Consider the following 56,451-nt stretch of genomic DNA (forward strand, 5'->3'; position numbering starts at 1 on the left):
CAGAAAAACGCCTCGCCACGGCAGATCCGCGGCAGATAGAACGCGCGCTGCGCGTCGGTGCCATAACGAAGAATCAGCGGTCCGCTCTGCCGATCCGCAATCCAGTGCGCGGACACGGGTGCCCCGCACGCCAGCAACTCTTCGACGAGCACAAAGCGCGCAAATGCATCGAGCCCCGCGCCGCCATATGCGGGCGGGAGCGTCACGCCGACCCAGCCACGCGCGGCCAGCGCACGGCTGAAAGCGGGGTCGAAGCCCATCCACGAGCGCGCCCGCACATCGGGCGGCAGCGCGGGCAGATGCTCGCGCAGGAACGCCTTGACCTCCTGCCGGAACGACGCCGCCGACGGCGGCAACGAGGTAAGGGTGAACGTGCCAAACATAGTGGTCCTCAGTGCGGTCCTCGATGCGGTCCTCGATGCGGGGGGCCGCGTCAGTCGAGCGTCACGCCCGAATCCCTGACAACTTTCTGCCAGCGATCGAGCTCCTGCGTCAGATACTTGCCATACGCCTCCGGCGACGACCCACGCGGCTCCGCCCCCTGCAGCGCGAGACTCGCGCGCACGTCCGGCGACGCCAGCGCCTTCGTCACCGCCGCATTGAGCTTCCTGACGACCTCGGGCGGCGTCTTCGCGGGGACCATCATCCCTTGCCAAGCGCCCGCCTCGAACCCCGGCATGCCGGACTCCGCGAGTGTCGGCACATCCGGCAACTGCGCGCTGCGCGTGCTGCTGGTCACGGCGAGCGCCTTCATGCGCTTGTCGCGGATAAACGGCAGCGACGAATTGATCGTGTCGGTCATGAACTGCACCTGCCCGCTCGCAAGATCGGTCAGCGCCGGCGCGCTGCCCTTGTACGGCGCATGCACCGCGCTGAGCCCATTCGCCTGCAATACGAGGAACGCGGTCAAGTGCGTAACGTTGCCATTGCCGGCCGACCCATAGGTGAACTTCCCCGGATTGGCCTTCACCCACGCGACGAACTCCGGCACGGTATTCACGGGCACCTGCGCGTTGACCTCGAGCACGAGCGGCACGTTGGCCGTCATCGCCACGGGCAGCAGGTCGCGCTTCACGTCGTAAGACAGCTTCTTGTACAGCGCGGGACTGAGCGCAATCGACGACGTGTTGTACAGCACCGTGTACCCATCGGCCGGCGCCTTGGCCACGATCTCGTTGCCGATATTGCCATTGGCTCCAGGACGGTTGTCGACCAGCACCTGCTGCCCGAGTTCGTCGGACATCTTCCTGGCAATCACGCGCGAGACGAGGTCCGTCGGCCCGCCCGGCGGAAACGGCACCACGAGCCGGATCGGCCGGTCGGGGTAGTCGGATGCGCGCGCGGCATGCGGCGCGAGGGCCGCGCCCAGCGCGATACCCGTCAGCGCGCGCAGCAGCGTGCGGCGCGACGGTGCGATGTGGATATGCCCGGCATTTTTGCTCTGGAATGGCATGTCGTTGTCTCCTCCGGTAAAAACCGTGACTGCTTGCGAGGCAACCCTCTGGATTCGCCAGCCTGGGATGCGCACCCGTCGGGTTGCCTCCCCCGTTACTCCCGTCCCGCCAGCAAACGCCGCGCGGTGTACGTCATCACGCATTCGCCGCGCTGGTTGAACACCTCGATCGACGAGTCCACCACCGCGCGTCCGCTCTTCGACGTCGGCCGCACGCCCGTCACCGTGACGCGCGCGCCGATGGTATCGCCGACCAGCACGGGGCCATGGATCTTCTGCGTGAGTTCGAGCATGGCCAGCCCCGTGCCCTGGATCATCGTCTGCAGGATGAAGCCCTCGATCAGCGCGTAAGTCAGCGCCGCCGGCACCGGTCGGCCCTTGATCGCGCCCGCCTCGTATCCGGCTTCGATGAAGATGGCCTCGAGCATGCCCGTGACCGATATGAAGTTGACGAGGTCGGTTTCCGTGACCGTGCGGCGGAAGGTCTCGAAGACCTGCCCTTCCGTGATGTCCTGCCAGTAGAAGCCCTGGCCGAGGCGTTGGGGTTGCGTCATGTCGTCTCCTGAATATCGTTGTGGTTATCGCAGCGCGTCGATCTCCGCGTCGCTCAATCCAACGCCGCCGAGAATCTCGCGCGTATGCTCGCCAAGCCGCGGCGGCACCGCCGCGTGCCCGCGTTCGCCATCGAAACGCACGGGCGCGCCCGGGAACCGCAGCGTGCCCATCGCGGAGTCCTTCACCTCGTCGAAGAACTTCGTCTGGCGCAGGTGCGGATCGTCGACGAGTTCGTCGAGCCCGTTCACGCGCGCCACGGGTATCTGCAGGTCCTCGCAGATACCGAGCCACTCGTCGGTCCCGCGCTCGCGCACGAGTTCACCGGTGATCTCGTACAGCGTCTCGATATGCCGCGTGCGCGCCGCGATATCGGCAAAGCGGGCATCGGCCGCCAGATCGTCGCGGCCCGCAGCGCGGAAAAAGTCGCGCCAGTGGGCATCGGTGTACGGCATCATGCAGACGTAGCCGTCCGCGGTCTGGTAGGGCCGGCGCAGCGGCGCCAGCACGCGCGGATAGCCGGCCTGCGCGCGGGGCGGCTCGAAGTGCTGGCCGTAGAGATGCTCGACGAGGTTGAATGCGACCATCGACTCGAACATCGGCACCTCGACCATCGTGCCCTTGCCGCCATTGCGCTCGCGGCCCGCCAATGCGGCCGAGATCGACAGTGCGGCCACCAGGCCGCTGGTCTTGTCCGCCGCGATCGTCGGAAAATAGCGCACCGTACCCGTCTGCGCGGCCATCAGCGCCGCATTGCCGCACAGGCCCTGAATGATGTCGTCGTAGGCGGGGCGGCCGCCGTATGGTCCTTCTTCCGCAAACCCAAGCAGGCTCACGTAGATCAGCCGGGGATGCCGCGCCATCACGCTCTGGGGATCGAGGTCGAGCTTGCCGAGCTTCTGCGGCCGCATGCTGTGGAGAAACACGTCGGCGGTCTCGAGCAACCGGTGCAGGGCCTGCTGCGCTGCGGGCTGCTTCAGGTTCAGCACCACGCTCTTCTTGCTGCGATTGACGCCCAGGAAGATCGCCGACATGCCATCTTCGGCCGCGGGACCGGTGCGGCGCGTGGAGTCGCCGTCCGGCGTCTCCACCTTGATCACCTCCGCGCCAAGGTCCGCCAGCCACTGGCTCGCATAGGGGCCCATGACCACGGTCGACAGATCGACCACGCGAATTCCGGTGAGGGGCAACATGCCAGCGTCTCCTGATTATCGGTTCGAGGCAACAGACTAGTGCAGCCGATGGTATTCCGTCTAATATTAGTTTTTTAATAACCGATATTGCATCGATATCGCCATGGACCTGCGTCAGCTGCAGCAGTTCGTCGTGCTCGCGGAAACGGGCAACTTCCACCGCGCGGCCGAGCGCCTTCACATGGCCCAGCCTCCGCTGTCGATCTCGATCCGCAAGCTCGAAGCCGAACTGGGTACGCCGCTGTTCGTCCGCACCACACGCGGGGTGCGGCTGACGCAGGCCGGGGACGCCGCGCTCAACGACGCGCGTCGGGCGCTATTCCACGCCGATCAGGCCCGCGCGGCCGCGGTATCCGCCGCGCATGGAGAACGCGGCGCGCTGCGTATCGGCTTCGTCGGGTCGGCGACCTATGCGCTGCTGCCCAAGCTGATTCCGGCGTTTCGCGACGCGCATCCAGGCATCGAGCTGATCCTGCACGAATCGACCTCGGCCTCGATCCTCGACCGCATCGAACGCGGCCAGCTCGACGCGGGCCTCGTGCGCTTTCCTATCCTGACCAGCGGCCCATTCTCGCTGCTGCCGCTGGAGTCCGACACCTTCGTCGCGGCCGTCCCGGCCGACAGCGCGTTCGCGCGGCAAGCGGGCATCGCGCTCAAAACGCTGGCGAACGAGCCCTTCATCATGCATCCAAGCGCCGACGTCCCGAACCTGCAAGCGGTGGCCATGCTGCTGTGCCAGCAGGCTGGCTTCGTCCCCCGCATCGCCCAAGAAGCCGTGCAGGTACAAACGATCGTCAGCCTGGTGGAAAGCGGCCTCGGCGTCGCGCTCGTCCCGGGCGTCACCGCCCGCTACACAAACCGCCGCGTCCGCTTCCTCCGCCTCACCACCCCCCGCCCCGCCGCCCGCATCGGCATCGCCCTGGCCACCCGGCAGAACACGGACGACCGCCACGTCCAGCAGTTCCTGGCGGCGGCAAGGCGGGTTGCCGCGCAGACGCCGGCCGCGGAAGGGGCGCCCGCACGGTTGTAGGGACATTCGAACTGCCATATAGTGAAGCATTGCGCACGATGGCGCCTCTCCATAGACAGCGGTTTACATGTCAGATCAGGATCAACCCGCGCCCCGCGCCGTTTCCGCCGACGACGTTCTGTCGGGCACGCCCGTCGGTGGCGTTTCCGAGCGGATTCGCGCGCGGCTGCTGGCCGCCAACGAGCGGTTCCACGCGAACGACAACATCGCCAGGTTCATCGAGCCCGGCGAGCTCGATGCGCTGCAGGCCGAAGTGCAGGCGCGTCTCGAGGAGGTCCTGCGCACCCTCGTGATCGATGTCGATCAGGACCACAACACGCGTGAGACCGCGCGGCGCGTGGCCAAGATGTACCTCAAGGAAATTTTCGCGGGGCGTTATGCGCGCGCGCCGGAGACGACCGAGTTTCCGAACGTCGAGCAGCTCAACGAGCTGATGATCGTCGGTCCGATCCGCGTGCGGAGCGCATGCTCGCACCACCTGTGCCCGATCATCGGCAAGCTATGGGTCGGCGTGATGCCGAACCGGCATTCCAACCTCATCGGCCTGTCGAAGTACGCGCGCCTTGCCGAATGGATCATGTGCCGGCCGCAGATCCAGGAAGAAGCGGTCGCGCAGGTCGCCGACCTGCTGCAGGAGAAGATGAATCCCGACGGGCTGGCCATCGTCATGGAAGCCGAGCACTTCTGCATGCACTGGCGCGGCGTGCGCGATACCGACGCCAAGATGACCAACAGCGTGATGCGCGGCTCGTTCCTCAAGGACGACAAGCTGCGCCGCGAGTTCCTCACGCTGCTGCACCTCAACAAAGGCTGACCCCGGAGACCAGCACCCATGCTAGTCCGTCTGCTCTACGCGAGCCGCGCCACGGAACCCCTCGGCGCCGCCACCCTCGAAGCGATTTTCGAGACGAGCCTGTCCGGCAACACGCGCCATGGCATCACGGGCGTGCTGTGTCACGGCAATGGCGTCTTCCTGCAGGCGCTCGAAGGCGACCGCGCGGCGGTGTCCCGGCTGTTCCTGAACATCGGCCGCGACACGCGCCACACCGACATCGTCCTGCTCGACTTCTCCGAAATCCTCGAGCGCGAGTTCTCGGTCTGGTCGATGGGCCGCGTCAATGTGGGCAAGCTCAACCCCGCCACGCTGCTGAAATACTCGGCGCAGGGCGAACTCGATCCCTACCGCATGCCTGCCGCGGCATCGCTATCGCTGCTCAAGGAACTGGTTGCAGGCGCGTCGATCGTCTAACGCCCGAGCGTCAATGCGAGACCTGGCCAAACAGGCCGCATTCGAGGTCGCTCTCGAATTCCTCCACCCACGCGGTGCCCGGCCCGGCGTCATAGACACTGGCCGCGCCCGTACTCTGGCGCCTGACGGTCACCTGGCGCGCCGACGTGCCATTCACATCGAAAATCTGGAAGTCCTGCGGCATCAAGCCGACTAGCTGGACAACCGCCGCCACATCCTGCTGCTCGTTGGACGGGAATTGATCGAATTGACGTTGCGTCATGGCACACCTCCATGCGGGGGTAGGTCAGCGTGCGCGCATCGAGAGAGCCGAATGCGCACGCACGCGAGTGGAGCCTGCCACAAATTCCGTCCATGCGTATGTCACGCGCGAAGACCCCAATCTCGTATCGAGTATTGTGCGGACCGCGTTGCTCGTTCCTGAGCGCTCAGGTATCCACACTCACGTCAACGTCAGGCGGTGACCATCCCGAGAAACTGCTGGAGCTCCGGCGTCTGCGGATTCGAGAACACGCGCTCCGGCGCGCCGATCTCGTGCACCCTCCCCTGATGCATGAACACCACCCGATCGCACACCTCGCGCGCAAAGCGCATCTCGTGCGTGACCATCAGCAGCGTCATGCCGTCGGCCGCCAACCCGCGCACGACCTGCAGCACTTCATTGACGAGTTCCGGATCGAGCGCGGAGGTAATCTCGTCGCACAGCAGCGCCATCGGCTCCATCGCGAGCGCCCGGGCAATCGCCACGCGTTGCTGCTGGCCGCCGGACAACTGATCGGGATAGGCGTCGAACTTCGCGGACAGCCCCACGCGCGCGAGGTTGGTCTCCGCGAGTTCGCGCGCCTTCGCCTCGGGCGTGCCCTTGACGATCATCGGCGACAGCATGACGTTGCGTCCCGCGCTCAAATGCGGAAACAGGTTGAACTGCTGGAAGATCATGCCGACCTTCAGCCGCAGCGCGCGGAGTTGCAGCTCGCTGTTGGCCAGATGCGCGCCCGCCACCGTGATGGCACCGGAGTCGATCTGCTCGAGCCCGTTGATGCAACGGAGCAGCGTGCTCTTGCCCGAGCCGCTCTTGCCGATGATCGCAATGACCTCGCCCGGCTCCACCGACAGCGAGACTCCCTTCAGCACCTCGTTGGCGCCATACGACTTGCGGACATCCTCAATGGCGATGAGCGCCATGGAACTTCTCCTCGAGCTTCCTGCTGTATTGCGAGAGCGGCCAGCAGAGCGCGAAGTACATCAGCGCCACGGCCGCATAAACGGTAAAGGGTTGGAACGTCGCGTTGACGATCATCGTGCCGGCCTTCGACAGCTCCGTGAACCCGATGATCGATGCGAGCGCCGTGCCCTTGATCACCTGCACGCCAAAGCCCACCGTCGGCGCCACGGCGATACGCAGCGCCTGCGGCAGGATGACGTGGCGCATCTGCTGCACGTACCCCATCGCCAGACTGGCCGACGCTTCCCACTGGCCGCGCGGAATCGACTCCACGCAGCCGCGCCAGATCTCGGCGAGGAACGCCGCGGTCCAGAGCGTCAGCGCGAGGCCGGCCGCGAGCCACGCCGGCACATCGATGCCGAACAGCGCGAGCCCGAAGAACGCGAGGAACAACTGCATCAGCAGCGGCGTGCCTTGGAACACCTCGATATACACCGACATCACGCGCCGCACCCATGCGCGCCGGGACGTGCGGCCCAGCAGTACCAGCAGGCCGACAAAGCCGCCACCCACGAACGCGACCAGCGACAGCAGCACGGTCCAGCGTGCCGCCAGCAGCAGGTTGCGGACGATGTCCCACAACGAAAATTCAATCATCGGGAGGTCCTGCTGAAGAGGCGCTGCCCCAGTGCGCGCAGCAACTGCCGCAGCAGCAATGCGAGCCCCAGATAGATCAGCGTGCTGACCAGATACACTTCGAACGCGCGAAAATTGCGGCCCTGAATGAAGTTGGCCGCGTACGTGAGATCCTGCGCCGCGATCTGCGAGCATACCGCCGAGCCGAGCATCACGATCACGATCTGGCTCGACAGCGCGGGCCAGATCTTCTGCAAGGCCGGACGCAGCACCACGTGCCGAAACACCTGCACCCGCGACATCGCGAGGCTCGCGCCCGCTTCATACTGACCCCTCGGCGTCGCCGCCACGCCCGCGCGCACGATCTCCGTGCCATAGGCGCCGAGATTGATCACCATTGCCAGCGACGCCGCCACCATCTCGGGCAACTGCAGGCCGAGGCTGGGCAGCCCGAAGAAGATGAAGAACAGCTGGATCAGGAACGGCGTATTGCGGATGACCTCCACATACGCCCCTACTACCGCGCGCAACCAGCGCGGCCCCTCGGTGCGCGCCCACGCGCCGAAGATGGCCACGGCAACGCCGAGCACGCCTCCGGTCAGCGTCAGCTGCGCGGTCACGGCGACGCCCTTGGCCAGGACGTCGGTGTACCCGAGGATCGACCCGAAATCGAACTGATATGCCATTAGCCGTGCATCAGAGTTGTGCCGGCAGCGGACGCAGCAGCCACTTGATCGACAGCGAGTTCAGCGAACCGTCCTTCTTCGATTCGGCCAGGATCGCGTTGACCTTCTCCTGCAGGCGCGTCTCGCCCTTGTTCAGGCCGATGAAGCACGGCGAATTCTTGATGAGGAACTTGGTCTCCGGAGTCTTGGGCGGATGCTTGGCGATGATCGCCGAGGCCACCACGTTGCCGGTGGCGATCAGTTGTACCTGCCCGGAGAGGAACGCCGAGATGGTGGCGTTGTTGTCCTCGTAACGCTTGATCGTGGCATTGGCCGGCGCGATCTTGCTCAGTTCGAGGTCTTCCACCGCCCCGCGCGTCACGCCCACGGTCTTGCCCGCCAGATCGGCGGCCGTCTTGACAGCCATGTCGGCCGGGCCGAATACGCCGTTATAGAACGGCGCATAGGCTTCCGAGAAGTCGAGCACCTTCTCGCGCTCGGGGTTCTTGCCGAGGCTCGAGATGATCAGGTCCACCTTCTTCGTCTGGAGGTACGGCACGCGGTTCGTGCTCGTCACGGGCACGAGTTGCAGCTTGACGCCCATCTTCTTGGCCATCAGCGCGGCCACGTCGATGTCGAGGCCCTGCGGCGCCATGTCCGCGCCAATCGAACCGAACGGCGGAAAGTCCTGCGGCACGGCCACGCGCAGCACGCCGGCCTTGGTCACGTCATCCAGCGCATCGGCGCGGGCCGGTGCGGACAGCGTCAGGCTGGCGAGGCAGGCGCCGGCCGCGGTGGCCAGCAGGAAGGCGCGGCGTGCGCGATTGGCGAAGGCTTTCGGAGACATTAGCGGCAGGTCCTTTTGTCAGAGGCGGATTGTCGATGGCTTCTGACAACGCAAACGGCATGCCAGCTTTGTATGCAATATTTGATTGCAATCGCAGACGGCCGCAGACCCGCACCGCCCCACGGACGTGCATACGATCGTCGCCAACGCACACGGCGAACGATTTATCCGCACCATATCGGTGCGGCGCATTCGGTCGGCACCGCTAAGGCGCATCCCCCGGGCGTGGCGCGAACATCGGCATGTGCCGCAGCAAATGATTGAGCAATTCCAATGCCGCCGCGGGCAACGGCCGCCCATCCTTGACCAGCAGCCGCGCCTGCACCCCCTGGAACAGCGGATGCTCGATCGGCACCACGGCAAGGGTGCCCGCCGCGATTTCCCGGTACGCGGCAAACGCGCCGATCAGTGTGACGAAGTTCTCGTAGGCCACGAACTGCTTGAGCGCGGTGAGCGAATTGGTGACGAGCGTCGCGCGGATCGTCACGTTTTCGGCGAATTCGACCATCCTGGCCGCATGGCCGATGCCGAACGACGCCGGCATGAGCGCCAGCGGGTAATCGAGCAACTCACGAATGCCCGCGCTGCCCCCACGGGTCACCAGCGGATGGTCCGGCCGCGCGAGCAGCACCACCGGTTGCGGGGAACTGGCGCGATAAACGACATTGGCGTGCGGCGGCGGATTGTAGGCCAGCCCGATATGCGCGCGGCTTTCGGCCACCTCGTTCAATACGTCGTCGACCGGGAGGATCTGCATCTCGATGTCGAGGTTCGGGTACTGCGCGCAGAATGGCGCCAGCACCTGGTTCACGAGCGGATCGACGAACCCTTCGCTGATGGCCAGCGTCACGCGTCCCTGCTGCAGCCCCTTGAGCGCATGCAGCTGGTCCTCGAGCTTTTCCTGATGCGAGCGGTAGCCCTGCCAGAACTCCAGCAGATGGAGCGCCGCCTCGGTCGGCCGGACACCGCGCGGCATCCGCTCGAACAAGGTCACGTCCAGCTCGTCTTCGAGCAGCTTGACCTGCCGTGTGATGACGGACGGCGACGTATTGAGTGCGTCCGCCGCCCCGCGGATCGTGCCGTGCACGAGCACCTCGCGGAAGTACCGCAGCCGCTGCTGATTGATTTCCCGCATCCCCGCTCCCGTTCTTGCCCGCCCGAAACGATACCGCATTCCGTCTTGCGTTGCTCAAATCAGAACGAACTGTGAACTTAGTTGCTCTTGGTAGCAGGGTAACCGTTTGCCATTATCGACACAGCACCCCACAGGAGACAGGCATGCTGGCAATTTCAAGCACGGGAGTCGTCGACGAGATTTCGGCGCTTTACCGGAAGATCAACTTCCGACTCCTTCCGTTCCTGCTTGTCTGTTATCTGTTTGCGTATCTGGACCGCGTGAACGTCGGCTTCGCCAAGCTGCAGATGCAAAGCGACCTTGGCTTCTCCGACGCGGCCTATGGCGTCGGCGCCGGCATCTTCTTCATCGGTTACGTGCTGTTCGAGATCCCGAGCAACCTCATGCTCCCGCGCGTCGGAGCGCGCAAGACCTTCAGCCGCATCCTCGTACTCTGGGGCATCACCTCCGCCTGCATGCTGTTCGTGCGGGATGTGCCGACGTTCTACGCCATGCGCTTCCTGCTCGGCGTGTTCGAAGCCGGCTTCGCGCCCGGCATGATCTATTACCTGTCGTGCTGGTACGGTCCGCAGCGCATGGCGCGCGCGATCGCCATCGTGTTCCTCGCCGGTCCGATCGGCGGCATCGTCGGCGCGCCGGTCTCGGCCTGGCTGATGACCGCGCTTGCCGGCCACGCGGGGCTCGCCGGATGGCAGTGGATGTTTCTGGTCGAAGGCCTGCCCTGCATCGTGCTTGGCATCGTGGCGCTGCGGCTCATCCCCAATCGCCCCGCCGACGCCAGCTGGCTAACCGACCGAGAGCGCGCGCTGCTGGAATCGGCGCTCGGCCCCCACACCGCGCACGGCCACTCCTTCCTCGCCGTGGCCAGGGATTTGCGCATCTACGTCCTCGCGTTCGCCTACTTCTGCATCATCGCAGCGATCTACGCGATCAGCTTCTGGCTCCCGACCATCATCAAGGCGCAGGGCGTCACCGACCTCGTGCAGGTTGGCTGGTATGCCGCCATCCCGTACATCGCCGCCGCGTTCGGCATGTATTACATGGGCCGCCGTTCCGATCGACTCGGCGAGCGCCGCTTCCACTGCGCGCTGCCCGCGCTCGGCGCCGGCGCCATCCTCGCCTGCACCACGCTGGCGGACGGTCATCTGTATGTCTCGCTCGCCCTGCTGACCGTCGCCACGATGGGCCTGTGGATGGCCTATACCGTGTTCTGGGCCATGCCGCCCGAATATATCAAGGGCCCGGCGGCGGCCGGCGGCATCGCCCTCATCAACACCATCGGCCTGTCCGGCGGCTTCTGGGGTCCGGCCATGATCGGCTGGGCCAAGACCGCGACCGGCAACCTGCACCTTGGCGTGCTGATGATGGCAGTATTGCCGGTCGTCGCCGCGCTGATCGTCTTCGCCAACAAACTCCCGAAGGCGGCCGCCAGTGCCGCCACGCCAGCCACTCCCGCAACCGCCTCGACGGTTCCCACTTCCCGCTAACGCTTCCCGCGCAACAAGGAGCATCGCATGCTGTTATCTTTTTCGACCTGGCCCGAGATCGAGGCCTACCTCAAGCGCAGCCGCACGGTCGTCGTGCCCATCGGCTCCAACGAGCAACACGGCCCGACCGGCCTGCTGGGCACGGACTGGCTGTGCCCCGAGATCATCGCGCGCGAAGCAGACAAGCAGTCGGACATCCTGGTCGCGCCAACCTTCAACATCGGCATGGCGCAGCACCACCTCGGCTTTCCGGGCACGATCTCGCTGCGGCCAAGCACCTTCATCGCCGCGATTACCGACTGGATCCGCTCGCTGTCCGTACATGGCTTCGAGAAGATCCTGTTCCTCAACGGCCACGGCGGCAATATCGCCTCGATCGAGGCCGCGTTCTCCGAGATCTATGCGGAATCGAGCTTCGTCAGGCGCGAGGCAGGTTTTGCGTTGAAGCTCGTCAACTGGTGGGACCTCGAAGGCGTGGGCGACCTCGCGCGCGAACAATTCCCCGAAGGCCACGGCTCGCACGCCACGCCTTCAGAGATCGCCGTCACGCAATGGGCCTACCCGGAACTGAAGAAGACCGCGGACTTTTCGCCGCCGATCGCGCCGAACGGCCCCATCCGCGAAGCCCGCGACTTCCGCGCGCGCTTCCCCGATGGCCGCATCGGTTCCAACCCCGCACTGGCAACGCCCGAGAAAGGCGGCGCCCTGGTCGAACTGGCCGCGCGCAGCCTCGTGAAGGAACTGGCGGCGTTCGGCAGCGAAGGCAAGCCGGACTGAGCGAGTGACTCCTATCCCGTATCGCGCATCGCTTATCCCTTATCAGACCCGAAAGGAACCATGAACGTCTATGACAAGCTGGCCGCGCTGGGCATCGAACTGCCGGCCGCTGCCGCCCCCGCCGCCGCGTATGTGATGAGCGCCCAGACCGGCAATGTGGTGTACCTGTCCGGCCATATCGCCAAGCGCGACGGCGCCGTGTGGGCCGGCAAGCTCGGCGCGACGATGGCCACGGAGGAAGGCAAGGTTGCGGCGCGCCGCGTGGCCATCGACCTGCTGGCCACGCTGCACTCGCATCTGGGCGACCTCAACCGCGTCACGCGCATCGTCAAGGTCATGAGCCTCGTCAACTCGACGATGGATTACACCGAGCAGCACCTCGTCACGAATGGCGCGTCGGAATTGCTGGCGGAGGTATTCGGCGAACGCGGCCGCCACGCGCGCTCGGCGTTTGGCGTGGCGCAGATCCCGCTCGGGGCGTGCGTGGAAATCGAGGCGTGTGTGGAGGTAGTGGATAAGCCGGCGGGCGCCTGATGCCCCGCTAAGCCGCCGACGACCGGCCGCGCGACGATGACGGCGCGCGCCGGCGCTTGCGCTGCGCCTTCTGCGCATACATCGCGCGGTCGGCCTCGGCCATCAGGTCCTGCACGTCCATGTGGCGCGCGGGATCGAACGCGATAACCCCCGCGGAAAAATCGAGCGCGTAGGCGCGCGCATTGCCGCCGTTCCACGTTTCGACATGGCTGCGCAGCCGCACGAGCGCCTCGGCGGCGCCGTCGACATCGGTGTCGGTCAGCAGTATCGCGAACTCGTCGCCGCCCATGCGCGCGACCAGGTCCGAGTCGCGGAATGCCGTGCGCAATGCCACCCCGAACGCGCCCAGCGCCCGGTCTCCCTCGGCATGGCCAAACCGGTCGTTGATGGCCTTGAAGCCGTTCATGTCGAGATAAACGAGCGTCGCCGGACGCAGGAAGCGCCGGCACATATCGAGAGCATGCTGCGCCAGCATGGCGAAGCCGCGCCGGTTCGAGAGCGATGTCAACTCGTCGATCGTCGCCATTTGCACCGCCGCGAGCTCCCGCTCGGCCATGTCGGCCAGATCGTGCAGCAGCGCCATGTCCTCGCCATCGAGCGTGCGCGGCCGCCGGTCGATCAGGCACAGCGTGCCTAGCTTGGCACCATTGGGCGCCGCGAGCGGCCGCCCGGCATAGAACCGGATATGGGGATCGCCTGTGACAAGGGGGTTGTCATGGAAGCGCAGGTCCAGCGAAGCATCGGGAATCAGCAGCACATCGTCGCTGCAGATCGCATGGCCGCAGAAGGACGTACTGCGCGGCCCCTCGCGCTGGTCGAGGCCCTGACATGACTTGAACCACTGCCTGTTTTCGTCGACAAGGCTGACCAGCGCGATCGGCACGTCAAACAGGCGTTTGGCCAGCCGCGTGACCCGATCGAAGCGCTCCTCGGCGGAGGTGTCGAGGAGGTTGAGGGAACGCAGCGTGGCCAGACGGGCCGCTTCATCCGGCAGTTTCGGGGGCACCTGCATCGGCAGCTTCCATGGGCATGGCAATGGGAAGCATTTTAAGCACTTTGCCTCGCCGGTTCCATCACGCCCCCTCACCGACTTGCCATGCTGTCTCTTTTGCCCCTCAGCGCCACAGCACCTGAAACGCGCCGTTCGACTGCAACGGCGTGGGCGCGGCCACCTGACTGTCGCCGCGCGGCACCGTCGGATCGATTTCGACGGTCGCGGAGAAGCGCATGCCCTGCGCGGGCCGGCCATCGATCACGGGGACGATCGCCTGTCCCGGCGTGAACCGCGCCGAGCTGCCCAGCGTCGCGGGCAGCGTGCCTGCCCCCGTCGCGTTACCCAACTGCGCGGGCTGGCCATCGACCTGCGCCTCCGACATCAGCAGCGTGACCTTGCCGCTCTTGCCGCCGACGCTGCCGAACACGTACTCCGTGCCGACCGACGGCGCACGAAACACGATACCAAGCATCGACGCCCGATTGCAGGTCACGTTCATCGTCATGCGCCGCTTGCCCAGCGACAGGTCCGTGCCGCGGCCGCTGGATTCCAGCCGGTAGCGCGTCATCGGGCCGTAATCGAGACCGCCTTCGCTGACCATCAGCTGGCAGCGCTCGGCGGGCGGCGCCGCCACCATCGGCGCGGTGGCGGCGCCGCCCCCCGGGCGCGGGGCCTGCGGACCTTGCGGGGCCTGCGCCATGGCCAGACCCGTAACGGCGGCCGTGGTCAGGACCATCGCACCCAAGCCGGCGCGGATTGCGTTGTCGCGCGTCATTTGCGCTCTCCTTCAGTTGACTTGGCGAGCGGCATGCAGCGCGCTTCTACCTCGTCGAAATAGGCTTCCAGATCCTGGGTCACCGGCACAGTGAATTCCAGGGCACATGCACTGCCTGACTGGTCCACGGCTTGCAGGCCGGCGCCGACGACCGAGTTCGACAGGAAGATCGTGCCGTCGTTGAGCACGGTCGTGACGAAGTTGCCGCTCGCATCGGTCACCGTCGCGTTGCGCGGTAGGGGGTTGCCGGCCGCATCGGTCGTATGCAGCAGCAGGCGGCGCACTTTGACCACATCGAAGTTGACGTAGCTGACGGAACCACGGCCCGGGTTGATCTGCATGAACGCATTGCCGATATCGACATTGCGCGGCAGCGATGTCGTGGCGACCTCAAGCCGCGACTGCGCATACGGCGGCGCGGTGGAGATGACCGCACGGCCCCATGCATCGGTCCACACCGGCCCCTGCGGCGTGGAAATCTTGACGCCCGACAGATCGCTGCCGAGCGACGCCACGCCGAACGTATCGCTGATGGCGTACGGGGAGAACGTGACGCCCTGCTTGTGCGCAAGCACGCCGCCGCTGAGTTCGGCGTTGTACGAGGTACTATCGGACCCGTACTGCGCCACGCCGACATTGGCGCGCGTGTAGTACGGCGTGACCGATGCATTGGCGGACGCGGAGGCGCTGCCCTCGCCCGGCCGCGTTTCGGCGTTGAGGCTGTAGTTGAAGACGTCGTTGACGACTTCGTTGTACGTCGCGCCGAGGCGGGTGGAGCCATCGACGCGATTGACGTATCCACGCACGCTGCGCTTGCCAAGCGGCACCGACACGCTGAGATAGACCGAATTGCCGTTCGTGCCGGTATTGCCGCCAAGCGCCTTCTCCAGACTGAGCGACACCGTGGCGTACTTGAACGACTTGCCCCACGACCCCGTGACGCGTTGGGTCGTGTCGCCGGCGAACAGCGTGGACCGACTGTAGTTCAGCGAGAACGCGCCGAGCACCTCGTGGCTCCATGCCACGCCGCCCGTGTACTGGCCGCGGAAATGGCTGTCGATCCAGTCCTGCGTCGTGTCCTGCGTGGTATCGGTAATCGAACGGTAGCCCGGCGTCTGCTGGGTCGCGGTCACATTGACCGAGAAGGAGCCTCCGAGCTGCGAGGAGATCGACCCCATGAACTGTGCGCCGCGATAGGACTCGCGCGTCGCGTTGGAGAGAATGCCGCGCAGGCTGGCGTTGGTGGTGCCGAACATCCGCGCATCCACACCCGCGGCAGCGCTCTGATACTGGGTGCCGACCATCAGGCCGCCGGTCAGTCCCGCGTTCCTGCCGAGCTGCCACGTACCCGTGGCGGTGGCCATCCATGGCTTGGCTTCCGGCTCGTTGCCGAGCTGGCGCAGCTTGCCGACCGCGAATGCATAGCCCGGCGTGACGCCGAGCGTACCGGCGCCGAGCTGCGCGGCCGGCACCACGAAACGGCGCGAGACCCCGGTCGCTTCGATCACGGTAACTTCGAGGTCGTTGCTGCCATTGAGCAGCGGGATATTGGTCAGCGTGAACGGCCCGGGCGGGACCACGGTCGTGTAGATGACCGCGCCAGCTTGCCGCACTTCCACGCGCGCCTGTGTCTGCGCGATACCTTCGACAGCGGTGCCGGGGCTCGCGGGGCGGCGCAGCGCCATCTCTGGCATCCATTGCGCGCCGTAGATCGCCGGGCCGGGAAAGATCGAATTGGCGACGTTGATCTCGCCGCCCTGGAACACCGCCTGCTGGCTCACGAACGTGCGCTGCGCATACGCGTACAGATGGGAGAACGTCGACGTCGTGCCGTCGTTGCTGTACATATTGCGGTTACGCACGATCCAGTCGCCCATGTTGAAGCCGAATTCGGTCGCGGCCGAGTAGTACTTCGAGCTGCCGCCCGCGAACGCGTTGCCGACCGCGAGCAGATCGTAATTGAGCAGCGCCGCCGTGCCGCCACTCGTGTAGTCGGCTTGGGCCTGCGCGTCGGGCACAAGCGCGTCGGTGGGCACGAGCAGCTCGACGACTGCGGCATTCGGCTTGAGCGTGACGACGGTCTGCGGATACGCATCACGAAAGCCCAGGCACTGCCCGCCCGGTGCCGCCGGGTCCAGGACGCCGCGGTCAGCGCCGTCGGCGCGGCCAGCCCCCCTGGCCGACGCACCTTCCGCGTCGTCCGGCATGCGGAGGCCCGCGCGCGTCAGAAAGCGGCGATCGAAACAGAGCTGGCCCTTTTCATCGAAGCGCGCCATGGCGGCGCCCTTGCGCTGGCCGTTGACGCTGAGCGTCACGGCGGTCATGCCCGGCGTGAATCGCGCCTGCTGCATGAAATACTCGGCCACCTTCGGATCGATGCCGCGCGACTTCATCATCTCGAGGTCGAACTGCGTATTGTCGGTCTGACTGGCGCCTGGACTGGCGGCTGGACTGCCGGCAGGCGGCAGGGATGGGGAAGACGCGGGCTCGGCCGCGCCGGCGGCATGGATGCCTCCGAGCGCCAGCACGGCGAGCGCGATGGCCGACAGCGCCGGCGCGGAGGCGGAACGCGCCGCCCTCGGGAAATGATGCATTGCAGGCTCCGAACGACTATTTAGCGGCCTGCGGGGTTGTCAACGGAACGTCATAGCTCTCCACTGCAAACCCATACAACGTCGCGGGGAACAGCCGCAGGCTCGCGGCCGCCGCGGGCGCCACCTTCGGCGCGTCCTTCGATCCCTCTTTCACCCCGCCCCCCAGATCGACCTTGACGGTCGTCTTGGGCAGGACATAAGGGCGGGGCAGCTCGGCGGTCTGGCCGCCGGGCTGGAACTGCACGTTCTGGGCGAGGCGCACGACATAAGGGCTATCGTTGGTCACGACGAGCTCGCTGCCCGTCACCGCGACCTTGAGGAGCTTCCAGGGCTCGCGCTCAAGCGGCAGTCCCTTGGGATGGATCACCAGCGGCAGGTCCTGGCGCACGGTCATCGTCACGCGCGCTTCGCCGGGCTTGGTGTCCTTCGGCGGAATGCCTTCGAAGACAGCGCGCGCCAGGCGCTCCGTCTTGAGGGGCGTCTTGCTACGCAGCAGAAAGCGCACGACCTGCGTTTCGTTGGCTTCCACGCGCGCCACCGGCGGCGTTACCACGACGAGGTCTTCCTGGTCTTCGTCGATATGATTCACCGACGAGTAGAGCAGCTGCGGCGTCGCGTCGCTGTTCTTGACATTCATCGTCGTCTCGCCGTCGGCCTCGTTGAGCAGCACGACGGATGTCTCGGGCACCATGCCCGTGGCCAGCGCCGATGTGGACAATGCCGCGAAGAGCGCCACCCCTGCGGCACCGCGGCGTCGAAACATAGGATTCTTCATCATGTCTTTCCTGGTTGTGTACCACACACAGAGATTTGCGTGGTTGTTTATTCAAAACCAATAGATTTTCCATAACCAAATCACTCTCTTAAATAGCAATATCTTTAATTTTCATACTTACCTCTCCTCTCACTATTCATCTTCGAATACTAGGAGACGACATCACGTGTTGTTTCTTTTAAATAAACTACGATGGACCGTTTATGCGTCTCGCCTTAGTGTCGCTTTTCACACAACGACGAGATCTCAAATGCCAGGGAAGATCACCAAAGGAATGGAGGCAGAACTAGCGCGGCAAACCGTCATTCATACCGCGCAGGCCGAGGCGGTCGCACTGAATGCCATGTATCGCGACACCCTCGCGGCGTTTCTCGCGACGCCGCAGACGCTGCCGTTACCGCGCGCGGCGCGTGCCATGTATTGGCTGGGCCGGCTGCGACAGTGGCGCGCCATCGATCTCAGCGGCGGCGACATCCTGCCCGCGACGAACTGGCTGTCCCTGCAGCTTGGCGTGGTCGAGGCCCTGGCCGGCACGCATGCGCTGGCCATGCACAAGGAGCAATGGAGCGGGCCCTGTCGTCGGCAGGTCTACGAGCGCGACATGGCGCTGCAGATCGCCATGCTGCTGGCCCTCGACTGGACAGAGCTCGCGGCATTCGCGCTGGAGTCGTGGTTCGAGGCCGATGCCGAACTGACCGGCACGCATCAGATCGGCGGCATGGCGGGCATGATCGTCAGCATCGCGGGCGACGGACTGGGCATCCCCGTGCCGCCGGCCACGTTTCAGAAGGCCGACGCAGCGCTCGCGCAGGCGCGCGAACGCTGGCGAATGGACGAGAGCACGTTCGCCGCGACCATCCTGCAGCTGGCCGAGCGCCGCATGCGGCAATGCCGGCTGGACTCGGGCGCCAACCTCTTCGACTTCGATCACCCGGTCGAGCAGGCGATTCCCGTGGAGCTGCTCATGCTGATGCGCCTCCGGGGCGCCAAGACCGTTCCCCCATGGCTGGCGACCCACCCCGTCATGCAGCATCCCGCGGCGGCACTCGTCCATCCGGGCGCGCCGGCCCAGTCGCAGCGATGCACACAGTTCATGGAGCGGGTGACGCGGCTGCTGCCGCAGTACGGCGGCCTGCCCCAGGCGCTGCTGCGGCAGGCGGAGCGACTGCAGGCCGCCTGATTCGCATGGTGCGCCGCTTCGTGCGCTGCTTAGTGCGCTGCTTAGTGCGCCGCTTCGTGCTTCTTAAGTTCTCGCTCGCCCGGAGCGGCCCGAAGGACGCGGCATCCTTGGGCCGTTCCGTCTCGGAGCCGAGTGTCCCTCAGCCACATCGAAACTTAAATCGTTGCTTAGCTAAATTTAATTCTCACGTCGGCCCGAAGTTACACCGAATTCGTAGAATTACTATTTCGCAATCTGATTATCACAAACACAATTACTGACTTTAGCGCATTGTCTCTTCATCATCACAGACTCCTCTTACCTGCCGACTTCGACCGGGCAGTCAATTTCCATGCATATCTCTGACCTGAATACGTCTGGAGTTCAGTAGTTTCCGTGCGTTCCTTATTCTCTTGGACGCATTAAACTTTAACGAGCGGTTGCGATAAGCACGCTGCGTGACAGCGGAAAGGAATTTCAGGATGCCGGCGAAAACCCTCCGTGTGGCCTTGGCCGACGATCATCCCCTGGTAGTGGTCGCATTGCGCGACTGCCTGCATCGGACACCAGGATTCCAGGTGACGTGCGAGTGCACGAATGGCAGCGAACTGATTGCCGCACTGGCCCAGAACCCGGTCGATGTCGCGGTGACCGACTTCAGCATGGGCCACGGCGATACGTCGCTGGATGGCTTCAATCTGCTGCGCCGGCTCGCGCGGCGCTTTCCCGAGACGCGGATCGTGGTGGTCAGCGCACAGATAAACCCTGGCGTGGTCACGCGGGCGATGAAGCTCGGTGTGCGCGCGTTCGTCAGCAAGGAGGACGAGCTCGACGAGATCGTGCGGGCCTGCGTGCATGTGACCGTCAGCAATGGGCACTTTTATTCGCCATCGATCCGGGCGGTACTGGACAGCGCGGCGGCGATGACGGCGCCGTCCACAGACCTGACGCTGCGCGAGCTTGAAGTCGTGCGGCTATACGCGCAGGGCTTTCAGCTCAACGAAATCGCCAGCAAGCTCGGGCGGTCCGTCAGCACCATCTCCAGCCAGAAGACCGTGGCGATGCGCAAGCTCAGCGTTCAGACCAATACAGATCTGATCCGGTATGCCTATGAGAACGGATTGATCTGACGCGCCATGCAGCAAATCCTCGACCGCACCGAAGAAGCGCTGGCCCAGGCGTTCGAAGCGCTGGCGCGCAATGCCCGGCGCCAGCGCAATCTCTACTACGCGACCATCGGGCTGCTGATAGCGATCGTCCTTGTTTCGGCAATCCTGCTCGTCGGACTGGCGGCCGCGCGTCACCTCGACGACCGGCGCAGCCTGGTCGGCCAGTATGTCGCCGCGATCTCGCTCATGCTGCAGGGCGAGGTATCTTTCCTGCGTCGCACGGACCTGACGGTTCGATACAACCGCGAGAGCGTCGCGCGGCAGCCCGCCAACGCGGACATCGTGCGGCAGATCCAGCAGACAGGCATCGCCGAGGCGCCGGATCCCGGGTATGCCTTGCTGGTGCCCGCCGCCACGCGCACTGCATGGGGCAGCGCTTTGCCCGAGCGGCTGGCGCAGCTTCAGCAGATCGCCACGGCGGCCATCACGACGCAGCAGGCGTTCGAGCTGGATCATCGCGCCTATATCGTCGACGTGCAGGGCGAGTATGCGATCGTCATCCCGCGCGACCATCCGAGCCCCAGTCACTCGGCGCTTCTTGCGCCCAACCTCGCCACTGACATCCGCGACCGGCTGGGCGCCGCCCTGCGTCAGCGTATCGGCCAGCCGGTGCCGCGGCGCAACGAGCAGGTATGGCTGGGCCCCACCATCGATCCCGTACTGGGGACGCCGGTCATGACCGTGGTGTCCGCGGTCTACTCGGGCGAGTTCGCGACGACGCTCATCGCCGCAGTGATTCCCGTCGAGGAATTTCTCGCGTGGCTGCATCGCACGACCGCGCGCAACGACCGCGCTACCCTGCTGCTGCTCAACAGTGCCGAACAACTGATCGACACCTCGCCCCTGATGCCGCGGGAGGACGTGGACCGGATCGTCACGCGCGCGCGGAAGTTGCCGCGCGAGCGGTTCGAGATCACGCGCGCGGGGGTGCTGCTCGTGCAGCCGCTGCATGCGGGGTTCGGAACCTTCGTCTACTTCGTGCCAGTGGCGACGCTCCTTGCGTCGCTGGCCAGCGATCTGGCTATCATCGGCGCGCTCGCACTGCTGCTGATCGCGGCGATCGTCATCACCGCCCGCTACTGGGACATCCACCTGCTTCGTCGCAGCCATGCAGAGGCGACGCGCGCCCTCGAGAACGAGACCATCAATCACGTCCTGGTCAGTGCGACGCCAATCGGGCTGTGCATCGTCCGGCTGTCCGACGACCGGGTGGTGCGGTCCAACCTGCTTGCGGACACATTGCTTCATCTTGGTGAGCCGCCGCGGCTGCCGCGGCATATCGTGTCGGCGTTCCCGCCCGGCCCGCACATTGTCAAGGCGGAGCGGCTCGGGGCCACCGCACAGTTGATCGTGCCCGCGCAACCGGAGGGCGCGCTGGACACGGCGCACATGGCGGACAAGACTGGAACGAAGGCCACGAACGGCACGAAGGGCGCGGGTAACACGTTGGGGAAGACGGCGGCGGCGGACGAACATGCCGACCGGCGTTTCCTGCAAATTACCTACGCACCCGTGCGGTACCGGGGCGAGGACGTACTGTTCTGCGCGGTTCAGGACGTCACGGCGCAGCAGCAACTCGAGGAGCGGCTTCGCACCGCGCAACAGACGGCCGAAAGCATCATGCGCGCGCGGTCTAATTTCTTTGCCGCGATGAGTCACGAGATTCGCACGCCGCTCAACGCGCTGCTCGGCAACCTCGAACTGCTCGCGCGGACGCCGGGGCTCGATGCGCATGCCTCGCGGCTGCGGGCCCTCGATGTCGCGGCGAGCGGCCTTCGGCGCATCGTCAACGATATCCTCGATTTCTCCAAGATCGATGCGGGCGAAATGAAACTGGCGATGGAGCCCTTCCGCCCACTCGAGGACCTCGAGAGTCTTGCGCTGTCCTATTGCCCGATGGTCGGCGACCGGCCGCTCCGTTTTTATCCACTGATCGCGCCATCGCTCGATATCACGGTGGTGGGCGATCGCACGCGGATCATGCAGGTCGTCAACAACCTGCTCAGCAACGCGTTCAAGTTCACGTCGAGCGGCAAGGTCACGCTCAGTGCGCGGCTGACCACCGATGCCAAGCGCCGCACGGTGCTGGTGTGTCAGGTCAGGGATTCGGGCATTGGCATGCCGGCGACGCTCGTGGCGCGCATCTTTCATCCGTTCGTGCAGGCGGAGGCCAATACCGCGAGCCGCTATGGCGGGACCGGTCTGGGGCTGTCGATCTGTGCACGGCTGTGCGAGCTGATGGGCGGGCATATTACGGTCGAGAGTGTGGAAGGCGTGGGGAGCGCGTTCTCGATGCATGTGCCTGTGACCTTGCGGGATGAAGATGCCCTGGCGGACGCCAAGGCACCGCCCGTGTTGCCTGGCGCGAGCGTGTTGATCGTGAGTCAGGAGAGCGAGACGGGTGGCAATGCGGAGGCCTGGTTGCAGGCGTATGGATGGCGGACGCACCTAGTGCAGTCGATCGCGGCGGCGGAGCGGTTTCTCGAGGTGAATCGGCCGCAGGGGGTGCTGGTGTCGGGTGAGTACGGCCTGGCGGTGGTGAGCGCCTTGCATGGGCGACTGCCGCGCCGAGCGGATGGGGGGCGACTGGCGATCGTATGGGTGACCCGGGAAGGCCCACCGCAGGCGGTGCATCGGCTGCCGGGGCTCTTCGAGGTCGGGACGTTCCATCATCATGGGGTGTTGGCGGCGTTGGAGACGGCGATGACGTCGGAAGCCGATGAGGGGGAGACCGGCGATGTGGGAACCCGCGATGTGGGGGGTACCGATGTGGGGGGTACCGATGCGGGGGCTGGCCGCGCGGCGGCGGGCGCTGTGGAAGCTGGCACTGGCGGGGCGGGCGCTGCAGCGATGACCGGGTCTGCGGGCGGTGCGGCGGCCAGAGCGGCGACTAGTGTGGCGACTAGTGTGGCGGCCGGTGTGACGGTGGCGTCCGGCACGTTCCGCGCGCTGCGTGTGCTGGTGGCCGAGGACAATTTACTGAACCAGACGCTGATTGCCGAGCAACTGGCCGTGCTGGGCTGCCGCCCGACCGTGGTCGGCGATGGGCGGCAGGCGCTCGAAGCGCTCGAGCAGGCGACGTTCGACATTCTGCTCACGGATATTCATATGCCCGCGATGAATGGGTACGCGCTGCTCGCCGCGGTTCGCGCGGCGCGGCCGGGACTCCCGGTGCTCGCGTTCAGCGCGCTCACGCATGCGGACGATGGGGTGGACCATGGGGTAGGCGACAGCGTCGGCGGTGGTGTGGGCGGTGGTGTGGGCGCTGGTGTGAGCGCTGGTGTGGGCGGCGGGGCTGCTGACAAGGCGGACGGCAGGCCCGGCTGGAAAGCAACGCCGCGTGGGGCGGGCAAGGACTGGCGGCAGCGCGGCTTCGATGGGCACATTGCCAAGCCCGCCTCGCTTGCCGAGATCGAAGCCACGTTGCGGCGCGTGGTGCCTGCGGCGGCATCGGCGGAGGAATCGCCATCGCCATCGCCATCGCCATCGGCATCGGCATCGGCATCGGCATCGGCATCGGCATCGGCATCGGCATCGCCGTCGCCGTCGCCGTCGCCGTCGCCGTCGCCGTCGCCGTCGGCATCGGCATCGGCGTTGCCGTCGGCGTCGGATTTGCCATCGGCATTGCCTTCGGCTTCGGCATTGCCATCGACAGTCCCTACGACATTGCCATCGGCATTGCCTTCGGCCACCGAAGCGGCGACGGCATCGACGCGCTCGCTCCGGTCGTCGAAGCCGCTCGCGTACTACGACGCGCTGCTGCGCACCCAGCTCGACACCGATCTGCCGGTGCTGGCCGCGTGTCGCGAGCGGCGGGATACGGAGGGGTTGTTTCAGTGGGCGCATCGTGCAGCGGGTGCTTTCCGCATCGTGGAACAGCGCTCGATCGTTGCTATTTGTCGCGAGGTGGAGCGGCAATGCCGCGAGACCGACGTCTGGACCGACGCCATCGAGAAACGCGCGCAGGCGCTCTATGCCGCCGTGCGTGCGTATCGCCAGATGCCCGTACCCGCCGCGGCGAACGAGGCCATGCCTGGGGACCCCGCAGGCGAAGCAGACAAATAGAGACATTCAGGACCTGCCCGGCAGGGCCGTGAGCCCGCGCGCGAAGCCGTTTGCGGAGTTGTGGCGGCAGGACGATAATGTCGCGGCCGTCACGCGCCGGTTTCCGCTTCGCTTCTCGCCCGCCTCTCCCTCATGCAGCCGTATCCAGGCCTACCCAAACCCCAGCGCACCTGGGCCGTCCTCACCGTGTTCTGTGGCCTGATCATGGCCGTGCTCGACGGATCGATCGCCAATATTGCCTTGCCATCGATCTCCCGCGAGCTCCATGCCGACCCCGCGCGCACGATCTGGGTTGTCAACGCCTATCAGTTGACGGTGACCGTGTGCCTGCTGCCACTGTCGTCGCTGGGGGACATCCTCGGCTACAAGCGCGTCTATCGCGCGGGGCTGGCCACGTTTCTGGTCGGCTCGCTGCTGTGCGCGGTCTCGGTCAATCTGCCGATGCTCGTCGCGGCGCGCGTTCTGCAGGGCATCGGCGGTGCCGGGATCATGAGCGTCAATACGGCGTTGATCCGCTTTATCTATCCGCCCACCAAGCTCGGCCGCGGCATCGGCCTCAATGCGCTGGTCGTGGGTGCCACCATCGCCATCGGTCCGTCGCTGGGCGCGCTGATCCTGTCGTTCGGCGACTGGCCGTGGCTCTTCGCGATCAATGTCCCCGTGGCGATTTTCGCGCTGGTGCTGAGCAAGCGCGCGCTGCCAATGACGCCCGCGCAGCCGCGCGAGTTCGACTACCCAAGCGCGGTGCTGTCGGCCGTCGTGTTTGCGCTGTTCATCCTGGGCGTCGACCACCTCGGCCATCCCGCGTTGCGCGTGGCCGGCGCGGCGGGTCTCGTGCTCGCGGTGGTGCTCGGTTGGGTGCTCGTGCGCCGCCAGCATGGCAGGCCCGCGCCGCTCGTGCCTGTGGATCTGTTCCGGAGCCGCGCATTCACGCTCGCCGTCGGTACATCGTTCTGCTCGTTCATGACGCAGATGCTCGCGTTCGTGTCGCTGCCGTTTTACCTCGAATACCAGCTTGGGCGCGGTCTGCAGGAGACCGGGCTGTTGATCACCCCCTGGCCGCTGATGGTAGCCGTGATGGCCGCGGTGTCGGGGCGGCTGTCGGACCGGTACTCCGCTAGCGTGCTGGCTGGGATCGGCCTCCTGCTGATGATGGCCGGGTTGCTGAGCCTGGGATGGATTTCGCATGACGCGGGCAACCTCGACATCGCGTGGCGAACGGGGTTGTGCGGGCTGGGGTTCGGGCTGTTCCAGTCGCCGAACAACCGCGCGATGATCTCGGCTACGCCGCGGGAACGCAGCGGCGGCGCGAGCGGTGCGCAGGCGACCACCCGGCTGCTCGGGCAGACCACCGGCACGGCGTTCGTGGCATTGCTGTTCAGCATCGACCGGTCGAGCGCGGCGCGGAGCGCGTTGTTTGTGGCGGCGAGCGTGGCGGCGATCGGGGCGGCGATCAGCCTGAGCCGGCTGCGCGACGCGCGGGACGGCGGCGGACCGCGGGATGGCAGCAAGCCCTCGGCGGCCGAGGCGGCCGAGGCGGCCATAACGGCGGACGCGGATGCCTGATGGCCGATGCCCGATCCCCTATGTCCAACGCCCTGTGTCCAATCTTCTAGATTCGATCTCCGAAATCCGATCCCTAACCTCGACCGACCCAGATCGACGTCGGGCGGTTGTTCGGCACCCGCCTGACGTCCCCCCTGACGACCCGCATGCCGCGCATGCGATGGAGGACCTCATGTTGCACAAGCTCTCTCCCCACTCCACGGCACTCGTGCTGATCGACCTGCAGCAGGGCATTCTCGGTTTCGGAAAGGCGCCGAGGCCGGGCACCGAGGCGCTGGCCACGGCGGCAACACTGGCCCGCCGCTTCCGCGAAGCCGGTGCCCCCGTCGTGCTCGTACGCGTCGGCTGGAGTGCCGACTTCGGCGATGCCCTCACGCAGCCCGTCGACCAGCCAGCCCCGCGCCCGCCCGGGGGCTTGCCCGCCGACTGGTGGACGTATCCGGACGTGCTCGAAGTCAGCGAGCGCGATATCCAGATCGTCAAGCGGCAGTGGAACGCGTTCCACGGCACCGAACTCGATCTGCAATTGCGCCGGCGCGGCATCGATACGATCGTGTTGGGCGGCATCTCGACCAATATTGGCGTGGAGTCGACGGCGCGCGCCGCCTACGAGCATGGGTACACGCTGGTGCTCGCCGAGGATGCGATGAGCTGCGCGGCCGCCGAGCACCATGAGGCGGCCGTGCGATTCGTGTTCCCGCGGATCGGGCTCGTGCGTCAGTCGGCCGAAGTACTGGCGGCGCTGGATACTGCCGAGAAGTGAACAGTAGAGAACCAGTAAATCTTGCAGTGACGCGCGATAGATTTGCATCGCGTGGGCGGTGAGGCAGACTTGCGCCCGCCATTCACGCGGCGGCCGGCTGGCATAGGGATTGCAGCACATCCGTGCGATCCTCCTCCACCCGGCAACCCGAATGGATATGCAAGTTCCTCAGTCGCTGACCATCATCTCGCCGCATCTTGACGATGCGGTGTTCAGCTGCGGCGCGCTCATCGCGGCCTGCCGCAATCCACTCGTGGTGACCGTGTTCGCGGGCGTGCCCCCCGAAGGCATCGACGCTCCCGACTGGGATCGCGCCGCTGGCTTCAATACCGGGCATGAGGCCGTGCACGCGCGCCGTCACGAAGACGCCCGCGCGCTGGCCATGCTGGGGGGCGAGCCGGTCTGGCTCGATTTTCTCGACAGTCAATATGGCAAGCGCTATACCCCCGTCGATATCGCCGTCCGCCTGGGACGTCTGCTCGCGATGCAGCCGCATGGGACGGTCGTCGCGCCGCTTGGCCTGTTCCACTCCGATCATGCGCTCGTGAATGCCGCTTGCATGCTTGTGCGTGAGGCCGTACATGCGGAAGCGCCCGCGGGTGCGGCGACCAGCGCCACCACGCATGCGGGGACGCATGCAGCCTCCGCCGATCCTCACGGCGCCCACCCTGTTTCGGCGCCCGCCTCGCTGCAATGGCTCTTCTATGAGGACGCGATCTATCGGCGCATGCCGGGGATGATCCAGAACCGGCTGATGGCATGGTGGCAGGAAGGCCTGCTCGCCTCGCCCGTAAACCTGCCAATCGCGCCGTTCCAGACGCAGAAGATGCGCGCGATCGAGGCCTACGAGAGCCAGTTGCCCCTGTTCAACGCGGAGCAACTGGCCGACCTCGGCGCCCCCGAGCGCTACTGGTCGCTTGGCCCCACGAGCCTGTCCGCCGCAGCCCAATTGCGCTGACCCGCCATCGGCTTTCTGAACGATCGTTCTTTCCTGCGCGGGTAAGGATCCGCGCCCGAGCTTAATTGACGTGGGCCTCGGGCGTCTCCTATCGTCGTCTCCATAAAACGATTCTTAAAGTTCTCGGAGACAGACGTGTCGCAACATTTGCTATCCATTGCCGTGCTCGCGCTGATGTTCGTCGTGGCCACGGTGCTGCCCATCAATATGGGTGTGCTCGCCTTCGTCGGCGCCTTTCTCGTTGGCACGTTTGTAGCGGGAATGCCCGCGAAGGCCATCTTCATGGGCTTTCCGGCCGATCTGTTTCTTACGCTCGCCGGCATCACCTACCTCTTCGCGGTGGCACAGAAAAACGGCACCATCGACTGGCTCGTGCGGCTCGCCGTGCGTGCGGTGGGCGGGCGTATCGCCGCGATTCCATGGATTATGTTCGGCATTGCCGCGCTGCTCACTTCGGTGGGCGCGGTGAGTCCCGCCGCGGTGGCGATCATCGCGCCGATTGCACTCGGCTTTGCCGCGCGGCATGGCATCAGTCCGTTGCTGATGGGCCTGATGGTCGTACATGGCGCGCAGGGTGGCGGCTTCTCGCCGATGAGCATCTATGGCGGCATCACGAACAAGATCGTGCACAAGGCGGGGCTGCCGCTCAACGAGATGGCCACGGCCATCGCGAGCCTCGGCTTCAACCTCGCCGTGGCAGCCGGGCTGTTCTTCCTGCTTGGCGGCCTGAAGCTGATGCGGAGGCCTCAGCGTGTGGCGCAGCCGGTCGCCGCGATGGCCGGTGGCGTGCCCATGCACGAGTCGTTCAGTGCGCGGGCGATGGCGGGCGCCACGGTGGTGGCGCACCTCGATGACGATGTCGGCGGACACGATCGCGAGGCCGATGCGCCGGGCACGTTTTGCCAATATCTCACGGTGGCGGGTCTGCTTGCACTCGGCGTCCTGACCCTCTACTTCAAGCTCGACATAGGCTTCGTCTCGCTGACGATCGCATTGCTGCTGACGCTGATGGCGCCCAACCTGCAGAAGGAAGCGCTGAATCAGATCTCTTGGCCCGAGATCATGCTGATCGTTGGCGTGAGCACCTATGTGGGCGTGCTCGAGAAGATGGGGACTATCGCGTTCGTGGGCAACAGCGTCGCGGGGCTTACGTCGCCACTGGTGGCGGCCTTGTTGCTGTGCTTCATCGGCGCAGTGGTGTCGGCGTTCGCATCTTCCACCGCCGTGCTCGGGTCGCTGATTCCGCTGGCGGTGCCCTTCCTGCAGGGCGGCGATGTGAGCGCCATCGGCTTTATCGCGGCGATGGCGGTGTCGTCGACGATCGTGGACGTGAGCCCGTTCTCGACCAACGGCGCACTGGTACTCGCCAACGCGCAAGGCGTGGACCGGCAGGCGTTCTTCCGGAGCCTGATGGTCTATGGGGCGATGGTGACGCTGATTGCGCCCGTGGTCCTGTGGTTCCTGTTCGTCGTGCTTGGCACATAGATTGCGTGAAAGGTCGGATCATTGTGACGGAGGCATGCCATGACGACGACCAAGCCTGACCGCAAACCAGACCTCAAGCCCAACGATATGCCCGATGCGCGCAAGGACGAACACAGCCCGTGGCCCGGCTGGAAGCCCGGCGCGGGCGACAGCGGGCCTTCGCGCGGACGCAGCGAGCGCAAGGACCGCCCTGACCGGCTCGGCGAGGGCGGCGACCTCACCGCGCACGATCAGTTGAAGGATTTACCGAAGGACGACGGCAACGACTAGATCGCCTGCCGTGTTTTCAGGTGGCGGACGGTGCGGTCTCCGATCCACTGAACGCCGGTGACCAGCGCGATCAGGATGGCGATCACGATGACCATGACCGTCGTATCGAAGCGCTGGTAACCATAGCGGATGGCGAGATCGCCTAGCCCGCCTGCCCCCACCGCGCCCGCGATCGCCGAGGCGCCGATCAGCGAGACGACGGTGATCGTGAAGCCGCCGATGATGCCGGGCAGCGCTTCCGGCAGCAGCACGTGCCACACGATGTGCCGCCGTTCGCAACCCATCGCCTGCGCCGCTTCCACCAGGCCGCGATCGACCTCGCGCAGACTGACCTCGGCGATGCGCGCGAAGAACGGCGTCGCGCTGATGGCCAGCGGCACTACCGCCGCCCAGACGCCGATCGTCACCCCCACCACCAGCCGCGTGAACGGCAGCAACGCGACCAACAGCACGATGAAGGGCGTCGCGCGAAAGCCGTTGATCAGCGCCCCCAGGACGCGATGCACGCGCGGCGCGGGGCGCATGCCGCCCGGCGCCGTGATCACCAGCAACAGGGCCAGCGGCAGCCCCGCCAGCGCCGCGATGGCCGCCGATGCGCCGACCATCGTCAGCGTATCGAGCAGGCCCGTCCAGAGCCGGTCAATGAGAATGGGCGACAGCAGACCGGAGATCGAGAGGTTCGGGAACATAGCCAAGCAGACTCACGTGATGGGCAAGATCGGAAATGGCATCGACCGGATCGATGCCCGTACGGTCGGGCACGGATAGCAGCAATGCGCCCTGCGCGCGCCCCTGAATGCGGTCGAGCGTGCCGTGCAGCAGCCTGACGCCGTGACCGAGCGTCGCGGCGATGCGCGAGAGGTCCGGCGCGTCGTTGCCACCCCGGTCGTTGCCACCTGTGTAGCGCACCTCGATCACACGGCGCCACCCACCCGGCGCCTCTCCCGCCCTGCCCGGCCGCTCCTGCAATTGCTGGGCGAGGTCGTCGGGCAACCGCGACCGAAGCGGCGCTAGCAGCGCGCGCGTGGCCTCGTGCTTCGGATGGCCGAAGACCTGCCACACGGGCCCCGTCTCCGCGATGCGGCCACGTTCGAGCACGAGGACGGTGTCGCAGATCTCACGGATGACGCGCATCTCGTGCGTGATCAGCACGATGGTGATGCCGAGCTGCGCGTTGATGTCGCGCAGCAGACCGAGGATCGATTGCGTGGTCTCGGGATCCAGCGCGGACGTGGCTTCGTCGCAAAGCAGGATGTCTGGCCGGTGCACGAGCGCGCGCGCGATGCCCACGCGCTGCTTCTGCCCGCCGGACAGCTGACCCGGATAGGCATCGGCCTTGCCTTCGAGGCCGACCAGCGTCAGCAGTTGCGCCACGCGCGCGGCGATCTGGTCGCGCGGCACGCCCGCGACGCGCAGCGGCAGCGCGACGTTGTCCCGCACGGTCTTCGCGGCCAGCAGGTTGAAGTGCTGGAAGATCATGCCGATGCGCCGGCGCAGCGCGACGAGCGCGCGCGCGTCGAGTGCCGCGACATCGACGCCGTCCACGCGCACCTGTCCGCTGGTGGGCACCTCCAGCCCGTTGATCGTCCGCAGCAGGCTGGACTTGCCCGCACCGCTGCGCCCGATGATGCCAAAGATGCCGCCTGCGGGGATCTCGAGATCGATGTCGCGCAGGGCATCCACCTGGCCCCGGTCGGTGCGGTAGATCTTGTTGACGTGGGAGAACTGGATCACGGGGTCACCGGGTTACGCAGTTATTTGCTGAGCCATGGCAGGCTGTAGAGCTTGTCGTTGTTCGCGAACGACGTGGAGAGCTGCTTGCGGACCGCGGGCGACTCCTGATAGATGCGGATGAAGCGCGCCACGCGCGGGTCGCTAGCGTTGTTCTCGCGCGTGACGAAGCGGATGGCGAAATACTCGTCGTCGACGCCCGAGTACAGCAGGCCGGAGCCCGCGATCTGCGGCTTGCCCGCGTTGACGAAGTGCGCGGGATAGCCTTGCGCCAGATCCACGTCGTCGAGCGCGCGCACGAGCTGCGGGCCTTCCACCTCGACGAACCGGAGCTTCTTCGGATTCGCGGCGATATCGTTGATGCTGCCCCTGGCGCCCACGCCATCGCGCAGCTTGATCAGCCCCGCCTTCTGCAGGAGGAGCAGCCCACGGCCCTGATTGACGGGGTCATTGGCCACGCCCACGCGCGCGCCTTCCTTGAGTTCGTCGAAGCGCTTGATGCGCGTCGAGTAGAGACCGATGTTCGGCAGGACGCCCAGCGCGACGCTGCGGAACTTGTAGCCGCGCTCCTTGATCGCGTTGTCGAGGAACGCCTGATGCTGGAAATAGTTCAGGTCCAGGTCGCCGGAAGCCAGCGCGACGTTTGGCGTGGTCCAGTCGGTGAATTCGACGACCTTGACGTCGAGGCCCTGCTTGCGTGCTTCCGTCGCGGCGACTTCGACGGAGTCCGCGAGCGAGCCTGGCGTGACGCCGATGGTCAGCGGCGCGGCGTGGGCCTGGGCGATGAAGACGACGGACGCCGCGAGCGAGACGGCAAAGGAAAGCAGATAGGCGGGACGTGGCAGGAATGACATGGTCGGGAGCGGTGCGTTGGAATGGATGGGGCGGTCAGCGCCGGAAGGCTGCCGCGGCATGTCTTGACGGCAGGCGGTCGCCCTCGCCGAAGAGCTTGTGGCGTAGCGAACCTTCCGCATACGCGGTCTTGTAGCGGCCGCGGTTCTGCAACTCGGGCACAACGAGATCCACGAAGTGCGTATAGCTCTCCGGGACAACGGTACGGCTCAGGTTGAAGCCATCGATGCCGGTCTCGTCGATCCAGGACTCCAGCGCGTCGGCCACCTGCGACGGGTCGCCGACGATGGCGGGATAGCGGCCGCCGAGTTCGAACAGGTCCAGCAGCTTGCGGCGCGTCCAGCCATGCTGCTCGGCGGTGCGGCGCGCCGATTCGATCGCGTTGCCACCGGCGTAATCGATGGGATCGTCGAGGCCATGCTTCGCGAAGTCGATGCCCGTGCTCGCCGCGAAATGCGCAAGGCCCGCCTCGCGGCTCGCGTAGTCGCGATACTCCGCATGCAGCGCGCGGGCTTCCGCTTCCGTGCGGCCGACCACGACGGCCGCGCCCGCGAACACCTTGACGTCATCGGCGCGGCGGCCGCTGGCCACCAGTTGCTCGCGCAGCGCGGACACGGTCTGCCGCGCGGCTTCCTTGCCCGGCGGCGAGATGAACACGCATTCCGCATGGCGCGCGGCAAAACGCTGGCCGCGGCCCGAGCTGCCCGCCTGGAACAGGACCGGCGTGCGTTGCGCGGAGGGCTCGGCAAGATGGTAGCCCTCCACGTCGTAATACTGGCCGTGGTGAGAGACGCGATGGACGCGCGCCGGGTCCGCGAACACGCGGGCCGTCTTGTCGCGGCGCACGGCGTCGTCCTGCCAGCTGCCCTCCCACAGCTTGTACAGCACCTCGAGATATTCGTCGGCGCGGTCGTAGCGTTCGTCGTGCGAAATCTGGCCGTCGCGGCCCATCGCGCGCGCCGCGCTATCCAGGTATCCCGTCACGACATTCCAGCCCACGCGGCCACGTGTGAGGTGATCGAGCGTCGAGAAGCGGCGCGCGAGCAGATAGGGCGCCTCGTACGTGAGGTTGACCGTCACGCCGAACCCGAGATGCTTTGTCGCGGCGGCCATCGCGGACACGAGCAGCAGTGGATCGTTCACCGGCAGTTGAATCGACTCGCGCAGCGTCACGTCGACATTGCCGCCGTAGACGTCATAAACCCCGACGATGTCCGCGATGAACAGGCCGTCGAAGAGCCCTCGCTCCAGAATGCGGGCCTGGTCGATCCAGTACTCGAGCGTGTTGTACTCGGTGGAGCGGTCGCGCGGGTGTGTCCACAGACCATGATTGATGTGGCCGACGCAGTTCATGTTGAACGCGTTCAGCAGGATCTCCTTGCGCGGCATCAGAGCGCTCCGTGGCGGGTCGGCAGCTTGTCGTTCAGGTAGTAGTTGCCGATGGCGTGGTATTTCCATCGCACGGGGTCGTGCAGCGTGTGCGTGCGCGCATTGCGCCAGAAGCGGTCGAGTCCCAGGCCGTCGAGCGTGGACGCGGTGCCGCCGAGTTCGAACAGGCGCGTGCCGGCGAGCAGCGAGGCGGTGGTCGTGGCGGCGCGTGCTTCGGCGACGGCGATCGATGCCGCGGCGACGCTTTGCTCGTCGGGCGCCTGCTGGGCGGCATCGACGTATCGACCCGCACGGCGGACCAGCGCTTCGGCGGCGCGCAGGCTGACGCGAGTCTCGCCGACATGATGGATCGTCAGCGGATCGTCGCTGGCGCGCGAGACGTTGGCGTCGATCCACGGCCTGGCGCGGTCACGGATGAATGGCAGCGTGGCCGCGAAGGCGCCGCGGCCGATGCCCAGGTCGATGGCGGCGTGCAGGATCTGGGCGAACGAGCCGATGGTGGTGGGTCGTTCAAAGGAGGCCAGGAACGGAATCACCCAGTCCTTCTCCACGCGGACGTCCTCGAACGTCACCGAGCCGCTGCCGGTCACGCGCTGGCCGAAGCCGTCCCAGTCATCGACGATGGACACGCCCGCCGCCTGGCGCGGGACGATGGCGAGGTAGGTGACGGGCTTCGAAGCTTGCTCGGTGCCTTCTTCAGCGACCACCAGCGTCGGGATCCAGTGAGCGAACACGGCGCCCGTGCAATAGAACTTCTGGCCCGTGACGCGGAAGCCGTCGCCATCGGGAATCAACCGGGTGCGCCGCTTGAAGTCCTTATGGCCGATCTCGGCGAGCGCGTTGCCAAGGCGTTCGCCCGCCAGCACGCGTTCGAAGAGCCATTGCTGCTGCACTTCCGTGCCGCCTACGCGCGCGACTTCGAGCGCGTAGTAATGGTTCTGCGGAATCTGGCCGATGGAGCCATCCGCGGCGGCGAGGATGGCGATGACTTCGGCGAGCGTCCCGGTGGAAACGCCCGCGCCGCCGAATGCGCGCGGCACGGTAATGGCGAGCAGGCCGCTTGCGCTCAGCGCATCGAGTTCGGCCCATGGCAGGCGGCGCTCGCGGTCGCGCAGCACGGCGTCCTGTGCGAACTGATCGGCGAGCCGGTGCGCCACGGCGAGGGCTTCCGCATCGTCGCGGATGCGGTCCGGTACGCGGGATGGCGCGCCTGCCGGCGCTGGGCGGCTTGCGGGATCGTCGGCGCGGGGAGCGGGTGTGGAGAGCAGCGTCATGTCGAATCCCGATTCAGTTCCAGGAGTGTCGTGCCGGCAGCGTGCCGTTCAGGAAATAGTTGCCGATCAGATGGAGCTTCCATCGCACCGGGTCGTGCAGCGTGTGGGTGCGGGCGTTGCGCCAGTGGCGATCGAGGTTGTGACTGGCGCGCGTCGCGGACGAGCCCGCGAGTTCGAACAGTTTTTCGCTTGCCTTCAGGGCGATGTCGGTGGTGAGGACCTTGGCTTCGGCCACTGCCACGGAAGCCTGCGCGCTGAGGTCGGGGTCGAGTTCGGTGTCTTGCGTCTGCCTGCTGAATGCGGCGAGGCTGTCGAGCGTTTCGGCGGCCTCCCGCAGCACGGCTTGCGCGGCGTGCAGCTCGACGGACAGGCGGCCGACATCGCCGATCAGATGCGGGTCGTCCGTGGCGCGTTCGACGTTGGCGTCGATCCATGGCCTCGCGTACGTGCGGACGAAGGCGATGGCATCGTCGAAGGCGGCCTGCGCGATGCCGAGATCGATGGCGGCTTGTATCAGCTGGGATGTCGGTCCATAGAGGCCGGGGCGGTCCGCGAGTTGCCAGATTGGCAGGACGTCGTCTTCGGACACGGCGACGTGGTCGAGCTCGACCGTGCCGCTCGCGGTCGTGCGTTGGCCGAAGGAACTCCAGTCGTCGATCACGGTGAGACCCGCCGCGTCCCGGGGGACCCAGACCTGCACGGGACGGTCGTTGTCGTCGAGCGCGCGGACGGGAACGCGGTGGGCGAACAGCGCGCCGGTCGAATAGAACCTCGTGCCCGTGAGGCGCAGGCCCTGAGGCGTGCGGCGCAGGCGCGTGCTCGTTTGCAGGATCGTGCTCGCGCCGGACGAGCGGCGTTCGGGGCCCGCGTTGCCAAGCCTTTGTCCCGCGAGAATCTCGCTGTAGTAGCGCTGTTTTTGTGCTGGCGTGCCGATTTCTCTGAGCACGCCCAGCAGGCCGAAATGGTTTTGGGGGATCTGTCCCAGCGCCGGGTCGGCGGCGCAGACGATGGCGAAGACTTCCGCCAGCGTGACGTAGGAGACCTCGGCGCCGCCGTATGCCCGCGGCACGGTGATCGCACCGAGGCCGCTTGCAGACCATTGGTCTAGTTCCTGCCACGGCAGGATCCGCTCGCGATCCCGCGTGGCCGCGGTGTCCTTCACCGCGGCGGCAAACGCATGCGCGGCGGCGATGGCTTCGGCGTCGGTGATCAGGCGTTTGGTGGAAGGGACGGGGGAAGGAAATTGCAGCGCGTGCTGGTCTGACAGGTTCGTCATGGATTGCCCGATGGCTGTCGCGTGAGTTGGACAGTCATTTCAGCATGGGGGTGTGGGGCGATACGACGAATATTTCCGAGGATGCTTGTTGGTGGCGGGGGTATATCGATTTGCGGTTTATGCGTGAGGGTGAGGGGGCGAAGCCCCTCTGGGCCCACGTGAGCCCTCTCCCCCGGCCCCTCTCCCCGGGGGAGAGGGGGGGGGGGGCTTCGCCCCCCCTTTGGGCCCATGTGAGCCCTCTCCCCCGGCCCCTCTCCCCGGGGGAGAGGGGGGGCTTCGCCCCCCCCCTTTTGGGCCCATGTGAGCCCTCTCCCCCGACCCCTCTCCCCGAGGGAGAGGGGGGCACCGTTGGCAAGTTCAACGCGCCGCGGCGAGCGCCTGCAAGGCGGCCTTCAGGGCATCGCGGCTCGCCGCGACCGCGGCGCGTTGCGTCGCGATGGCCTCGAGGTCGTGGGTCAGCGAGGACAGTTGGCGCTCCACCTGAGCCCGCACGCGTGCAGGGGCCGGGCCGCCGGCCGCGGTGCGTGCCGCGACACCCTCGATCGGGTCCAGGCACTTTGCCACCGCCTCGGCGTCGAGATGCAGGGTCCGACCCGTATGCGCCAGCGCCGCCTTCGCCACCATCGCGCTGTCGATCTCGCACGCGGGCAAGTGCCGGTCCAGCGCCTCGCGAACCACCGCGCCCACCACGTGATGGGCCTCGCGGAAGGACATGCCCGCGTCGCGCACCAGCATGTCGGCGAGGTCCGTCGCGGAGGAGAAATCGCGTCGAGCGCGGTTGAGCATCGTGTCGGCCTGCGGCGCCGCGTGCGCAAGTACCAGCCGCAATACCTCGGCGCATCGCTGGGCCTCCACCATCGCCTCCCAGAACCCCCGCATCGTCTCGCGGCTGCCGTCGCCCGAGTGCGAGAAGTGGGTGCCCTTGAGGGCGGCAAGCGAGGCCGTCAGCAGCCCGAGCATATGTCCGCCCTTTCCCTTCAGATACTCGAGCGCGACCGGGTTCTTCTTCTGGGGCATGATGCTCGACGTGCCCGCCACGCTATCCGGAAAATCGATCAGCCCGAACTCGGGCGTCGCCCATACGAAGAGGTCCTGCGCGACACGGCCCCATGTCACCGTCGCGATCGTGACGGCCGAGAGAATCTCCCATGCGAAATCGCGGGACGCCACCGCGTCGAGGGCGTTGTCGACGTAGCCCGAAAACCCGAGCCACGCTGCCGTGGCGGAACGATCGATCGGGAAGGCGGTGCCCGCCAGCGCGCCCGCTCCCAGCGGGCAGGCATCGAGCGTTTCCAGCGCATGCCGCAGACGCGTCATGTCCCGGCTTATCGCCTGAGCGATGCCGGACAGATAGAAGCCATACGTGATGGGCTGCGCGGCCTGCAGATGCGTATAGCCGGGCATGACGGTGTCCGCATGCTCCGCTGCCTTGCGCAGCACGATGCCACGCGTATCGGCCAGCGTATCGAGCAGCACCAGCACCGCATCGCGTGCGCGCAAACGATCCTGCGTGGCGAGGATGTCGTTGCGGCTGCGGGCGACATGGAGGCGGCCGCCCGCGTCGGCGCCGGCCACTTCCATCAGCCGCGCTTCGTAATTGAAGTAGGCATCTTCGCGCTGCGGATCGAGCGGCACCGCGTCGGCGCCTTCTCTCTCGATACGCAGCAAGGCCCGCGCAAGCGTGGCCGCGGTGTCGGACGGAATCAGCCCGGTGCCATGCAGCATCAACAGATGGGCGGCGTTGATATCGGTGAGGTAGCCAAACCCCGCCGCGAAGTCGCGCAGGCGCGGCGCGTAGATATGCGCGCAGACCTCCGTCGCGGTAGGCTGGGTGAGGCGGCGGCTGACTTTCGATTCCATGCTGAGCGCTTTCATATGGCTTTTATGCGGGTTTCCGATCGATGACGCCGAGTATGGAAATCCGGACCCTATACCGTCAAATCAGTTTTTACGGGGTATGCATACGGTTTTGATATACCATCGGCTAAAACCAAAGACTGCCGCCCCCACAGCATGAAATTCAAGGAAATCAGCGCCTTCCAGGCCGTGATGCGCTCCGGCTCGATGACCGCCGCCGCGACGGAGCTCTATACCTCGCAGCCGAACGTCAGCCGGCTGATCGCGCAACTCGAGTACTCCACGGGCCTGACGCTGTTCACGCGCAATGCCGGCAGACTGACGCCCACCGAAGAGGGTCTGGCGTTCCTCCGCGAGGTCGAGCGCGCGTTCGTCGGCATCGACGCGCTCAAGGATGCCGCGCGCAATATCCGCCAGTTCGGCAAGGGCCGGCTGCGGATCGCAACGGTACCGTCGCTGGCGCTCACGGTGCTCCCACGCGTGTTGCAGCGCTTCCACGCCGACTATCCCGATGTGAACGTGGCGATGGAAACCGGCAGCACCCAGCTCGTGGCAGAGCGCGTCGGCAGCCGTTATTGCGACCTCGGGCTGGTGTCGTTCCTGCCGCCGACGGTCGTCACGGAAGCGCAGCCGGTCGCCGAACTCTCGGGCTGCTGCGTGCTGCCCCCCGGCCATCGGCTCGCGGAGCGAGAGGTCCTGACCCCCGCCGATCTGGCCGGCGAATCGTTCATCTCGATGAGCCACGGCGACGGCCTGCGCGCCGCGATCGACGCCGCGTTCGCGGCCGACGACCGGCGCGTGATGCACTTCGAGACCCCCTACGGCGCGACGATCTGCAAGATGGTCGGCCTGGGGCTCGGCGTGGCCATCGTCAATCCGCTGGTGGCGCGCATGCATGAGTCGGAGGTCGTGATCCGCCCCTTCCTGCCCAGTATCCCGTTCGTCAGCTACCTGCTGCTGGCGCGCAACCGGCCCGCCAACGTGCTCGTGGACCGTTTCACCGAACGGATGATCGAGGTCATCGCGGCGGAAACGGCATCTCTGGAAGGCACCCCATAAGGTTTTCGTATGGGTGCCTGACCGATCCGTATTTGCGCGTATAGCCCGCGCTCCGCATACTCGTTCGAAATGGACAGCCCCGTGCTGTCACGATTCTTGCGAGTACCGAACATGATTCCAGGCAGGGCCCAAGGCCCGCAATGTCCCCACGGGAGGCCCCGCCGATGACCGCGGCCTCTTCACACCGTTATCCGCTGTTCGACGTCGCCGTGATCGGCGGCGGCCTGGTCGGCTCGGCCGTGGCCTACGGCCTGCGCAAGAGCGTCGGCACCGTCGCCGTGCTCGACGAAGGCGATATCGCGCTGCGCGCGTCGCGCGGCAACTTCGGCCTTGTCTGGCTCCAGAGCAAGGGCTACGGCATGGGCGACTACAGCCGCTGGACGCTGAACTCCACGCGCCTGTGGCCCAGGCTGGCGGCCGACATCCTCAAGGAAACCGGCATCGACGTTGCGCTCGAACAGAAAGGCGGCCTCACACCGCTGATGGGCGACTACGAAGTCGAGGCCCGCCTCGCATGGGTCAACAAGCTGATGTCGCAGCCCGGCGTGGAACCGTACGAGTGGAAGCTGCTCGACCACCATCAGGCCGCGTCGCTGGTGCCGGGCCTCGGCCCGGACGTGACGGGCGCCATCTGGACTCCCCACGACGGCATCGTCAACCCGCTCAAGCTGCTGCGCGCGTTCCATACCGCGTTCAGCACGAGCGGCGTCGAGTATTTGCCCAATCACGGCGTGACGCAGATCGTGCAGCAAGGCAGCGGCGACTTCGTGCTGACCACCCCGAATGGCGAGGTGCGGGCGCGCAAGATCGTGCTGGCCGGCGGCCTGCGTAACGGCGACCTCGGCCGCATGGTCGGCATCGACCTGCCGATGGCGCCGCAGCGCGGCCAGATTCTCGTGCTCGAACGCACGCGCCGCCTGCTCGATACGCCGATGGTCACGCTGCGCCAGAACGACGAAGGTAGCTGGCTCGTCGGCGACTCGCAGGAAGACGCGGGTTACGCGGATCAGGTCACGACGCTGCCCGTGCTGGCGACGCTGGCCGACCGCGCGGTGCGCACGCTGCCCGCGCTGCGCGACGTGCGCACGGTACGCGCATGGTCCGCGCTGCGTGTGCGGGCGAAAGACGGTTTTCCGGTCTACGAACAGTCGGCGACGCATCCCGGCGCGTTCATCGTCACCTGCCATAGCGGTGTGACGCTGGCCGCGACCCATGCGATGCACCTTGCGCCGATGATCGCCGCGGGCGCGCTGCCGCCCGAGCTGTCCATCTTTTCGACCCGGAGATTCCATGTTCAAACGCATTGACGCGGCCGTGATGCAAGACACGGCTCGCAAGGTACGGGTCACGGTGGATGGCGCCGTGCTCGAATGCCGTGAAGGCGACAGCGTCGCTTCGGCCCTGTTCGCGGCCAACGTGCTGGCCTGTCGCGATACCGCCGTATCCGGCGCTGCGCGCGGCCCGTATTGCATGATGGGCGTGTGCTACGACTGCCTCGTGCGTATCGATGGCCGGCCCAACCAGCAGGCCTGCATGGCGCGCGTGCGCGATGGCATGACGGTGGAGCGCCAGCTGGGCGCGCGCGAGGTGGCCGTATGAGCGCCGCCATCATGACGTGCGACCTGCTCGTGGTTGGCGCGGGGCCTGCCGGTCTCGCCGCCGCGACGCAGGCGGCCGAGCTCGGTCTTTCGACGGTGCTGATCGACGAGCAGCCCGCTCCGGGCGGACAGATCTATCGCGCGATCGGCACTACGCCCGTGCAGAACCGGGACATCCTCGGCGCGGACTACTGGCACGGCCTGAACCTGCTGAAGCCGTTCGAGACGAGCGGCGCGCGGCATCTGGCGTCGGCCACGGTATGGTCGATCAACGCGCGCGCGGGGGAAGCCAACGACGCGCCGGCTGGCTACGAGGTGGCCTACTCCGTCGCGCGTCCGGGCGAAGATCCGCAAGCCGCGCTGCTGCACTGCCGTCATATCATCCTGGCCACCGGCGCGCAGGAGCGTCCGTTCCCGATACCGGGATGGACGCTTCCCGGCGTCATCACGGCCGGCGCCGCTCAGATCCTGCTGAAGACCTCGGGCGTCGTGCCGGAAGGACGCACCGTGCTGGCGGGGGGCGGGCCACTGTTGTACCTGCTCGCGTATCAGTACCTCAACGCGGGCGTGAAGCTCGACGCGATTCTTGAGACCACCGCGAGCGGCCAGTGGCGCGAGGCCCTGCCGCACGCATGGGGCTTCCTGCGGTCGCCGTATCTGGGCAAGGGCCTCAAGCTACTGCGCGCGGTGCGCAAGGCCGTGCCGATCGTCAGCGGTGTGACCGCGCTCGAAGCGGTGGCTGGCGTCAATGGCCAGGTCGCGCAGCTGCGATACGAAGCCGATGGCGAGCGTCACACGATCGCGGTCGACCAGTTGCTGCTGCACCAGGGCGTGGTCCCCAACACCAACCTGTCGCGCGCGATCGGCGCCGAACACGTGTGGAACGAGCGGCAGGACTGCTGGGAGCCGCAGGTCGATGCATGGGGCGCGACCTCCGTGCCGAACGTGACGATCGCGGGCGACGGCGCCGGCATCGCGGGCGCGATGGCGGCCGAACACCGGGGCCGCGTGGCCGCGGTGCACGCCGCCGTGGCACTCGGCCGCATCGACACGGCCGCGCGCGATGCCAGGGCCGCCGCGCATCTGGAAGCGCTGAAGCGCGCGACACGCGGCCGCGAGTTTTTCGAGGTGCTGTACCGCCCATTGCCCCAGTTCCGCCGTCCGGTGGGCGACACCATCGTCTGCCGCTGCGAGGAAGCTACGGCCGAGCAGGTACGCCATGCCGCGCGTATCGGCTGCCAGGGACCGAACCAGCTGAAGGCGTTCCTGCGCTGCGGCATGGGGCCGTGCCAGGGCCGCTTCTGCGGGCTCACCGTGACCGAACTCATCGCCGACGAGCAACAGCGCCATCCGCGCGACGTCGGCTACTACCGGCTGCGGTTTCCCACGAAGCCGGTCACGCTCGGCGAACTCGCGACGCTGCCACAGACGCAGGCATCGCGCGAGGCGGTCGTGCGGTTCAAGAAATAACAGGCAGCACCGAAAGCAGCACCGAAAGCAGCATCGAAGCAACGACATAACGAGCGGGCCCGGTACGCCGGCCCGCCGAGCCATACCAGCATAGCGACGACATCCTGAGAGCACCCTTAACCTAATTTTCGAGAAATCATCATGGCGTTTTCCAAGATCGTCCCCGCTCTCGCGCTCGCCCTGGCCGCAGCCCACGGTATGGCACAGGATCTGCCCGCGGGCCCCATCCGCATGCTCGTGGGCTTCGCGCCCGGCGGCGGCAACGACGTCATCGCGCGCACGGTCGCGACGCAGTTCCAGCTGAACACGAAGACCACGATCGTCGTGGAGAACAAGCCCGGTGGCGGCAGCACGCTGGCCACGGCCGAGATGGCGCGCGCGAAGCCGGATGGCACGGTCCTCCTGCTCGGCTCCGTCGGCGGCCAGGCCATCGCGCCTTCGATCTACAGCAAGCTGCCCTACGATCCGGTCAAGGGCGTGCAGCCCGTGTCGCTCGTGGCCAAGTCCGCCAATGCGCTGGTCGTGAACAACGATCTGCCGGTGAAGAACGTGCAGGAGCTGCTCGCGTACGCGAAGGCGAACCCGGGCAAGCTCAACGTGACCTCGCCGGGCAACGGCACGATCTCGCACCTGTCCGCCGAACTCTTCAAGAGCATGGCGGGCGTGCAGATCACGCATATCCCCTACCGTGGCGATGCCCCGGCCATGCAGGACGTGATGGCGGGCCAGGCGCAGATGACCTTCGCGAGCCTTCCGTCGGCAAAGGCCGGCGCGGACTCGGGTAAGGTACGCATCATCGCGGTGACGAGCACCGACCGCGTGAAGACCATGCCGAATGTACCGACGATCGCCGAGTCCGGTGTGCCGGGCTATGAAGTGGTGTCGTGGTACGGCGTATTCACGACCGGCGGCACGCCGATGCCCGTGGTCAACCGCCTTGCGCAGGAAATCGCCGCGGTCGTTGCGCAGCCCGCGATCCGCGATTCGATCACCAAGCAAGGCATGGAACCCGCGGCACTGGGTCCGGTGGAGTTCACGCAGCTCGTGAACCGCGATTCGCAGAAGTGGGACAAGGTGGTCAAGAGCGTCGGCATCAAGCTCGACTGATTCCCGTCAACGTCGTACTGGCCTTCCGAAGAGGTAAAGCATGACGGGAAATCTTTATGCCCGGGGCAGCGTCCTTGCGCTCGGGCTGATCGCTGCCGCCGCGATGTCCGCGTGCGGCGGCAATCGGTGGGCAACGTCCTCCACCGTGGCCACGTCCGCGCCGGACTGGCTCCATGTGGTGCGGCGCGATGCCTACGACGGCATCACCGACGATCTGGTCACGGGCGGACTCGGCATGGCGGGCGTGAGTGCCGCGGCCACGCCGTATCGCGATCCGGCGGGGCCGACGAACGCGCCAACCTACGCCGAGCTGCGCCGCGCGGTCATCAAGCGACCGCCCTCCTCCACCAATGGATTCGGCCGCCTGTTCGGGCCGAACGTCGATCCGGCGACGGGACGCATATCGGGCACGGGTCAGGTCGCGGGCGACGAGGTGCTCGCCTACGCCGACGATGGCAGCGGCACGCAAATGGCGGGACTATTGCTGCAGGTACCGCGCAGCTTCGATCCCCAACACGCCTGCATTGTCGCGATCGCCACACCCGGCAGCCAGAACGTGCTCAGCGACATGCTGCGCGCGGGGTACTGGGGCTTCACGCATGGCTGCGCGGTGGTGTGGGCGGACAAGGCCCTCGGCGCGGGTGTGCACGACATCGATGCGGGCCGCGGGGTTGGCATCGATGGACAACTCGTGACACGTGGCGGGCGCCTCTCGCAGCGCGACGATGCCGCGCTGCGCGCCTATGCCGCGGCGCACCCGCATCGGCTCGCGTACAAGTGGGCCGATGCCGGATGGACGCAGGAAGCCGACTGGGGACCGTCGGTGCTGCGCGCGGTGGAGTTCGCATTGTTCGAGCTGGGGGGGCGTTCCTGGCCGTCGGGCGCCACGGTGACCCGCGCGAACACACGAATCATCGCCACCGGCTTTTCGAATGGCGGCGGCGCGGTGCTGAAGGCGGCCGAGCAGGACACGCGGCATCTGCTCGATGGCGTGGTCGCGATGTCGCCGCAGATCCTGCCGCGCAACGATTCACGCATCGTGGTGACGCAAGGTAGTACGCCACGCAATGCGGCGCGCACGATCTTCGACAAGCTCACGTTCACCAACCTGTACAACGCCTGTGCCGCGCTGGCCCTGCCGGATACGCCCGGTGCATCGGGCCTGACGTATGCCGCCAACCGTTGCGCGTCGCTCGCCGATGCGGGGCTGCTCAAAGGCAAGACCACGAGCGAGCAGGCACGCGAGGCGCTCGACAAGCTGCATGCTTATGGCATGCAAACCGAGGCCGATGCGCAGATCGCCGGCGGCGCGATGGCGGAGCAGAGCACGCTGGGGCAGGCGAGCCAGTATGGGCGCTTTACCGCCGTGGATGCCTTGTGCGGGCTCAGCTTCGCGGCGGTCGATGCGAGCGGTCGTCCACGCAAGCCGACGGCCAATGAAGCCGCGCAGTGGTACGTGACGCAGGCCGGCGGGACGCCCGATGGATCCATCGTCACCGTCATCAACGATGCCGACCCGGCGGGCGCGCGCAAGTCGTCCATGTCGACGTCCGCGTCGACGGGCCGGCAGGACTACAACTTCGATGCGGCGATGTGCCTGCGGGAGTTGTCGGTCGGCACCTCGGCCAATGCGAAGCGCGTGCAGGCGGGATTGCAGTCGGTGCTGGCGACGGGCGATGTGGGCAATCTGCCGACGCTCATCGTGCATGGCCGCGCGGATCCGGTGGAACCGCCTGACTTCACGAGCCGCCCTTATCTCGGGCTGCATTCGCTGGTGTCGGGCGATGGCGCCAACCTTCGGTATGTCGAGGTCACGCGTGCCACGCATGGCGAGCCCGGTGCGACGGCTCGCGGGATGGTGCCGCTGACGCCGTATCAGTTGCGCGCGCTGGAAGCCATGTGGGCGCATCTGGCCAGTGGCGCGCCGTTGCCACCGAGTCAGGTAGTGCGGACATCGGCGCCGAGCGGCGTCGCGGGAGGCAAGCCGCAGGTCGAGGCGGTGGATCTGCCCGCGATTGCCGCCACGCCCGCTGCGGGAGATCGGATCGTCGTGGCGCGCGGTGTGGTGAAGGTGCCGGAGTAACGTGGCCGAAGTAACGCGGCCGAAGTAAGCGGCCGAAGTAACGTGGCCGAAGTAACGTGGCCGAAGTAACGCAGCCGAAGTAACGCGGCAAGGCGCTAGCCAGCGCGTTACCCCACGCCGCCACCCGCGACGTTAGCGCGCCAGCTTGTCCAGCAGGCTGTACCACGCGACGCCCGCGCCGATGTAGCACCGTTGCAGGCCGTGGAAAGGAAACGGCGCGAGGGACGACACGGGGTAGGGAAACTCGGCCGTCTCTCGCGTCAGCCGCTCGGCGATATGCCTGCCGAAGCTCGTGCATAGCGCAATGCCGCGGCCATTGCAGCCGACCGCGATCGTGATGCCCGGGGCAGGCTCGTGGACGTGCGGCATGAAATCCCGCGTTACCGCGATCCGGCCGGCCCAGCGATATTCGAACTCGAGCGGTCCCAGTTGCGGGAACAGCAGCGCGAGCGAGCGCTCGAGATGCGCGAAGTCTCCGCGCGCGCGCGGATCGGGAAATGCGCCCCGGCCACCGAGAAGCAGGCGGCCCGTATGGTCCTTGCGGAAATACAGCAGCAGCCGCTGCGACGTGGCCACCGTCTCGCCGCGCGCGAGGATGGCTTGCGCGGCCTGGCCATACAGGGGCCGCGTGGCGACGATGAAGCTGTTGGCCGTCAGCAGCGTCTGCCGCAATCCCGGCCACAAGCCATCCGAATACCCATTGGTGGCGATCACGACATGCGAGGCGGTCACGCGCGCGCCGCTCGCCGTCGTCGCGATCCAGTGGCCGTCATGTCGTTCCAGCGAGGTGACCGCCGTGTTGCCATGAATCGCGGCGCCCATGCGCTGGGCGGCCGCGGCCAGTCCGCGTGCATACGCGAGCGGATGGATGGCGCCGGCGCGTCCATCGCACCAGCCGCCGGCAAAGGCGCGCGTACCGACGCGACGCTCGATGTCGGCGCGGTCGAGCAATTCCACTGGCACGCCGCGGCGCTGCCATTGCCGCGCGCGCGCGTGGAGCGCGGGTACCGACTTCGGGCCGTAGGCCAGCTGCAACCACCCCTTTCTGACGGGATGGCAGTCGATGCCGTGACGCGCGACGAGGTCGAACACGAGATCGGCCGAACCGGACACCGCGTCGATCAACGCTTCCGCGCGCTCGCCGCCGAGCTGCTGCACGAGCTCATCGGGGTCGTGCTTGAGCGAAGGGTTGACCTGTCCGCCATTGCGGCCGGAGGCGCCCCATCCCGGCTCGTGGGCGTCGACGACACAGACATCGGTGCCTTGCTCGCGCAGATGCAATGCGGTCGACAGCCCCGTGTAACCCGCGCCGATCACGAGGACGTCCACGGTCTTCGGCACGCACAAGGGCGGCGTCGGCAATGCCGCCGGCGCGGTAGCCGACCACAGCGACGGTGCCGCGGGGGCCGTGGCGCGCGGGATGGCGAGTGCGGGGACGAGCGAAGGACTGGCGGAGGAGACGTTCATGGTGCGAGGGGCCGTGCAACGAGCTGGGAGCGAGGCTGACGAGGGTGACGAGGGCGAAGCAAGCGGACCGTCGAGCCAATGCGCAGCGAGTCTAATGGCAGCGCGGCGCCCGGTAAACGTGTCAGACCAACCGCATACTGATTAATTTGTAACCGTCCGCCCATGACGCGGCGCGGCGAGCCGAAACGAAGCGATGCCGCCAGAAGCGAAGTGTTCGGGCGTACATGGGCGGCGATCCATCACGTTGCACGAAGCTGTCACATGCCGTTCGTAGCCTGCGGTCCCATCGTTCCCGAACCGAGCCGCCATGCGCCCTTCCTCGTCTATCCGCTCGCAGTCCCCCAGCCACGCCAGCGCCGAGACACACGCGTTGCAGGATGCGCCCTTCACGCAATCGCCCGCACGCGCGCCGGCGAAGAAGCCCACATCCGATGCATCCCTCGCGGGCCTGTCATCGCGCCGGCGCCCAGACCCGCACGACCCGGCGCCCCCCTCGCTCGCCCGTCGGGCGCTTGGCGGGCTCGGACTCGCGCGGCTGGAACAAGCGCCGGACATCGAGCGCGGCGTCGCGCGCGAGGAGACTCGCCCGGTGCGCTCGGCAGTCGGAACCCCGCTCGCCGCCCTTCATCGCGCGGACACCGATGCGCTGCTTGGCGAGCTTCAGCATGCCATCGGCGAATGCCGCGAGCGCGATGTGAATCGCGATGAGGCGGCCCACCTCGTCAACACGCTGCGGATGCAGCGGCAAGACGGATCCATCGGCAATAGCACGCTCATGACGAATGCCACGCGGCAGAGCGAAGCGTGGTATCGCGCGCAGGGGCTCACGGATGCCGACATCAGGCAGGTCCACCATGCGGCGTTCACATCCGGGCTCATCGCTCCGAGCGCGGGGCTGGTATCGAACCTGCTGCAGTTCTTCGCCTCGCCGTTCCTGTCCGCGGGGACGGGCAAGCCATGGGTGGGCGCGGGGCTCGGGCTCGGTGTGGCCGGTATCGCGCAGACGCCCATGTATGCCGCGCAGCAACCCGTGGTCGTGCAGTTCGTGGAACACACGGCCGAGCGCAATGGGCCAGTGATCCAGGTGGACAAGGCCCATGTCCATCATAAGGAATGGCTGCCCGATATCGCGCGGCGCGCGACCACGCAGGCCCAGGCGCTGGAGACCGCGTCGGCTGCATTCGAGCGGGATCTCGAAGCGATCGCGGCCCGCGTGCCGGGCAGCGCGAGTGACCGAGCGAAAGGCAGCCATGACGAGCGGCTCGTGGGATGGCTGCGCGACAATGCGGAAGACCCGGCGGTCACGCGGCTGCGCGAATCGGCGCGGGCGTTCTCCGATGCGCTGACGGGGATGCGCGATCTTCATGAGGGCGTGCTCATGACGCAGGCGGGACACACGCGGCAGCATATCGGCAACCGCTTCCAGTCCATCTCGCGCGTGATGCGGCCCGTCTTCCAGAGCCTCGTGGGACTGGCGTCCGGCGTGCCGAAAGAGCAGGCCGCAACCATGGCGGCGCACGTGGTCGAGCGCGTGGCACGGCTGAGCCCCATGTCGATCGCCACCATCCAGGCGCTGGGCGCGCTGGCGCTGACGGGCGCGCAGCATGTGTCGGCGGGCTATGACGAGGTGGCGAAGGTCGACTACAAGAACGCGCTCAACCTCGTCTATGGGGACTTCTTCACCGAGGAAGGCAACGCGCGCGTCGCGGCGGGCAAGGAGATCGGTCCCGAGCATATCGACGAAGGCAAGCTGCGCGGGCTGATCGCTTCGCCGGCGCAATCGCTGATCAAGCGCGTCACGAAGTCGCTGGACGACGTCATCAAGCAAACCGAAGCCGAACGCGATGCGGCGCCCGCGGGCGGCGAGGCGCGCGAGCAACTGGACAACGCGCTCATCGCGATGAAGGCGGACAAGGACAAGCTCAAGGCCAACGATCTCGCCGGGCTGTCCGCCGATGGCCACGCGCGCGCGACGCTCGCATCGAACGCCGCCGCGCTGTTGCCCGGGGTGTGGCGCGACAGCAAGCGCAACCTCAATGCGGACGAGATCAAGACGCAGGTCGCGCAGCGCGTCGGGCAGACCTATCACATGGGTCCGTTCGGCAGCTTCGCGTCGTCGTCGATCGGCCGCGTGGCGGCGGCGGTCGCCGGCGGTTCGTCGAAGCTCAAGACGTCCTATATCTCGGGGTTCTCCGCGCTTGGGTTCGGGCTTGGCGCGATAGCGGCCTACAGCCAGGGGACGACCACGACCATCAAGAACCACGGGAAGGAAGCGGACGACAAGCTGTCGCTTGGACAGCAGACGCTGTATGGCGTGTTCGCGCTGCCGATCGATGTGCGGGGCCGCAGGCTCGCCTCCGAGGCCAACACACGCGCGGCGTGGGCGATGGCGCGCGCCGCGCGGCGGATCGAGATGGCCGACGTGGTGCTCGGCGCGGGCTGACCTCTAGCGCAGTCAGGTGCGCGGCTCGCCGAGCGTCCGCATCAGCTTCGTCACCACGCGCTCGGCCTCGTCCTTGGTGGCGATGTTCGTGAAGCCCAGCAGCAGCGCGCGCCGCCCGGGCGCGCCGCGGCGCCAGCCGGTGAGCGCGTGGATGCCGAAGCCCGCTTCGCGCGCGACGCGCGCCATCGCGATGTCGTCGCGGTCTTCGGGAACATCGAGCAGCAGATGCATGCCGCCGTCCTCCAGCCGGACGCGGAATCCGTAGGGTTCGTACGCGCGCAGCGCGTCCGCCAGCAAGGCGCGGCGCCGCGCATAGAGGGTGCGCATGCGCTTGATATGCCGCGAGAAGTGTCCGGCCGTGATGAACTCCGCCACGGCGGCCTGCATCAATTCCGGACAACCGCCGTATGTCGCGCGCGCAATGGCCGACTCGAACGCCTCTACCTGACTCTCGGGCACGGCCACGTAGGCGAGTCGCAAGCCGGGGAACATGACCTTGCTCAGCGTGCCGCAGTAGATCACGCGCTGGCCCGTATCGAGACTCTTGAGCGCGGGTAGCGGATGCCCGCGATACCGGAATTCGCCATCGTAGTCGTCCTCCACGATCCATGCGCCGCGGCGTGCCGCCCAGTCGAGCAGCGCCACGCGGCGCTGCAGGGTCAGCGCGACGCCGGTGGGACTCTGGTGCGAGGGCGTTACCACCGCAAGGCGCGCGTTGCCGTGATGCGCGATGCCGTACTCGACATCGATGCCGCATTCGTCCACGGGAACGACATGCGGTGGCACGCCCAGGCGACGGAGCAACTGGCCCGTTGGCGGATAACCCGGCGTTTCTACCCACGCCCCGTGCGTACCTTGCAGCGATAACGCGTTGACCGCAAGTTCGAGCCCGGCGGTATAGGCGGGGACGACGAACACCTGCGATGGCCGCAGGTCGATGCCGCGCGAACTGTGCAGATAGGTGGCCAGCGCCTCGCGCAGCGGCGCATAGCCTGCGGGCGCCGGACGATTGAGCGTGTTGACCTGCCGCACGAGGCCCGTCATCAGGCGCGTCCATAACTTGCGCGGAAATTCATCGAGCGCGGGCACGCCGAGCTGCAGGGTGGCCGGCGCGCCGCCGCCGGACGCGAGCACGACCTCGTCGGCGTCCTTCTGCGCGGCGAATCGCGGGGCGCGGGGTGCGGTGGCCTTGGCGGGTATGGGCGGCTTTTGCGTCGAGATCGGCGAGGTCGGCGGGGTGGGCGGGGTAGTCTCCTGCCTCGCGGCACGTGTCGCGGCCCGCGCGGCCGTGATGTGCTCCGCGACGAACGTGCCGGCGGGGCCGCGCGCCACGAGGTAGCCCTCTCCCAGCAGCCGGTCGAACGCCACCTGCACGGTGCCGCGCGCGACGCCGAGTTCCTCCGCGAGCGCGCGCAGCGACGACACCCGCTGGCCCGGCTTCAACTGGCCGGTCTCGATCATGGCGCGGAAGCGGCCATAGATCTGAGCATGGATCGTGGTGGCGGGTGGGGACGCGGACATGACCTAGTCGAAATGGAGGTTTATGTGCCTGTTGGCTGTGCCATCGATCGACGACACTCGAGCCTACACCAACCAGCCGCGTTCAGCACCATGGCCACACACATCACCTTGCAGCACGCCGAAACCGAGGCCGAACTCGCGGCCTGTTTCGCGCTCCTGCAGCAGCTTCGTCCCCATCTGCGCTCGGCGCGGGAACTGATCGACCGCACCGCCACGCAGCGCGCGCAGGGTTATCGCCTGCTCGTGGTGTGGGATGCGGGACGTCCGGTCGCCGCCGCGGGCTATCGCCGCATGGACAACCTCATCTACGGACCCTTCCTATATATCGACGATCTGGTGACCGATGCCGGCGAGCGTGGCCGGGGGTATGGCGAGCAACTGATCGAGGCAGTCAGCGGCATCGCGCGCGGCCAGGGCTGCTCGCAACTCGTACTCGACACGGGGCTGGCGAATGCGCTGGCCCAGCGCTTCTACTTCCGCGCGGGACTGCTGTCCCGTGGCCTGCACTTCGCCATGGAACTGCAATGAAAGACCTCGAACTGCTGCTGCTCGATTGCAGCCCGCGCCGCGACAACTCGACGAGCCGCCACCTGACCAGCCAATTGCTGCCCGCGCTGACCCGACGCTTCGGCCGCGCGGTACACGTGACGCAGCGCCACCTCGGCGTGAAGCCTCTGCCGGCCATTACACCGGAATATGCGGAGTCGCTGGTGCTTCCCGTAGAAGCGGCGCGTGCGCGCTATGGCGATGAACTGGCGCTGTCGGATGAACTCATCCGCGAGCTCGACGCGGCGGACATCGTGTGGATCTCCACGCCCGTGCACAACTTCACCGTGCCCGCGGTACTCAAGAACTGGATCGACCATGTGGTGCGCCGCGACGTGACGTTCGTCACCACGGAGGCGGGCAAGGTCGGCCTGCTGCGCGACCGCCCGGTGTTTGTCGCCGTGACGGCCGGCGGCGCGATGTTCCGGGAGCCGCCGATCCAGCCCGACTTCTTCCGTCCCTACCTCACGGCCGTGCTGGGCGTGATCGGTCTCAAGGACATCACCTACCTCCCCTCGACCAGGCTCGCCATGGTCGACGCGCCGCTGGCGGCCGTCGAGGAACACGCGAGCCAGTTCATCGCGGATGCGCTTACAGCGCGCTGATGCCCTTTGCCTTGACGATCGCGCTCCAGCGGTCGTAGTCCTTGTTCAGGCGGGCCTGCATCTGCTTGCCGTCCTGGAACGAAGCGATAGCGCCGGCGGTGACGAGCTTCTGCTGGAGCTCCTTGTCGGTCGTCACGATGTCCCGCGTTTCGCTCGTGAGGCGGTCAACGATCGATTGGGGCGTGTCCAGCGGGACGATGAGGCCGCCCCAGGAGTCGAAGTCGAAGTTGGGGAAGCCCTGGTCCGACACCGTCTTCACCCCGGGCAGCAGGACCTTGGCGTTCTGGGAGCTCAGCGCGATGGCCTTGAGCTTGCCGGCACGGATATGCGGGAGCGCGGCCACCACGTCGGCGAACATCACGCCGATCTGGCCGCCGAGCAGGTCCGATACCGCCGGGGCGCTGCCCTTGTACGGGACGTGCTGCATGTCGAAGCCGCCGAGGTCCTTCAGTTGTTCCATCGCCAGATGGCCGAAGCTGCCGGTGCCCGAGCTCGTGTAGTTCAGCGGCGTCTTGCTCGCCTTTGCGAAGCGGATCAGGTCGGGCAGCGTGTCGACGTTCGGCACCACGTTCGGATTGATGACGATCGCCATCGGCAGCACGTACACCGTGGCCACCGAGAGGAAGTCCTTCTTCACGTCGTACGCGTTGTTCTTGTACATCAGCGGCGCGAGCAAGGCCGGCATGCCGAACATCGACAGGTTGTAGCCGTCGGCCGCGCTCTTGATGAAGCTGGCGGTGCCGATCGATCCCGATGCGCCGGGCTTGTTTTCGATGACGACCTGCTGACCCAGCCGCTCCGACAGCTTCTGCGCGAGGATGCGCGCGGCGGTGTCCGTGGGCCCGCCTGCGGGGAACGCCACCACCATCTTGATGTACTTGTCCGGCCAGCCGGCCTTGGCGAACGCCGCGGGCATCATCGCCGCGAGCGATGCGGCCGCGCCGGCCTTCAGCCACTGTCGGCGTTGCGCGCTGGTCGCGGTGCGGATGGTGGTGTGCTTCATCGTGTTGTCTCCTTGTTTGTCGATCATCGCTGAACCGTTCAGATCACCCCGTCGGCGCGCAGCGCCGCGATGGCTTCATCGTCGAGCGCCAACAGCTCCCTGAAAACTTCCCGTGTGTGTTCGCCCATATGCGGCGGCGGCATGCGCACGGGCATGCGGGCGCCATCCATCGCATAGGGGGGCGCGAGCACGGCCTGCGGGCCCGCTTCGCTGTCTTCGAAGCGGTGCAGCAGGCCGGCCTGCGCGGTGCGCTCCGATTGCAGGGCCTCCAGCATGCCGAGCACCTCGCCGCACGGGATCTGCGCGGCATTGAGGCGCGCAAGCAGGTCCGCGCGCTGGAAGCGCCGCAATGCATCGCGCAACGCCGGCAGCAACGCGTCGCGGTTCGCGGAACGCGCGGTATTGGTGGCGAAGCGCTCGTCTTCTGCCCATTCCGGGCGGCCGATCACCTCGCGGCAGAAGCGCTGAAACTGGCCGTTGTTGCCCACCGTGATCACGAGCGGACCGTCGGCCGCCTCGAACACGCCGTAAGGCACGATCGACGGATGCGCATTACCGAACTTCGGCTGCTCCGCGTCGCGGAGCATCGCTTCCATGCCGTAATAGGACGGGATCATCAGGCCGCAATCGTAGAGCGCCATCTGGACGTGTCGTCCACGGCCCGTGGCCTGCCTGGCGAACAGCGCGGCGAGGATGGCCTGCGCCGAATACATGCCCGTGAACATGTCCACGGCGGCCACGCCGAACTTCAGCGGGCCCTGCCCCGCTTCGCCGTTCGTTGCCATCACACCGGCCTCGCCCTGCACGACGAGGTCGTAGCCGGGGCGTTCGGCTTCCGGGGACGAGCGCGAGTAGCCGGAGATCGAGCAATACACGATGCGCGGGTTGATCTCGTTCAGCTGGTCGTAGCCGAGGCCGAGTTTCTCCGCGCCGCCCACCTTGAAGTTCTGGATGACCACGTCGCTGTGCGCAACGAGCTTGCGCACGAGCGCCACGCCTTGTTCGCTTTGCAGGTCGATCGTCACCGATCGCTTGTTGCGGTTGGCGCTGTTGAAGTACGAGGTGTTGCGCGTGCCGATGCGGATGCCCCAGTCGCGCGTGTCGTCGCCACGCGCGGGGTGCTCCACCTTGATGACGTCCGCGCCGAGGTCGGCCAGCGCCATCGCGCACATCGGTCCCGCCAGCACGCGCGAGAGGTCCAGTACGCGCACGCCAGCGAGCGGCAGCGCGGCCGTCGGTTGTTCGTTGCCTTGTGATTGCATTGCAGATTTGTCTCCCGAACCCACGCGGATCCAGGTGGCGGTCCGGTTGTCTTGTTCAGGGGGTCATTGTGGATATGTTCTTTATGTTTGACAATTGCTACGGAAATTCACCATATACGACAACTCTGGGTTGACAATGGATCAAACTGCGCTGTCTTTGCTCGTTGACATCATCGATGCCGGCAACCTGAGCCGTGCCGCCAGCCAGCTTGGCATGAGCCGGGCCAATGTCAGCAAGCGGCTCAATCAGTTCGAGCGGCAGCTGGGGGCCGAGCTGCTCCGGCGCAGTACGCGGCAGCTCGAGCCGACCGAGCTCGGGTGGCAGCTCTACGAGCATGGGCGCGCGATCCGGCATCAGGTAATGGCCGCGCAGGAGGCGGTGCAGAGCCTGGGCAAGCGGCTCAGCGGCACGGTGCGGCTGAGCGTGCCGAGCGGGTTCGGGCAGCACACGATGTCCGCGTGGTTCCTCGAGTTCATGTCGCTGTATCCGGCCATTACGCTCAATGTGGTCTTCGACAACGATATCGAGGACCTGATCAAGGGGTCGGTGGATTTCGCGGTGCGGGTGATGGGGGAAACGCCGACGCATGCGGTGGCGCATAGCCTTGGGGATGTGGAGTACGTGGCATGCGCGACGCCCTCTCTGGCACGCGATGCCGGCATGCCGCGGACGCTCGATGAGTTTGGCGATTTGCCGCTGATTACTTCCGAGCTCACCGGGCAGAAGCTGCTGGCGGCTGGGGGGCCGGGGGCAGCGTTCGGGCAGCCGCGCATCCAGCCCCGGTTGATGTCGGCGAATTTCTTCTTTTTGCGCGAAGCGATTCTGCAGGGGCTCGGGGTGGGCCTGCTGCCCCGCTATATGGTCGCGCGGGATATCGAGGCGGGAACGCTGGTCCGGCTACCGCTGCCGCCGCGGGATCTGGCTTTTCTGCGGACGACGATGTATCTGCTTTACCTGCCGACGCGGTATCAGACGCGGGCGGTGGTGACGTTGATTGCGTTCTTGAGGGAGAAGGCGGGGCGGTTGTCCGGGGCGGATTGACGGTATCGGGCCAGCGCGGCGTGTCTACGAGTGGCAGACCAACCCGTCCTGCAATTGCGTGACCTCGAACGCGATGTCCCCCGCGCGACGGTCGCGGGCGTGGGTCAGCGCGCCGTCGTTGCGCCAGTCGCGGACGGCGCGGTCGAGCCACGCCGCGGAGGCGCGGTCCTCGAGCCGCATGGTGACTTCGGGGTGGGTGTCGTCCGCCGGGAGCTTGTCGCCGAGGCGGCGGTAGAAACGCCATTCGGGAAGGCTCAGCAGTCGCGCGATCACGACCTCGTCGTCGGCGAGCGCCTGGCATTCGCCGGCCATGAAACCCGCCACCGCGCGGATGGCCGATGGATAGATGCGCGGCACGGCGTTCGTGCGTTGGGAGAGCGTCGAGACGTAAGGGCTGCCTTGCGGCACGCAAACCTCGCGCCGCGCGAGGTCGCGGGACGACGTGTAGGCGCTGCCCCGCAGTACGACGAGCGCGCCTGTGCCGCCGGTATAGGGTGTGGCGACGCTGTTGTCCCGTACCGCCCGGGCGCCGGCCAGATCGAGATCGGCTGTGCTGCCCTGTTGTCCCGTGACGATGCGCAGGCTCACCTGGAGACGATCCGCGAGGAAGCGCGCGGCCGCCACGTCGAAGGCATCGGGCTCGGGCGGCGATGGCTGACCCGGGGGCGCGGGCCGGGCGTACGCACGCACGCTGACCACGAGCTCGCCCTTTGCACGGATGGCGTCGAGCAACGGACCCGACGGCGCCCGCGCGCCGTGCCACAGCAATGCCACCGCGGCTGCCAGCGCAATCGCGATGGCCGCGGCCACCGCCACGCGACGCGTGCGCGCCCGCGCGCGGCGCAGCGGGTCGGATGCCGAAGCCTCGCCCCCACGGGGCCACGCAACCGATGTCTCAGCCATTGAGCGTCAGCCCCCTGCGCCATCGGGTAAGCCGGCGCTCGATCAGCGCCAGCACATAGTTCAGCGCCAGCCCAAGCAACGCCAGCAGCAGAATGCCCGCGTACATCGTCGGAATCTGGAACACCTCCTGCGAGTTCAGCGTCAGGAAGCCGAGCCCCGAATGCGCGCCGATCATTTCGGCGGCGACGAGGGCCGTGATGCAATACGTGCCGGCGAGCCGAATGCCCGTAAAGATGGAAGGCGACGCCGCAGGCAGCACGACCTTCGTGAATACGAACAGCTGCGATGCCCCCATCGAGCGCGCGGAGTCGATGAGCAAACGGTCCACCTGCCGAACCCCGCTGATCGTGCTCAGCAGCACAGGCCAGAACGATGCCCAGAATATGATCGCTACCTTCGACAATTCCCCAATGCCCAGGAACAGGATAAATACGGGGAACAAAGCAAACGCTGAAGTCTGTCGAAACAGCTGGAGGATCGGATCGACGATCGCCTCGAAGCGCTTGAACCAGCCCATCAGCAGGCCGAGCGTCACGCCAAGGCCAATGGCCGTCAGCAAGCCCCACAGCGAACGCTGCAGACTCGCGGCGAGATGCTTCCATAGCTCGCCGCTACCGATCAGCTGCCAGATGGTGACGATAATCTGCGACGGCGGACTCAGGTAGGC

Annotated in this window: 51 protein-coding genes (2 of these 51 cut by a window edge); 24 read left to right on the top strand and 27 right to left on the bottom strand. The window is 66.7% G+C overall.

The features are described from left to right. The 4 genes from KHP16_RS22115 to KHP16_RS22130 all read right to left on the bottom strand — a co-directional run. Positions 1-383 carry the 5' end (the start) of an acyl-CoA dehydrogenase family protein gene (locus tag KHP16_RS22115; protein ID WP_211961130.1) on the bottom strand. 769 nt of this gene lie to the left of the window's left edge, so only the first 383 of its 1,152 coding nucleotides appear in the window; the start codon lies at positions 381-383; its stop codon lies off the left edge, out of view. A gap of 50 nt (positions 384-433) precedes the next feature. Then, positions 434-1,453 (bottom strand): Bug family tripartite tricarboxylate transporter substrate binding protein, encoded by a 1,020-nt coding sequence (locus KHP16_RS22120; RefSeq protein WP_109585038.1) that lies wholly within the window; start codon positions 1,451-1,453, stop codon positions 434-436. Positions 1,454-1,548: 95 nt separating this feature from the next. Next, positions 1,549-2,007: a MaoC family dehydratase gene (locus KHP16_RS22125; RefSeq protein ID WP_109585037.1), complete on the bottom strand. Its 459-nt coding sequence runs from the start codon at positions 2,005-2,007 to the stop codon at positions 1,549-1,551. A 24-nt stretch (positions 2,008-2,031) separates the two neighbouring features. Further along, positions 2,032-3,198: a CaiB/BaiF CoA transferase family protein gene (locus KHP16_RS22130; RefSeq protein ID WP_109585036.1), complete on the bottom strand. Its 1,167-nt coding sequence runs from the start codon at positions 3,196-3,198 to the stop codon at positions 2,032-2,034. A gap of 103 nt (positions 3,199-3,301) precedes the next feature. On the opposite strand from KHP16_RS22130, the gene KHP16_RS22135 reads away from it, so the two are divergent. The 3 genes from KHP16_RS22135 (at position 3,302) to KHP16_RS22145 (ending at position 5,477) form a co-directional block, all read left to right on the top strand. Beyond that, the gene (locus KHP16_RS22135) at positions 3,302-4,228 is read left to right on the top strand and encodes a LysR family transcriptional regulator (protein WP_109585035.1); all 927 of its coding nucleotides are present in this window, start codon (positions 3,302-3,304) and stop codon (positions 4,226-4,228) included. 67 nt (positions 4,229-4,295) lie between these two features. Further along, positions 4,296-5,042 (top strand): GTP cyclohydrolase I, encoded by a 747-nt coding sequence (gene folE / locus KHP16_RS22140; protein WP_109585034.1) that lies wholly within the window; start codon positions 4,296-4,298, stop codon positions 5,040-5,042. An 18-nt stretch (positions 5,043-5,060) separates the two neighbouring features. Next, positions 5,061-5,477 carry a BLUF domain-containing protein gene (locus tag KHP16_RS22145; RefSeq protein WP_109585033.1) on the top strand — a complete coding sequence of 139 codons (417 nt, stop codon included), beginning with the start codon at positions 5,061-5,063 and terminating at the stop codon, positions 5,475-5,477. Positions 5,478-5,487: 10 nt separating this feature from the next. On the opposite strand, the gene KHP16_RS22150 is transcribed toward KHP16_RS22145, so the two are convergent. The 6 genes from KHP16_RS22150 to KHP16_RS22175 all read right to left on the bottom strand — a co-directional run bounded on the left by KHP16_RS22150 (position 5,488) and on the right by KHP16_RS22175 (position 9,925). Continuing rightward, entirely contained in the window at positions 5,488-5,739 is a 252-nt protein-coding gene (locus tag KHP16_RS22150; protein WP_109585032.1) for a hypothetical protein, read from the bottom strand. Between the two features lie 191 nt (positions 5,740-5,930). Next, positions 5,931-6,662, bottom strand: coding sequence for an amino acid ABC transporter ATP-binding protein (locus KHP16_RS22155; protein WP_109585031.1), 732 nt, complete (start codon positions 6,660-6,662; stop codon positions 5,931-5,933). Then, a complete protein-coding gene (locus KHP16_RS22160; RefSeq protein WP_109585030.1) occupies positions 6,643-7,299 on the bottom strand; it encodes an amino acid ABC transporter permease in 657 nt (218 codons plus the stop codon). Before KHP16_RS22160 ends, KHP16_RS22155 begins: the two co-directional genes overlap by 20 nt. Next, a complete protein-coding gene (locus KHP16_RS22165; RefSeq protein WP_109585029.1) occupies positions 7,296-7,964 on the bottom strand; it encodes an amino acid ABC transporter permease in 669 nt (222 codons plus the stop codon). The genes KHP16_RS22160 and KHP16_RS22165 overlap by 4 nt, the downstream gene beginning before the upstream one ends. Positions 7,965-7,974: 10 nt before the next feature. Then, complete coding sequence (locus tag KHP16_RS22170; RefSeq protein WP_115954191.1) at positions 7,975-8,790, bottom strand: transporter substrate-binding domain-containing protein; 816 nt, start codon at positions 8,788-8,790, stop codon at positions 7,975-7,977. A gap of 205 nt (positions 8,791-8,995) precedes the next feature. Then, entirely contained in the window at positions 8,996-9,925 is a 930-nt protein-coding gene (locus KHP16_RS22175) for a LysR family transcriptional regulator (RefSeq protein ID WP_211961131.1), read from the bottom strand. 143 nt (positions 9,926-10,068) lie between these two features. Here KHP16_RS22175 and KHP16_RS22180 point away from each other — a divergent pair, with 143 nt between their 5' ends. The 3 genes from KHP16_RS22180 to KHP16_RS22190 are packed head-to-tail and all read left to right on the top strand — an operon-like array spanning position 10,069 to position 12,723. Beyond that, on the top strand, positions 10,069-11,412 hold the full coding sequence (locus KHP16_RS22180) for an MFS transporter (protein WP_211961132.1): 1,344 nt from the start codon (positions 10,069-10,071) through the stop codon (positions 11,410-11,412). A 27-nt stretch (positions 11,413-11,439) separates the two neighbouring features. Then, the gene (locus tag KHP16_RS22185; RefSeq protein WP_109585025.1) at positions 11,440-12,189 is read left to right on the top strand and encodes a creatininase family protein; all 750 of its coding nucleotides are present in this window, start codon (positions 11,440-11,442) and stop codon (positions 12,187-12,189) included. A 60-nt stretch (positions 12,190-12,249) separates the two neighbouring features. After that, the gene (locus tag KHP16_RS22190; RefSeq protein ID WP_211961133.1) at positions 12,250-12,723 is read left to right on the top strand and encodes a RidA family protein; all 474 of its coding nucleotides are present in this window, start codon (positions 12,250-12,252) and stop codon (positions 12,721-12,723) included. A gap of 7 nt (positions 12,724-12,730) precedes the next feature. On the opposite strand, the gene KHP16_RS22195 is transcribed toward KHP16_RS22190, so the two are convergent. The 4 genes from KHP16_RS22195 to KHP16_RS22210 all read right to left on the bottom strand — a co-directional run bounded on the left by KHP16_RS22195 (position 12,731) and on the right by KHP16_RS22210 (position 17,864). After that, positions 12,731-13,735, bottom strand: a complete 1,005-nt coding sequence (locus KHP16_RS22195; RefSeq protein WP_109585023.1) for a GGDEF domain-containing protein — start codon at positions 13,733-13,735, stop codon at positions 12,731-12,733. A 103-nt stretch (positions 13,736-13,838) separates the two neighbouring features. Beyond that, positions 13,839-14,492: a DUF1120 domain-containing protein gene (locus tag KHP16_RS22200; RefSeq protein ID WP_109585022.1), complete on the bottom strand. Its 654-nt coding sequence runs from the start codon at positions 14,490-14,492 to the stop codon at positions 13,839-13,841. After that, positions 14,489-17,086 carry a fimbria/pilus outer membrane usher protein gene (locus tag KHP16_RS22205; protein WP_211961134.1) on the bottom strand — a complete coding sequence of 866 codons (2,598 nt, stop codon included), beginning with the start codon at positions 17,084-17,086 and terminating at the stop codon, positions 14,489-14,491. Before KHP16_RS22205 ends, KHP16_RS22200 begins: the two co-directional genes overlap by 4 nt. A gap of 16 nt (positions 17,087-17,102) precedes the next feature. Then, a complete protein-coding gene (locus KHP16_RS22210) occupies positions 17,103-17,864 on the bottom strand; it encodes a fimbria/pilus chaperone family protein (protein WP_244214732.1) in 762 nt (253 codons plus the stop codon). A gap of 247 nt (positions 17,865-18,111) precedes the next feature. Between KHP16_RS22210 and KHP16_RS22215 the strand changes: the two genes are divergently transcribed. The 8 genes from KHP16_RS22215 (at position 18,112) to KHP16_RS22250 (ending at position 29,296) form a co-directional block, all read left to right on the top strand. Beyond that, on the top strand, positions 18,112-19,041 hold the full coding sequence (locus KHP16_RS22215) for a hypothetical protein (protein WP_109585020.1): 930 nt from the start codon (positions 18,112-18,114) through the stop codon (positions 19,039-19,041). A gap of 461 nt (positions 19,042-19,502) precedes the next feature. After that, on the top strand, positions 19,503-20,150 hold the full coding sequence (locus KHP16_RS22220) for a response regulator (protein ID WP_109585019.1): 648 nt from the start codon (positions 19,503-19,505) through the stop codon (positions 20,148-20,150). A 6-nt stretch (positions 20,151-20,156) separates the two neighbouring features. After that, a complete protein-coding gene (locus tag KHP16_RS22225; protein WP_211961135.1) occupies positions 20,157-24,254 on the top strand; it encodes an ATP-binding protein in 4,098 nt (1,365 codons plus the stop codon). A 132-nt stretch (positions 24,255-24,386) separates the two neighbouring features. Next, on the top strand, positions 24,387-25,820 hold the full coding sequence (locus KHP16_RS22230; protein WP_211961136.1) for an MFS transporter: 1,434 nt from the start codon (positions 24,387-24,389) through the stop codon (positions 25,818-25,820). Between the two features lie 172 nt (positions 25,821-25,992). Further along, on the top strand, positions 25,993-26,583 hold the full coding sequence (locus KHP16_RS22235) for a hydrolase (protein ID WP_146208486.1): 591 nt from the start codon (positions 25,993-25,995) through the stop codon (positions 26,581-26,583). Positions 26,584-26,740: 157 nt separating this feature from the next. Next, positions 26,741-27,541, top strand: a complete 801-nt coding sequence (locus KHP16_RS22240) for a PIG-L deacetylase family protein (protein ID WP_211961137.1) — start codon at positions 26,741-26,743, stop codon at positions 27,539-27,541. Between the two features lie 135 nt (positions 27,542-27,676). Then, positions 27,677-29,026, top strand: a complete 1,350-nt coding sequence (locus KHP16_RS22245; protein WP_211961138.1) for an SLC13 family permease — start codon at positions 27,677-27,679, stop codon at positions 29,024-29,026. Positions 29,027-29,065: 39 nt separating this feature from the next. Then, entirely contained in the window at positions 29,066-29,296 is a 231-nt protein-coding gene (locus tag KHP16_RS22250) for a hypothetical protein (protein WP_109585015.1), read from the top strand. Here the strand turns inward: KHP16_RS22250 and KHP16_RS22255 are convergent. The 7 genes from KHP16_RS22255 to argH all read right to left on the bottom strand — a co-directional run bounded on the left by KHP16_RS22255 (position 29,293) and on the right by argH (position 37,678). Then, the gene (locus tag KHP16_RS22255; protein ID WP_208648276.1) at positions 29,293-29,985 is read right to left on the bottom strand and encodes a methionine ABC transporter permease; all 693 of its coding nucleotides are present in this window, start codon (positions 29,983-29,985) and stop codon (positions 29,293-29,295) included. The two genes, KHP16_RS22250 and KHP16_RS22255, sit on opposite strands and share 4 nt — an antisense overlap. Then, the gene (locus tag KHP16_RS22260; RefSeq protein WP_109585014.1) at positions 29,936-31,030 is read right to left on the bottom strand and encodes a methionine ABC transporter ATP-binding protein; all 1,095 of its coding nucleotides are present in this window, start codon (positions 31,028-31,030) and stop codon (positions 29,936-29,938) included. The genes KHP16_RS22255 and KHP16_RS22260 overlap by 50 nt, the downstream gene beginning before the upstream one ends. A 20-nt stretch (positions 31,031-31,050) precedes the next feature. Then, positions 31,051-31,881, bottom strand: coding sequence for a MetQ/NlpA family ABC transporter substrate-binding protein (locus KHP16_RS22265; RefSeq protein WP_211961139.1), 831 nt, complete (start codon positions 31,879-31,881; stop codon positions 31,051-31,053). Positions 31,882-31,915: 34 nt separating this feature from the next. Further along, positions 31,916-33,268 (bottom strand): LLM class flavin-dependent oxidoreductase, encoded by a 1,353-nt coding sequence (locus tag KHP16_RS22270; protein WP_115954181.1) that lies wholly within the window; start codon positions 33,266-33,268, stop codon positions 31,916-31,918. Then, positions 33,268-34,542: an SfnB family sulfur acquisition oxidoreductase gene (locus KHP16_RS22275; RefSeq protein WP_211961140.1), complete on the bottom strand. Its 1,275-nt coding sequence runs from the start codon at positions 34,540-34,542 to the stop codon at positions 33,268-33,270. Before KHP16_RS22275 ends, KHP16_RS22270 begins: the two co-directional genes overlap by 1 nt. Before the next feature lie 13 nt (positions 34,543-34,555). Further along, positions 34,556-35,818 carry an SfnB family sulfur acquisition oxidoreductase gene (locus KHP16_RS22280; protein WP_211961141.1) on the bottom strand — a complete coding sequence of 421 codons (1,263 nt, stop codon included), beginning with the start codon at positions 35,816-35,818 and terminating at the stop codon, positions 34,556-34,558. 357 nt (positions 35,819-36,175) lie between these two features. Further along, positions 36,176-37,678, bottom strand: a complete 1,503-nt coding sequence (gene argH, locus KHP16_RS22285; RefSeq protein WP_211961142.1) for an argininosuccinate lyase — start codon at positions 37,676-37,678, stop codon at positions 36,176-36,178. A gap of 153 nt (positions 37,679-37,831) precedes the next feature. On the opposite strand from argH, the gene KHP16_RS22290 reads away from it, so the two are divergent. The 6 genes from KHP16_RS22290 to KHP16_RS22315 all read left to right on the top strand — a co-directional run bounded on the left by KHP16_RS22290 (position 37,832) and on the right by KHP16_RS22315 (position 44,992). Continuing rightward, positions 37,832-38,734 carry a LysR substrate-binding domain-containing protein gene (locus tag KHP16_RS22290; RefSeq protein ID WP_109585010.1) on the top strand — a complete coding sequence of 301 codons (903 nt, stop codon included), beginning with the start codon at positions 37,832-37,834 and terminating at the stop codon, positions 38,732-38,734. A gap of 164 nt (positions 38,735-38,898) precedes the next feature. Beyond that, positions 38,899-40,041 (top strand): NAD(P)/FAD-dependent oxidoreductase, encoded by a 1,143-nt coding sequence (locus KHP16_RS22295; protein WP_115954178.1) that lies wholly within the window; start codon positions 38,899-38,901, stop codon positions 40,039-40,041. Beyond that, entirely contained in the window at positions 40,025-40,333 is a 309-nt protein-coding gene (locus KHP16_RS22300) for a (2Fe-2S)-binding protein (protein WP_109585008.1), read from the top strand. Before KHP16_RS22295 ends, KHP16_RS22300 begins: the two co-directional genes overlap by 17 nt. Then, positions 40,330-41,802: an NAD(P)/FAD-dependent oxidoreductase gene (locus KHP16_RS22305; RefSeq protein ID WP_415831394.1), complete on the top strand. Its 1,473-nt coding sequence runs from the start codon at positions 40,330-40,332 to the stop codon at positions 41,800-41,802. Before KHP16_RS22300 ends, KHP16_RS22305 begins: the two co-directional genes overlap by 4 nt. A 141-nt stretch (positions 41,803-41,943) precedes the next feature. Beyond that, the gene (locus KHP16_RS22310; protein ID WP_244214731.1) at positions 41,944-42,909 is read left to right on the top strand and encodes a Bug family tripartite tricarboxylate transporter substrate binding protein; all 966 of its coding nucleotides are present in this window, start codon (positions 41,944-41,946) and stop codon (positions 42,907-42,909) included. Between the two features lie 40 nt (positions 42,910-42,949). Further along, complete coding sequence (locus KHP16_RS22315) at positions 42,950-44,992, top strand: 3-hydroxybutyrate oligomer hydrolase family protein (protein ID WP_211961143.1); 2,043 nt, start codon at positions 42,950-42,952, stop codon at positions 44,990-44,992. Between the two features lie 132 nt (positions 44,993-45,124). Here KHP16_RS22315 and KHP16_RS22320 read toward each other — a convergent pair whose 3' ends face one another. Then, positions 45,125-46,459 carry an NAD(P)/FAD-dependent oxidoreductase gene (locus KHP16_RS22320; RefSeq protein ID WP_109585006.1) on the bottom strand — a complete coding sequence of 445 codons (1,335 nt, stop codon included), beginning with the start codon at positions 46,457-46,459 and terminating at the stop codon, positions 45,125-45,127. A 307-nt stretch (positions 46,460-46,766) separates the two neighbouring features. Between KHP16_RS22320 and KHP16_RS22325 the strand changes: the two genes are divergently transcribed. Beyond that, positions 46,767-48,902, top strand: a complete 2,136-nt coding sequence (locus KHP16_RS22325) for a hypothetical protein (protein ID WP_211961144.1) — start codon at positions 46,767-46,769, stop codon at positions 48,900-48,902. Between the two features lie 12 nt (positions 48,903-48,914). On the opposite strand, the gene pdxR is transcribed toward KHP16_RS22325, so the two are convergent. After that, positions 48,915-50,423 carry a MocR-like pyridoxine biosynthesis transcription factor PdxR gene (gene pdxR / locus KHP16_RS22330; RefSeq protein WP_211961145.1) on the bottom strand — a complete coding sequence of 503 codons (1,509 nt, stop codon included), beginning with the start codon at positions 50,421-50,423 and terminating at the stop codon, positions 48,915-48,917. A gap of 90 nt (positions 50,424-50,513) precedes the next feature. On the opposite strand from pdxR, the gene KHP16_RS22335 reads away from it, so the two are divergent. Further along, on the top strand, positions 50,514-50,951 hold the full coding sequence (locus tag KHP16_RS22335) for a GNAT family N-acetyltransferase (protein ID WP_115954174.1): 438 nt from the start codon (positions 50,514-50,516) through the stop codon (positions 50,949-50,951). Next, positions 50,948-51,574 (top strand): FMN-dependent NADH-azoreductase, encoded by a 627-nt coding sequence (locus tag KHP16_RS22340; protein ID WP_109585002.1) that lies wholly within the window; start codon positions 50,948-50,950, stop codon positions 51,572-51,574. Before KHP16_RS22335 ends, KHP16_RS22340 begins: the two co-directional genes overlap by 4 nt. Here the strand turns inward: KHP16_RS22340 and KHP16_RS22345 are convergent. Further along, positions 51,561-52,577, bottom strand: a complete 1,017-nt coding sequence (locus KHP16_RS22345; protein WP_115954173.1) for a Bug family tripartite tricarboxylate transporter substrate binding protein — start codon at positions 52,575-52,577, stop codon at positions 51,561-51,563. The two genes, KHP16_RS22340 and KHP16_RS22345, sit on opposite strands and share 14 nt — an antisense overlap. A 38-nt stretch (positions 52,578-52,615) precedes the next feature. Beyond that, the gene (locus tag KHP16_RS22350) at positions 52,616-53,839 is read right to left on the bottom strand and encodes a CaiB/BaiF CoA transferase family protein (protein ID WP_109585001.1); all 1,224 of its coding nucleotides are present in this window, start codon (positions 53,837-53,839) and stop codon (positions 52,616-52,618) included. A gap of 136 nt (positions 53,840-53,975) precedes the next feature. On the opposite strand from KHP16_RS22350, the gene KHP16_RS22355 reads away from it, so the two are divergent. Next, the gene (locus tag KHP16_RS22355; RefSeq protein ID WP_211961146.1) at positions 53,976-54,881 is read left to right on the top strand and encodes a LysR family transcriptional regulator; all 906 of its coding nucleotides are present in this window, start codon (positions 53,976-53,978) and stop codon (positions 54,879-54,881) included. 24 nt (positions 54,882-54,905) lie between these two features. Here KHP16_RS22355 and KHP16_RS22360 read toward each other — a convergent pair whose 3' ends face one another. Together KHP16_RS22360 and KHP16_RS22365 are read right to left on the bottom strand one after the other, a co-directional pair. Next, positions 54,906-55,784: a type 2 periplasmic-binding domain-containing protein gene (locus tag KHP16_RS22360; RefSeq protein ID WP_211961147.1), complete on the bottom strand. Its 879-nt coding sequence runs from the start codon at positions 55,782-55,784 to the stop codon at positions 54,906-54,908. Beyond that, positions 55,777-56,451: the 3' portion of an ABC transporter permease gene (locus KHP16_RS22365; protein ID WP_109584998.1), read on the bottom strand. The gene runs 177 nt beyond the window's last position; only the last 675 of its 852 coding nucleotides appear in the window; its start codon lies beyond the right edge, outside the window; it ends in the stop codon at positions 55,777-55,779. The genes KHP16_RS22360 and KHP16_RS22365 overlap by 8 nt, the downstream gene beginning before the upstream one ends.

This window comes from Cupriavidus plantarum (genome assembly GCF_905397285.1).
Lineage (GTDB): Bacteria > Pseudomonadota > Gammaproteobacteria > Burkholderiales > Burkholderiaceae > Cupriavidus > Cupriavidus plantarum.

Coding starts and splice junctions, on each gene's coding strand:
- KHP16_RS22300 (WP_109585008.1), top strand. CDS start 40,025: ATGTTCAAACGCATTGACGCGGCCGTGATGCAAGACACGGCTCGCAAG.
- folE (WP_109585034.1), top strand. CDS start 4,296: ATGTCAGATCAGGATCAACCCGCGCCCCGCGCCGTTTCCGCCGACGAC.
- KHP16_RS22310 (WP_244214731.1), top strand. CDS start 41,944: ATGGCGTTTTCCAAGATCGTCCCCGCTCTCGCGCTCGCCCTGGCCGCA.
- KHP16_RS22345 (WP_115954173.1), bottom strand. CDS start 52,577: ATGAAGCACACCACCATCCGCACCGCGACCAGCGCGCAACGCCGACAG.
- KHP16_RS22320 (WP_109585006.1), bottom strand. CDS start 46,459: ATGAACGTCTCCTCCGCCAGTCCTTCGCTCGTCCCCGCACTCGCCATC.
- KHP16_RS22275 (WP_211961140.1), bottom strand. CDS start 34,542: ATGACGCTGCTCTCCACACCCGCTCCCCGCGCCGACGATCCCGCAAGC.
- KHP16_RS22215 (WP_109585020.1), top strand. CDS start 18,112: ATGCCAGGGAAGATCACCAAAGGAATGGAGGCAGAACTAGCGCGGCAA.
- KHP16_RS22240 (WP_211961137.1), top strand. CDS start 26,741: ATGCAAGTTCCTCAGTCGCTGACCATCATCTCGCCGCATCTTGACGAT.
- KHP16_RS22195 (WP_109585023.1), bottom strand. CDS start 13,735: ATGCAGGTGCCCCCGAAACTGCCGGATGAAGCGGCCCGTCTGGCCACG.
- KHP16_RS22355 (WP_211961146.1), top strand. CDS start 53,976: ATGGATCAAACTGCGCTGTCTTTGCTCGTTGACATCATCGATGCCGGC.
- KHP16_RS22125 (WP_109585037.1), bottom strand. CDS start 2,007: ATGACGCAACCCCAACGCCTCGGCCAGGGCTTCTACTGGCAGGACATC.
- KHP16_RS22325 (WP_211961144.1), top strand. CDS start 46,767: ATGCGCCCTTCCTCGTCTATCCGCTCGCAGTCCCCCAGCCACGCCAGC.
- KHP16_RS22135 (WP_109585035.1), top strand. CDS start 3,302: ATGGACCTGCGTCAGCTGCAGCAGTTCGTCGTGCTCGCGGAAACGGGC.
- KHP16_RS22160 (WP_109585030.1), bottom strand. CDS start 7,299: ATGATTGAATTTTCGTTGTGGGACATCGTCCGCAACCTGCTGCTGGCG.
- KHP16_RS22175 (WP_211961131.1), bottom strand. CDS start 9,925: ATGCGGGAAATCAATCAGCAGCGGCTGCGGTACTTCCGCGAGGTGCTC.
- KHP16_RS22180 (WP_211961132.1), top strand. CDS start 10,069: ATGCTGGCAATTTCAAGCACGGGAGTCGTCGACGAGATTTCGGCGCTT.
- KHP16_RS22350 (WP_109585001.1), bottom strand. CDS start 53,839: ATGCAATCACAAGGCAACGAACAACCGACGGCCGCGCTGCCGCTCGCT.
- KHP16_RS22305 (WP_415831394.1), top strand. CDS start 40,330: ATGAGCGCCGCCATCATGACGTGCGACCTGCTCGTGGTTGGCGCGGGG.
- KHP16_RS22265 (WP_211961139.1), bottom strand. CDS start 31,881: ATGTCATTCCTGCCACGTCCCGCCTATCTGCTTTCCTTTGCCGTCTCG.
- KHP16_RS22210 (WP_244214732.1), bottom strand. CDS start 17,864: ATGATGAAGAATCCTATGTTTCGACGCCGCGGTGCCGCAGGGGTGGCG.
- KHP16_RS22220 (WP_109585019.1), top strand. CDS start 19,503: ATGCCGGCGAAAACCCTCCGTGTGGCCTTGGCCGACGATCATCCCCTG.
- KHP16_RS22130 (WP_109585036.1), bottom strand. CDS start 3,198: ATGTTGCCCCTCACCGGAATTCGCGTGGTCGATCTGTCGACCGTGGTC.
- KHP16_RS22295 (WP_115954178.1), top strand. CDS start 38,899: ATGACCGCGGCCTCTTCACACCGTTATCCGCTGTTCGACGTCGCCGTG.
- KHP16_RS22335 (WP_115954174.1), top strand. CDS start 50,514: ATGGCCACACACATCACCTTGCAGCACGCCGAAACCGAGGCCGAACTC.
- KHP16_RS22290 (WP_109585010.1), top strand. CDS start 37,832: ATGAAATTCAAGGAAATCAGCGCCTTCCAGGCCGTGATGCGCTCCGGC.
- KHP16_RS22145 (WP_109585033.1), top strand. CDS start 5,061: ATGCTAGTCCGTCTGCTCTACGCGAGCCGCGCCACGGAACCCCTCGGC.
- KHP16_RS22185 (WP_109585025.1), top strand. CDS start 11,440: ATGCTGTTATCTTTTTCGACCTGGCCCGAGATCGAGGCCTACCTCAAG.
- KHP16_RS22150 (WP_109585032.1), bottom strand. CDS start 5,739: ATGACGCAACGTCAATTCGATCAATTCCCGTCCAACGAGCAGCAGGAT.
- KHP16_RS22205 (WP_211961134.1), bottom strand. CDS start 17,086: ATGCATCATTTCCCGAGGGCGGCGCGTTCCGCCTCCGCGCCGGCGCTG.
- KHP16_RS22170 (WP_115954191.1), bottom strand. CDS start 8,790: ATGTCTCCGAAAGCCTTCGCCAATCGCGCACGCCGCGCCTTCCTGCTG.
- KHP16_RS22270 (WP_115954181.1), bottom strand. CDS start 33,268: ATGCCGCGCAAGGAGATCCTGCTGAACGCGTTCAACATGAACTGCGTC.
- KHP16_RS22315 (WP_211961143.1), top strand. CDS start 42,950: ATGACGGGAAATCTTTATGCCCGGGGCAGCGTCCTTGCGCTCGGGCTG.
- KHP16_RS22250 (WP_109585015.1), top strand. CDS start 29,066: ATGACGACGACCAAGCCTGACCGCAAACCAGACCTCAAGCCCAACGAT.
- KHP16_RS22225 (WP_211961135.1), top strand. CDS start 20,157: ATGCAGCAAATCCTCGACCGCACCGAAGAAGCGCTGGCCCAGGCGTTC.
- pdxR (WP_211961145.1), bottom strand. CDS start 50,423: ATGTCCGCGTCCCCACCCGCCACCACGATCCATGCTCAGATCTATGGC.
- KHP16_RS22235 (WP_146208486.1), top strand. CDS start 25,993: ATGTTGCACAAGCTCTCTCCCCACTCCACGGCACTCGTGCTGATCGAC.
- KHP16_RS22340 (WP_109585002.1), top strand. CDS start 50,948: ATGAAAGACCTCGAACTGCTGCTGCTCGATTGCAGCCCGCGCCGCGAC.
- KHP16_RS22200 (WP_109585022.1), bottom strand. CDS start 14,492: ATGACGCGCGACAACGCAATCCGCGCCGGCTTGGGTGCGATGGTCCTG.
- KHP16_RS22230 (WP_211961136.1), top strand. CDS start 24,387: ATGCAGCCGTATCCAGGCCTACCCAAACCCCAGCGCACCTGGGCCGTC.
- KHP16_RS22190 (WP_211961133.1), top strand. CDS start 12,250: ATGAACGTCTATGACAAGCTGGCCGCGCTGGGCATCGAACTGCCGGCC.
- KHP16_RS22360 (WP_211961147.1), bottom strand. CDS start 55,784: ATGGCTGAGACATCGGTTGCGTGGCCCCGTGGGGGCGAGGCTTCGGCA.
- KHP16_RS22165 (WP_109585029.1), bottom strand. CDS start 7,964: ATGGCATATCAGTTCGATTTCGGGTCGATCCTCGGGTACACCGACGTC.
- KHP16_RS22255 (WP_208648276.1), bottom strand. CDS start 29,985: ATGTTCCCGAACCTCTCGATCTCCGGTCTGCTGTCGCCCATTCTCATT.
- KHP16_RS22155 (WP_109585031.1), bottom strand. CDS start 6,662: ATGGCGCTCATCGCCATTGAGGATGTCCGCAAGTCGTATGGCGCCAAC.
- KHP16_RS22280 (WP_211961141.1), bottom strand. CDS start 35,818: ATGACGAACCTGTCAGACCAGCACGCGCTGCAATTTCCTTCCCCCGTC.
- argH (WP_211961142.1), bottom strand. CDS start 37,678: ATGGAATCGAAAGTCAGCCGCCGCCTCACCCAGCCTACCGCGACGGAG.
- KHP16_RS22120 (WP_109585038.1), bottom strand. CDS start 1,453: ATGCCATTCCAGAGCAAAAATGCCGGGCATATCCACATCGCACCGTCG.